General features: G+C 34.2%; 44 protein-coding genes, 1 tRNA gene, 1 pseudogene and 1 other annotated feature. Of the genes and pseudogenes, 31 read left to right on the top strand and 15 right to left on the bottom strand.

The annotated features are described in order from the left end of the window. Positions 1–210: 210 nt before the first annotated feature. Together ACOQFO_RS07075 and ACOQFO_RS07070 are read right to left on the bottom strand one after the other, a co-directional pair. The gene (locus tag ACOQFO_RS07075) at positions 211–417 is read right to left on the bottom strand and encodes a helix-turn-helix domain-containing protein (RefSeq protein WP_421688990.1); all 207 of its coding nucleotides are present in this window, start codon (positions 415–417) and stop codon (positions 211–213) included. Positions 418–427: 10 nt separating this feature from the next. After that, the gene (locus ACOQFO_RS07070; protein WP_421688989.1) at positions 428–904 is read right to left on the bottom strand and encodes a DUF2975 domain-containing protein; all 477 of its coding nucleotides are present in this window, start codon (positions 902–904) and stop codon (positions 428–430) included. A gap of 631 nt (positions 905–1,535) precedes the next feature. Between ACOQFO_RS07070 and ACOQFO_RS07065 the strand changes: the two genes are divergently transcribed. Together ACOQFO_RS07065 and ACOQFO_RS07060 are read left to right on the top strand one after the other, a co-directional pair. Then, on the top strand, positions 1,536–1,790 hold the full coding sequence (locus ACOQFO_RS07065; protein WP_421688988.1) for a hypothetical protein: 255 nt from the start codon (positions 1,536–1,538) through the stop codon (positions 1,788–1,790). A gap of 371 nt (positions 1,791–2,161) precedes the next feature. Further along, entirely contained in the window at positions 2,162–2,842 is a 681-nt protein-coding gene (locus tag ACOQFO_RS07060) for a serine/threonine protein kinase (protein WP_421688987.1), read from the top strand. A 32-nt stretch (positions 2,843–2,874) separates the two neighbouring features. On the opposite strand, the gene ACOQFO_RS07055 is transcribed toward ACOQFO_RS07060, so the two are convergent. The 3 genes from ACOQFO_RS07055 to ACOQFO_RS07045 are packed head-to-tail and all read right to left on the bottom strand — an operon-like array spanning position 2,875 to position 6,021. Then, positions 2,875–4,509: a YndJ family protein gene (locus tag ACOQFO_RS07055; protein ID WP_421688986.1), complete on the bottom strand. Its 1,635-nt coding sequence runs from the start codon at positions 4,507–4,509 to the stop codon at positions 2,875–2,877. After that, positions 4,496–5,110 carry a DUF4166 domain-containing protein gene (locus tag ACOQFO_RS07050; RefSeq protein WP_421688985.1) on the bottom strand — a complete coding sequence of 205 codons (615 nt, stop codon included), beginning with the start codon at positions 5,108–5,110 and terminating at the stop codon, positions 4,496–4,498. The genes ACOQFO_RS07055 and ACOQFO_RS07050 overlap by 14 nt, the downstream gene beginning before the upstream one ends. Before the next feature lie 8 nt (positions 5,111–5,118). After that, positions 5,119–6,021 carry a DoxX-like family protein gene (locus tag ACOQFO_RS07045; protein ID WP_421688993.1) on the bottom strand — a complete coding sequence of 301 codons (903 nt, stop codon included), beginning with the start codon at positions 6,019–6,021 and terminating at the stop codon, positions 5,119–5,121. Positions 6,022–6,175: 154 nt separating this feature from the next. Here ACOQFO_RS07045 and ACOQFO_RS07040 point away from each other — a divergent pair. From ACOQFO_RS07040 to ACOQFO_RS06945, 20 genes and pseudogenes are all read left to right on the top strand, one after another. Then, positions 6,176–6,248: transfer RNA gene (locus ACOQFO_RS07040), tRNA-Val, on the top strand. A gap of 246 nt (positions 6,249–6,494) precedes the next feature. Further along, positions 6,495–7,466: an N-acetylglucosamine kinase gene (locus ACOQFO_RS07035; protein WP_421688984.1), complete on the top strand. Its 972-nt coding sequence runs from the start codon at positions 6,495–6,497 to the stop codon at positions 7,464–7,466. After that, on the top strand, positions 7,463–8,410 hold the full coding sequence (locus ACOQFO_RS07030) for a GNAT family N-acetyltransferase (protein ID WP_421688983.1): 948 nt from the start codon (positions 7,463–7,465) through the stop codon (positions 8,408–8,410). Before ACOQFO_RS07035 ends, ACOQFO_RS07030 begins: the two co-directional genes overlap by 4 nt. Beyond that, positions 8,407–9,462, top strand: a complete 1,056-nt coding sequence (locus tag ACOQFO_RS07025; RefSeq protein ID WP_421688982.1) for a serine hydrolase domain-containing protein — start codon at positions 8,407–8,409, stop codon at positions 9,460–9,462. The genes ACOQFO_RS07030 and ACOQFO_RS07025 overlap by 4 nt, the downstream gene beginning before the upstream one ends. An 11-nt stretch (positions 9,463–9,473) precedes the next feature. Beyond that, the gene (locus ACOQFO_RS07020; protein WP_421688981.1) at positions 9,474–10,193 is read left to right on the top strand and encodes a PIG-L deacetylase family protein; all 720 of its coding nucleotides are present in this window, start codon (positions 9,474–9,476) and stop codon (positions 10,191–10,193) included. Then, positions 10,190–11,758 (top strand): beta-N-acetylhexosaminidase, encoded by a 1,569-nt coding sequence (gene nagZ, locus ACOQFO_RS07015; RefSeq protein ID WP_421688980.1) that lies wholly within the window; start codon positions 10,190–10,192, stop codon positions 11,756–11,758. The genes ACOQFO_RS07020 and nagZ overlap by 4 nt, the downstream gene beginning before the upstream one ends. A 116-nt stretch (positions 11,759–11,874) precedes the next feature. Then, positions 11,875–13,026 (top strand): anhydro-N-acetylmuramic acid kinase, encoded by a 1,152-nt coding sequence (locus tag ACOQFO_RS07010; protein WP_421688992.1) that lies wholly within the window; start codon positions 11,875–11,877, stop codon positions 13,024–13,026. Positions 13,027–13,046: 20 nt separating this feature from the next. Beyond that, a complete protein-coding gene (locus ACOQFO_RS07005) occupies positions 13,047–14,384 on the top strand; it encodes an extracellular solute-binding protein (RefSeq protein ID WP_421688979.1) in 1,338 nt (445 codons plus the stop codon). Between the two features lie 58 nt (positions 14,385–14,442). Continuing rightward, positions 14,443–15,411 carry a carbohydrate ABC transporter permease gene (locus ACOQFO_RS07000; protein ID WP_421688978.1) on the top strand — a complete coding sequence of 323 codons (969 nt, stop codon included), beginning with the start codon at positions 14,443–14,445 and terminating at the stop codon, positions 15,409–15,411. 14 nt (positions 15,412–15,425) lie between these two features. Then, entirely contained in the window at positions 15,426–16,397 is a 972-nt protein-coding gene (locus tag ACOQFO_RS06995) for a carbohydrate ABC transporter permease (protein WP_421688977.1), read from the top strand. Further along, positions 16,397–17,560 (top strand): exo-beta-N-acetylmuramidase NamZ family protein, encoded by a 1,164-nt coding sequence (locus ACOQFO_RS06990; RefSeq protein ID WP_421688976.1) that lies wholly within the window; start codon positions 16,397–16,399, stop codon positions 17,558–17,560. Before ACOQFO_RS06995 ends, ACOQFO_RS06990 begins: the two co-directional genes overlap by 1 nt. Positions 17,561–17,572: 12 nt before the next feature. Next, positions 17,573–18,487, top strand: a complete 915-nt coding sequence (gene murQ, locus ACOQFO_RS06985; RefSeq protein WP_421688975.1) for an N-acetylmuramic acid 6-phosphate etherase — start codon at positions 17,573–17,575, stop codon at positions 18,485–18,487. Positions 18,488–18,491: 4 nt separating this feature from the next. After that, positions 18,492–19,442, top strand: a complete 951-nt coding sequence (locus ACOQFO_RS06980; RefSeq protein WP_421688974.1) for a GNAT family N-acetyltransferase — start codon at positions 18,492–18,494, stop codon at positions 19,440–19,442. A gap of 24 nt (positions 19,443–19,466) precedes the next feature. Continuing rightward, a complete protein-coding gene (locus tag ACOQFO_RS06975; RefSeq protein ID WP_421688973.1) occupies positions 19,467–20,345 on the top strand; it encodes a MurR/RpiR family transcriptional regulator in 879 nt (292 codons plus the stop codon). Positions 20,346–20,367: 22 nt separating this feature from the next. Beyond that, positions 20,368–21,531 (top strand): N-acetylglucosamine-6-phosphate deacetylase, encoded by a 1,164-nt coding sequence (gene nagA, locus ACOQFO_RS06970; protein WP_421688972.1) that lies wholly within the window; start codon positions 20,368–20,370, stop codon positions 21,529–21,531. Positions 21,532–21,557: 26 nt separating this feature from the next. Continuing rightward, entirely contained in the window at positions 21,558–22,655 is a 1,098-nt protein-coding gene (locus ACOQFO_RS06965; protein ID WP_421688971.1) for an ABC transporter ATP-binding protein, read from the top strand. Positions 22,656–22,754: 99 nt separating this feature from the next. Continuing rightward, positions 22,755–24,169 (top strand): annotated as a pseudogene (locus tag ACOQFO_RS06960) (FAD-linked oxidase C-terminal domain-containing protein). Beyond that, positions 24,162–25,475, top strand: a complete 1,314-nt coding sequence (locus ACOQFO_RS06955; RefSeq protein WP_421688970.1) for a (Fe-S)-binding protein — start codon at positions 24,162–24,164, stop codon at positions 25,473–25,475. The pseudogene ACOQFO_RS06960 and the gene ACOQFO_RS06955 overlap by 8 nt, the downstream one beginning before the upstream one ends. Before the next feature lie 158 nt (positions 25,476–25,633). Then, positions 25,634–26,203, top strand: coding sequence for a hypothetical protein (locus ACOQFO_RS06950; protein WP_421688969.1), 570 nt, complete (start codon positions 25,634–25,636; stop codon positions 26,201–26,203). Positions 26,204–26,258: 55 nt separating this feature from the next. Continuing rightward, the gene (locus ACOQFO_RS06945) at positions 26,259–26,618 is read left to right on the top strand and encodes a DUF2200 domain-containing protein (RefSeq protein WP_421688968.1); all 360 of its coding nucleotides are present in this window, start codon (positions 26,259–26,261) and stop codon (positions 26,616–26,618) included. Positions 26,619–26,670: 52 nt separating this feature from the next. Here ACOQFO_RS06945 and ACOQFO_RS06940 read toward each other — a convergent pair whose 3' ends face one another. The 5 genes from ACOQFO_RS06940 to ACOQFO_RS06920 all read right to left on the bottom strand — a co-directional run bounded on the left by ACOQFO_RS06940 (position 26,671) and on the right by ACOQFO_RS06920 (position 30,564). Then, entirely contained in the window at positions 26,671–27,438 is a 768-nt protein-coding gene (locus ACOQFO_RS06940) for a hypothetical protein (protein ID WP_421688967.1), read from the bottom strand. A 159-nt stretch (positions 27,439–27,597) separates the two neighbouring features. After that, positions 27,598–28,425: an EcsC family protein gene (locus tag ACOQFO_RS06935; RefSeq protein WP_421688966.1), complete on the bottom strand. Its 828-nt coding sequence runs from the start codon at positions 28,423–28,425 to the stop codon at positions 27,598–27,600. A 394-nt stretch (positions 28,426–28,819) separates the two neighbouring features. Continuing rightward, positions 28,820–29,956 carry a zinc-dependent alcohol dehydrogenase gene (locus ACOQFO_RS06930; protein WP_421688965.1) on the bottom strand — a complete coding sequence of 379 codons (1,137 nt, stop codon included), beginning with the start codon at positions 29,954–29,956 and terminating at the stop codon, positions 28,820–28,822. 22 nt (positions 29,957–29,978) lie between these two features. Further along, positions 29,979–30,341 (bottom strand): spore coat protein, encoded by a 363-nt coding sequence (locus ACOQFO_RS06925; protein WP_421688964.1) that lies wholly within the window; start codon positions 30,339–30,341, stop codon positions 29,979–29,981. A 13-nt stretch (positions 30,342–30,354) separates the two neighbouring features. Continuing rightward, positions 30,355–30,564 (bottom strand): spore coat protein, encoded by a 210-nt coding sequence (locus ACOQFO_RS06920; protein WP_421688963.1) that lies wholly within the window; start codon positions 30,562–30,564, stop codon positions 30,355–30,357. A 150-nt stretch (positions 30,565–30,714) separates the two neighbouring features. Here ACOQFO_RS06920 and ACOQFO_RS06915 point away from each other — a divergent pair, with 150 nt between their 5' ends. The 3 genes from ACOQFO_RS06915 to ACOQFO_RS06905 all read left to right on the top strand — a co-directional run bounded on the left by ACOQFO_RS06915 (position 30,715) and on the right by ACOQFO_RS06905 (position 34,167). Next, complete coding sequence (locus tag ACOQFO_RS06915; protein ID WP_421688962.1) at positions 30,715–30,906, top strand: hypothetical protein; 192 nt, start codon at positions 30,715–30,717, stop codon at positions 30,904–30,906. A gap of 197 nt (positions 30,907–31,103) precedes the next feature. Then, positions 31,104–31,763, top strand: coding sequence for a reverse transcriptase-like protein (locus ACOQFO_RS06910; protein WP_421688961.1), 660 nt, complete (start codon positions 31,104–31,106; stop codon positions 31,761–31,763). Positions 31,764–31,974: 211 nt separating this feature from the next. After that, on the top strand, positions 31,975–34,167 hold the full coding sequence (locus tag ACOQFO_RS06905) for an S-layer homology domain-containing protein (protein WP_421688991.1): 2,193 nt from the start codon (positions 31,975–31,977) through the stop codon (positions 34,165–34,167). Positions 34,168–34,249: 82 nt separating this feature from the next. Here the strand turns inward: ACOQFO_RS06905 and ACOQFO_RS06900 are convergent, their stop codons facing one another. Further along, the gene (locus ACOQFO_RS06900) at positions 34,250–34,864 is read right to left on the bottom strand and encodes a hypothetical protein (RefSeq protein WP_421688960.1); all 615 of its coding nucleotides are present in this window, start codon (positions 34,862–34,864) and stop codon (positions 34,250–34,252) included. Positions 34,865–35,156: 292 nt separating this feature from the next. Here ACOQFO_RS06900 and ACOQFO_RS06895 point away from each other — a divergent pair, with 292 nt between their 5' ends. The 3 genes from ACOQFO_RS06895 to ACOQFO_RS06885 all read left to right on the top strand — a co-directional run bounded on the left by ACOQFO_RS06895 (position 35,157) and on the right by ACOQFO_RS06885 (position 36,762). Next, positions 35,157–35,378 carry a hypothetical protein gene (locus ACOQFO_RS06895; RefSeq protein WP_421688959.1) on the top strand — a complete coding sequence of 74 codons (222 nt, stop codon included), beginning with the start codon at positions 35,157–35,159 and terminating at the stop codon, positions 35,376–35,378. After that, positions 35,362–35,802: a DUF6262 family protein gene (locus tag ACOQFO_RS06890; RefSeq protein WP_421688958.1), complete on the top strand. Its 441-nt coding sequence runs from the start codon at positions 35,362–35,364 to the stop codon at positions 35,800–35,802. The genes ACOQFO_RS06895 and ACOQFO_RS06890 overlap by 17 nt, the downstream gene beginning before the upstream one ends. A gap of 234 nt (positions 35,803–36,036) precedes the next feature. Beyond that, a complete protein-coding gene (locus ACOQFO_RS06885; protein WP_421688957.1) occupies positions 36,037–36,762 on the top strand; it encodes a DUF5694 domain-containing protein in 726 nt (241 codons plus the stop codon). A 139-nt stretch (positions 36,763–36,901) separates the two neighbouring features. Here the strand turns inward: ACOQFO_RS06885 and ACOQFO_RS06880 are convergent, their stop codons facing one another. The 3 genes from ACOQFO_RS06880 to ACOQFO_RS06870 all read right to left on the bottom strand — a co-directional run bounded on the left by ACOQFO_RS06880 (position 36,902) and on the right by ACOQFO_RS06870 (position 39,877). Next, the gene (locus ACOQFO_RS06880; RefSeq protein ID WP_421688956.1) at positions 36,902–37,729 is read right to left on the bottom strand and encodes an MBL fold metallo-hydrolase; all 828 of its coding nucleotides are present in this window, start codon (positions 37,727–37,729) and stop codon (positions 36,902–36,904) included. Between the two features lie 380 nt (positions 37,730–38,109). Then, positions 38,110–39,369, bottom strand: a complete 1,260-nt coding sequence (locus tag ACOQFO_RS06875) for a hypothetical protein (RefSeq protein ID WP_421688955.1) — start codon at positions 39,367–39,369, stop codon at positions 38,110–38,112. Continuing rightward, on the bottom strand, positions 39,362–39,877 hold the full coding sequence (locus ACOQFO_RS06870; RefSeq protein WP_421688954.1) for a sigma-70 family RNA polymerase sigma factor: 516 nt from the start codon (positions 39,875–39,877) through the stop codon (positions 39,362–39,364). The genes ACOQFO_RS06875 and ACOQFO_RS06870 overlap by 8 nt, the downstream gene beginning before the upstream one ends. A 267-nt stretch (positions 39,878–40,144) precedes the next feature. Here ACOQFO_RS06870 and ACOQFO_RS06865 point away from each other — a divergent pair, with 267 nt between their 5' ends. The 3 genes from ACOQFO_RS06865 to ACOQFO_RS06855 all read left to right on the top strand — a co-directional run bounded on the left by ACOQFO_RS06865 (position 40,145) and on the right by ACOQFO_RS06855 (position 41,539). Continuing rightward, on the top strand, positions 40,145–40,963 hold the full coding sequence (locus ACOQFO_RS06865; protein WP_421688953.1) for an MBL fold metallo-hydrolase: 819 nt from the start codon (positions 40,145–40,147) through the stop codon (positions 40,961–40,963). A gap of 136 nt (positions 40,964–41,099) precedes the next feature. Next, positions 41,100–41,282 (top strand): hypothetical protein, encoded by a 183-nt coding sequence (locus tag ACOQFO_RS06860; RefSeq protein WP_421688952.1) that lies wholly within the window; start codon positions 41,100–41,102, stop codon positions 41,280–41,282. After that, on the top strand, positions 41,279–41,539 hold the full coding sequence (locus ACOQFO_RS06855) for a hypothetical protein (RefSeq protein WP_421688951.1): 261 nt from the start codon (positions 41,279–41,281) through the stop codon (positions 41,537–41,539). The genes ACOQFO_RS06860 and ACOQFO_RS06855 overlap by 4 nt, the downstream gene beginning before the upstream one ends. A gap of 58 nt (positions 41,540–41,597) precedes the next feature. On the opposite strand, the gene ACOQFO_RS06850 is transcribed toward ACOQFO_RS06855, so the two are convergent. Next, positions 41,598–41,945 (bottom strand): DUF3889 domain-containing protein, encoded by a 348-nt coding sequence (locus ACOQFO_RS06850; RefSeq protein WP_421688950.1) that lies wholly within the window; start codon positions 41,943–41,945, stop codon positions 41,598–41,600. Between the two features lie 174 nt (positions 41,946–42,119). Then, positions 42,120–42,341: a binding site (T-box leader), on the top strand. Positions 42,342–42,570: the final 229 nt, after the last annotated feature.

The raw sequence follows: 42,570 nt of genomic DNA, 5'->3' as shown, positions 1-42,570 counted from the left end.
CATTAAGTGGGGGATAAAAGACCTAAATAAGCTATATGAGCATAGGTACTTAAGTTATTGAACCGCCGTGTACGGAACCGTATGCACGGTGGTGTGAGAGGTCGACTAGCCAATTAATGGCTAGTCTCCTACTCGATTATTTATTTATTTATTTTAAGGAGAATAGTTTTAGTTTGTCATTCTTCGAAAGAAGTATTTTTATTAAAGTTCTTAATCCTCTTTGTATTCTAAAATATCTCCAGGCTGGCAGTCTAAAGCTTTACAAATTGCTTCTAATGTTGAAAATCGAATTGCTTTTGCTTTTCCGTTTTTAAGGATTGAAAGATTCGCCATTGTAATGCCAACCTTTTCGGAAAGTTCTGTCACACTCATTTTTCGTTTTGCTAACATAACATCTATATTTATAATAATTCCCATTATTTTCACCTCAGACCGTTAAATCATTTTCTGATTTGATGTTAATTGCTTCTTGTAAAAGTCTTTGGAGAACAGCTGCAAACACAGAAATTACCAATGAAGCGAAAATGGGGACCATTCCCATAATGATCAAACCTGGAGCATCTTCAATCTGAGCTAAGAAATAAACAAAAGGAATGACAATTACGTATATACCACTAAAAGTTAATGCGCAAAATTTAATTACTTTCAATGCATTCACAGACATTTGTGAAAAAGCATTGTTGTAGTCAATAAGGGTTAAAAGTCTAAATGATTGATACAATGCAACCAAATACGGGATAACTGATAAGTAAAGAGCAATAACGATTGGGTATAGTATATGTGCATATTGCGCATTTGCTGGGTTATTTATTAAATACACTATACCAACTCCACCTAATACTACTACAGGAATCCCCATGATAAATAATGCTATTTTCAAAAATAGTGTTGAACCTATTTTCATAATAAAAAGCACCTCACTAAAATTATGTTCAACTGATGATACCATGAACTATATCGACTATCAATAAACATATATTTAATTTCAATAATTAATTATTGATAATTGTTCAGATTGATGAGTTGGAGTTCTTTGTGAAGGGGGACATATTTGTAGAGGGATTAGCGAGTTGTGGGTGGTTATGAGCGACTTCAAGTCGTGCTCAAATAATTGAGCGACTTTCCTGTGGAATTGAGCAACTCTTAAACTGATATGAGCGACTTTTGCATGGAATTGAGCAACTTCAGGTCGTGCTCAAATAATTGAGCAACTTTTTCGTGGAATTGAGCGACTTTCCTGTGAAAATGAGCAACTTTTAAACTGAAATGAGCGACTTTTCCATGGAATTGAGCAACTTCAGGTCGTGCTCAAATAATTGAGCAACTTTTTCGTGGAATTGAGCGACTTTCCCAAAGAATTGAGCAACTTCATTCCTCGCTCAAATAATCGCGCAACCCCAATCACACCAGAATTTTTCAAAACGCGTAATAACAACTCCTGTCGAAAAATAGAATAAATTATCTAATTTTCGGTTTTCGCCAATGTATTTTTTTCGTTTTTTTCTAAAGAAATCAAAAAATAAAGGAGTGTCGCCTTGGCAATCTTAAATCCTCGCTATTCTTTTCTGGAGGCTGATTTTAGAAATCCTAACCTGAAAATTGAACATCCTGAAGATGAAGAGGTAGTAGTTCCATTAAATGAATCAACCACAATAAAAGAAGAGGTAATAAATACTCCACCTAATCCACCTTCGTTTTATGTAAGATCCTATCCATTATTCTTATATGGAAATACAGTTTCTGCGGATATTTATAGTGCAGCCTTATTTTTACTAATAAAAAATATATAAAAAATTAAAATTCCTCAAAAATAAAAAACCCGGAAATAAATTTCCGGGCTGACTCACATGCAATCTTCCGCCATGACACTCTACCTCCGCTTTTGCTTATCGCTTGAGCTTAATGGTATTGATGGTATTTCCGAATTAACGATCATTCACGCTCATCGGGTTAACCCTCCCAGTCACTAGGATTTGAAGTGAAATCTTTAATAGTATAGGGCGTTTTACTTTTTTCATACACAAAAAATGAAAAAAATAAAAAATGTACTTTTACAACATAATGATTAAATGTGTGATACATTTCATGCAGTAACATAAACTAAAAGCATCATATAAATTATATTCATTAAAACGTTTTGAGCAATGAAGGGGGAGAATAATTGGGAAATGATTGGGACATCGCACTTCATTCTCTTTCTAAGTTAACGATCCATTCAAATTTAGATAATGAACCTGTCAAAATAGAAGGTGGAGAATCAAACGAAGATTTAAAATGTATTGGAAAAGGTACAGATGCTGCTGTTTTTCAACATGTTCACGTACCATATTATGCATTTAAAATTTATGCAGAGGAGAAAATGGATAAAGTTAATATAGAGGAGAATGTTTATCGTCAATTAGGTGAGTCACCATATTTTCCAATTTGTTTTGCAACCTTTGAGAATATTTTGATTTTAAGCTATGAAGAGGGGATTACCCTTTTTGATTGCTTACTTCAAGGCATCCATATTCCACAACAGGTTATCGACGATGTGGAAGAGGCGAGACACTATGTTCGTAGCAAAGGATTAAACCCACGAGATATTCATTTAAAAAATATTTTACTTCAAAACGGTAGGGCAAAAATTTTAGATGTCTCGGAATACGTACATCAAGGGAACGATTACCGATGGGAATATTTAAAAAGGGGATATGAACAATACTATCCTTACATCGATGGAAATCCAGTTCCATTATGGTTAGCTGAATCCGTACGGAAGTTTTACAATCAACATTTTAGAGGCCTTCCTCCAGATCATGACTATTTAAAATTAATTCGTAAGTTTATTTTTAGAAAATAAATGATAAAAGACGATCCCAAAAGGAATCGTCTTTATTTGTTTGAAAACGCATTCTTAGCAAGTAAGTCATGATGTTCAATCGTATAGGTTATCTTCAAAAACGGAATTGAAAAAATCCACATATGATGTTCTGCATAAAGTCTTCCTGCCTCAATTTCCTTTACATGGAATGTTTCCTCTATTGGTAGGGCAAGAAGATGTTGATTCCAAGCTAAATAAATTCCAGCATCGGAATTCACCTGTAGTTTTTTACTTGATAACTGTAGCTCGCTACCAATCTGATTTAACTCAAGAATTCCAATCATTGATGAGCATGGCAATGGTAAAGCAATGTTCATATATGTACGATCTTCTTTTTGATGCCATGAATAAAGAGCAATAAAAGTAGCTCTTTTATTAATTTTCCTAACCCATGCTCTTGGGGTGTTCCTACCATCTAAATCATCATTTATTTTAATAATGCTATCTGTCATTTCAATCCGCTTACTTGATAATGGTAGATTGATTTGTTGAACAAATGAACTAATTAAACGATAAATTGTAGCGAATGGCTTAAACCACCCTCTCCAATGAACTCTGGCATAAAGCTTGTAATCTAGCGTGTTCTCATAAAAATTACGAATACCAGAAGACAGGGTAGATAGATCGATGTATGGCTCATATATGCTCATATCATCTACTAAACCTCTATAAGAATCTGTATTTCGCTCATCCTGGATATGAGGAAGTATTTTTTCACCAATTACCATTTTTCCACGAATTCGACTTACAGGAAATGTAGATTTTATCAATTTTGCTGAAGGCACGGAAATTGACCAGCCGATTAACCCGAATAATGCAAATAACACACAATTTAGGAATCCGTGAAATTGAAGCATAAAATCGATGCTAATAGCAAAGTTTTTCGTTAAACGACCAAATGCATATAAAAATGAAAAAAGAATCGTCACACCTAAAGAACCAAATGAAACTAGAATCAACCCTTTTTGTACATTATTCGCCAAGGGGGTACGACTAGTTATATAAATCACCATATAAATTCCAACCATGTAAAACACGACTGAAATCCACTCAACCCAAACAGAAAACGTGATCCCAAGTGCTAATAGAATTAGTGAAATTAATAAAATACTTGCAGCCACTGGATAACTTTTTGGTTTATAGATTCTACCCAGTAATCCTATAAAAATAGGTAGTAAAAATGCGGCATAATGAAAATGAATTGCCGTTAGCCATGTAATAATGGGTGAAAATCCAGTATCGATTCCTGTTATATGTGCAAAGAACCACATACCACCTATTGATAAGAATATAAGTGCGATATCAATGGCAAATTCTTCGAAATGAATAAATCCCCTTGTTAAAAATCGACGTATCCCATAAACAGCAACAATTATAGTAAATATTAAATAAATTGCTGCAAGTAAGCCATCCCAGTTCGATTCATTGGATATATGTAATAAAACGACTGAAAGATAAGCAGGAACGGAAAAGTATAAATAATAGCGACTGAACCAATCTTGCTTACTCATAATTAATTGTAAGGTAAGGGGAACATAGACGATCTGTACAACTGTTAGCATTAATAAATAAGGAGGGTCTTGTCCAAAAATTACAGTCACAACAAATAGAAAAATTGAAACGAATGTCCATTTATTCCATAACATTTGCTATGAACTCTCCTTCATATGAGAAAATAAGCCCAGTTAATGGATTTCGAACATCCACTGATATTTCATAAACACTTTTTTCCTCGTTATATTTTTCAATGACTGTAGCAATGCAATGAAATATTTTAGGCAAAGGAATTTCTATTTTCCCTAGAACTAGCCGTTGCTTTTTCGATTCGATTTTCAAAATTCCATTAGTAGAAACATAGAAAGCTAAATCTGAGTAGAGAACGCTTGGCTCACCTAGATAATCTTTTATGATATTTTGTTTTGCATCATAGCTCATAAGGGCATTAAAGTATCGCTTCTTCTTCCCAAAATAAAATATTCTTTCCCAATGAATTTGTTCCTCACCATTTTTTCCTATCTTAGGTGTATTGGAAATAGTAAAGGAAATATCCGACCCTTGTTCAGGAAAAAGCAGTTTGAACTTTGTACCGAGCATAAGAATTGGATATAAAAATTTGGGACCAACTTTTATCGTCTTCATAACACCGGTTGCTTGAAATGGTTTTTCATTAATAAATTCATAACGTTTTTGCAGCATCGGGTGTAATCTATGAAACTCTTGATTTAAAACCATTTTATATATCGTCATTCATCTATTCATCTCTTTCTCTTGCAATTAGAAGCTGTTGGGATATCTTTACTGATTACAAAACCAATGATTGAAATCACTAAAAGGGAAATATTAAATGTTAATGGATTAAAAGGGTGAATTAGTAAACTTGAATCAGCCATTATTGCCACTATTGTAAGTAATGGAAAAACAATAATCTGCAAGCCAAATAAAAGTCTCTTCTTTTTGATAAATAGAAAAATAAATCCAAGTAAGATTTCAATTATTCCAGCGACCATAACGATCCAATATGCCAGTTCATTTGAAATCGGAATGAGATTATTGACCATTGATATTTCATCAGGATGTGAGTAGACAAGCTTTGGGATTAATCCATGATAAATCCAAATGAAGCTAAATAGGAATGAGGTGATCCAGTATACAAAAAATCTCAAATATTGAGAAACTGGAGCTTCATCTTTTTCCAACCATCTTTTTAACACATCAAAACTAAGCGCAGTGCCCCAACCAATGAGAGGGCGGAAAAGAAGTCTATCTAACACTTGTCCAAATTTACCGAAATTCACATCATAGTCGTATTGAGTAAGAAAGGTAATGGATTGCTCTTTAGGTATGTATTTCCAATAACCTCTACCTTCCTTTATAGGAGATATTCTTTGTTCAGTACCGAAATGAAGGGAGGATGATCGTGTTCCATTAATCGCTTCATGGCTTCCAGTGGATATGCCCCAACCCTCGATTTTTTGTCCAAATCCAAGACTCCGTGTGTATGTAAAATGTTGAGGTTCTTTATCCATTTTAGGTAAATATGTAATAGAAGAAAAACGGAGGTCCCATTGAGCATGGAGGTCTGGCGTTTGCGTTGCTTTCCATAAATCATCCATTTTGGTATCAATATCAATTTCAACATAAACTGGTTTTCGTTTCATCAAACAAATACCACCTTTCTCTAAAGAATCAGAGGATTTTTGCACGATATAAGTGTAAAATTAAGTATAACATGAATAATTTGTAATTTTTTGAAGAATGAATTAATATTTTCTTTTTTCGTAATTTATGCTAATATTTGGTTAACCCAATTTCGGTCTTGTAGCTCAGCTGGGAGAGCATCACGTCGACAACGTGAGGGTCGCAGGTTCGAGCCCTGTCGAGACCATATAGTTAGAACACCTCATTTTTTCTGAAATATACAGAAAGAGTGAGGTGTTTTTCGATTTTCGGAAATCCTAAATGTCCATAAATGATCATGAGATATTAGTATACACATTGACTTTGTTGTTAACGGTTTTACTTTTTACCCTCTAAGCACTTTTAAAATAGTATAACGAAAATTAAAAGAATTGTTGAAAAAACATTTCAGAAAATTATAATAAAGGAAATGGAAGTAAAAGGGGTTAAATGTATGTACATTTTAGGGATTGATGGTGGGGGGACGAAGACAACAGCAATAATTGCTGACGAGAATGGGAAAGTTTACAGTCAAACAATTACAGGAAGTAGTAACCCAAATACACTATCACAAGATCAATTCGAACAAGTGATGTGCGATTTATTGTGCCAATTACGAGAACATAACGAAGATATTTTTAATAGCATAGAAGTTTGTTTTGCAGGAATGGCTGGTGTCGGTGAAAGTGGTAGAGATGAAGAAATGAAATCGCTACTTCTTCAACATTTACCTTCTAATCCACTTGTCATCGTTCAAAATGATGCAGTTAATGCGCTTTATTCGGGTACTTTAGGTGCAACTGGGATCGTACAAATTGCTGGTACGGGAGCTATTACCATTGGATTAAATGAAAACAACAAAATGGTCCGTGTAGGAGGATGGGGGTATTTATTCGATGATGATGGTAGTGGCTTTTACTTAGGCAATGAAGCACTTCGAGCAGTTTTTCAACATCATGATGGAAGAGGAATGGACACAACATTAACTGAAGCAATCCTTTACCATTTTGAAGTGATGGCCGTACCAGATTTAATCGAAAAAATTTATGGTAAAGATCATCCTCGCTCCGTCATTGCACCACTAAGTAGATATGTAGTAAAGCTTGCAGAACTTGGGGATCAAGTTGCAAATACAATTATAGAAAATGCATGTAAAAAAATGATGCATTCTATTAAAACATGTCATAGTCAATTATTTGAACAAGACCATAATACCTCTGTTATATTATCTGGTGGCGTTTTTACAAACGAGGAAATTTTTGTTCAACATTTTAAAAAGTTTTCCAATGAAACCCATCCAAATTTGAAATTTAGTAAAACATTAATTCCTCCAGTTGGCGGCGCAATTGCTGCTGGGATAAAAGCAGTTCAAAAAAACATAGATCCTAACTTTGTTGAAACATTAAATAAAGGGGTCAAATTATGAAACTTGTGAATATCGAAGAGGTTGAAGTTAACCGAATTGTACAGCTTTGGAATAAGTGCTTAGGTAATTCATTCCCAATGACGGAAGAGTTATGGATTCAAAATACGGTAAATGATATGAATGTACAAAGAACAGGGTCCGTTGCAGCACTAGAAGGCGAAGAATTAGTAGGATTTGTCGTTACGAAGCAATATAAAGAAATAACTCCAGCGTATATGTCAAAAGAAATTGGATGGACTCAATGTTTGCTTGTGAACCCTGAGTCTCGAGGTAGAAGAATAGGATCAACCCTTTTACAACATGCAGAGGCGAGTTTTCAAAATGTGATGGAAATTCGTTTAGGTCGCGATCCATGGCATTACTTTCCGGGCGTTCCTTTAGAACAAAAAGACACAATCAAATGGTTTGAACATAAAGGCTATGTAAGGGAATCAATAGAGATTGATTTAGTGAAAAAAGTTATAGATGAAAGTCCTTTAATTCTATCAAACTCTAAAGAGCATTTTAGAGTATTAACAATAGAAGATTTACCTCAATTATTAAATTTCTTAAAAGATGTGTTCCCTGGAAGGTGGCATTATGAAGCTTATCGATATTCCCAGTTAAATGCAACAGGGAGAGAGTTTATGGGATTTTTTATTGATGGCGAATTGAAAGGTTTTTGTCGAATGAATGATCCCGGGTCACCAGTCATTGCACAAAATGTGTATTGGTCTCAACTGTTTCCAGCTCCTTTAGGTGGAATTGGACCATTAGGAATTGACCGTAAAGTAAGGGGAAGCCATTTTGGGTTAGATATAGTAAAAGCAGCTGTAAATGAACTTATGGCACGAGGAATGCATTATATCGTAATTGATTGGACTCAACTTGAATCATTTTACGGAAAGCTAGGCTTTACGAAGTGGAAGCAATATCAAACGATGTCAAAAGAGGTGAAATCGTGAAAGAACTTATTCAATCTTTTTTACAGAATGAAATCGTAAATGAAGTAACTCCTGGAGCAGTCATTCGAGTTAAACATAAAGGAAAGTGGATATTAGAAGAGGCAATTGGCATGAATAGTACAGAAGACGACAAGGTGCCAATGACACCGCAACATCTATTTGATGTGGCTTCTTTGACAAAAGTGCTTGCAACAACTCCATCTATTTTACAATTACTCGGTTTAGGAGAAATTCACCTAAACGATCGGATTTCAACTTTTATTCCTGAGTTTGCTCAGAATGGGAAAGAGTCTATCACTATTAAACAATTACTAACACATTCTTCAGGTCTTATTGCACATCGACCATATTTCGAGAAAAAGCTTCAATTTGATGAAGTGTTAGCGGATATTTGTGCGAATGAAGAATTGACATATCAACCGGATACTAAAGTTGTTTATAGCGACTTAGGCTTTATATTGCTAGGGAAAATTGTAGAAATCGTTTCTAATTTACCTATTGAACAATATTCAAAGAAATATATTTTTGAACCTATTGAAATGAACGATACAACCTATCTACCAAATGTTGAACGACAAAGATATGCACCTACTGAATATTTAGAGCATTTAAATGGACATAAGTATGGGATTGTTCACGATGACAATACCGAATTTATGGGTGGTATTAGTGGCCATGCTGGATTGTTTTCTACAATAGGAGATATTGCAAAATTCTGCGACATGCTAGAAAACGATGGTTATTACAACAATCAACAAATTATTCATCCACTTTGGTTAAACAAATCAAGAGAGAATTTCACACCGTTTTCAACAGAAGCACGTGGATTAGGATGGCAACTAAGAGGAGAAGGTTCAAGTCCTGCAGGGGATTTAATGAACGCAAAAACTTATGGTCATACAGGGTATACTGGGACGAGTTTTTATATCGATACAGAATCTGAAGTTACTGTCATTCTATTAACAAATCGAGTGTATTATGGACGTCACGATAAAATGAATCGTTTAAGACCACGATTACATAATCTCATCATGACTAATTTATCAAATTAGGAGGAATTAAGATGCATTTAATGGTTGTTGGAGCACATTGTGGGGATGGTGAAATACAAGCTGGTGCAATTGCACATAAATACGCTCAAGCTGGATATAAAGTGACATTTTTACATTTAACAGCAGGAGAAAAAGGTGCACCTGCCCATTTAACAGTTGATCAATATCGTGAACAAAAAATAAAAGAAGCAGAAAAAGCTGCAGCAATATTAGGTGGAGTGAGCATTACACTAAATCACCGCGATGCTGAATTAACATTTAATGAGGACATTGTTAAAGAAGTTGCAACAATCTTTAGAAAAGAGAAACCTGATTTTGTCATTACGCATTGGGTGAATAGTATGCATCCAGATCATGCTCTTTGCCAACAAATCGTCCAAGATGCATGGCTGAAAGCATCACTTCCAGGTTTTGGTTTAGATGGACTTCCACCACATGGACTTCGTCGGGTATTCCATAGTGAAAACTGGGAAGACATGGACGGGTATGAACCTGATATTTATGTGGATGTAACAGATTCATTTGATGCTTATTTAGAAGCTCTATCTTGTTATTGGTTTATTATGAATTCTTCAAGCTTCCGATATTACGACTACTATAAAGCTTTAGGTACCGTAAGAGGATGTTTAGCTAGAACGAAATATGCTCAAACTCTACAAAATTCAAAAGGACTTCATGTAAGAAAAGAAGGTCATATTCCAGGATTCCCAATTACAGGAGGTGCAAAATGAGTTTAAAGAAAAAAGTTGGACGTTTATTAATTGCTGGGTTTAAAGGCATTACAATGTCAGACGAAATTAAATATTTAATCCATGAATATCACATTGGTGGAATCATTCTGTTTGGCAGAAATATCGGAACTCCGGAAGAAATTTTACATTTAACCCGAAGCTTACAACATGAAGCGAAAATAGCTGGATATTCAACACCATTATTAATTTGTATTGATCAGGAAAATGGGGTTGTTCGTCGTTTAGGCGAAGGAACAACAATTATTCCAGGGGCTATGCTTTTAGGTGCTACCAACAATCCACAACATGCTTTTACTGCTGGAGTAATTACTGGTAAAGAATTAAAAGCATTAGGGGTTAACTGGAATTTAGCACCTGTCGTTGATGTAAATAATAACCCGAAAAATCCAGTTATTGGTGTTCGTTCATTTGGTGAAGACCAACACAAAGTAGCGGAGTTTGCTAAACAATCGATGTTTGGTATGCAAAAAGCTAAAGTGATGACAACGTTAAAGCATTTTCCTGGACATGGGGATACAAGTGTCGATTCACATTTAGATCTACCAATCATAAATCACGATTTACAAAGATTACACGAAGTGGAGTTAGTACCTTTTAAAGAGTGTATTGCTGCAGGAGCAGATGCGATTATGACTGCTCATGTTTATTTCCCAGCTCTTGAAAAGGAAGAAAATATACCAGCGACACTATCTCGCTCAGTGATTACGAATTTGCTTCGAGAAGAGTTGAAATTTGATGGAGTCATTACGACGGATTGTATGGAAATGGATGCCATTGCAAAAGGAATCGGTACAGTAAATGGAGCAGTAAAAGCGATTCAAGCAGGGGTTGATTTAGTGATGGTATCGCATATTCATTCCTTACAAGAACAGTCTATTTTAAAGCTTGTTGAAGCAGTTGAAAACGGTGATATTTCTGAGGAACAAATTGATGAGTCTATTAATCGAATTGAAAAGATGATTAATAACTATACAAGTTGGGTTGAAATTGAAGAGACGAATACTGTTCCTGAGTTTGTAGGTTCAGAAGAACATAAAGATGCAGTGAAAGAAATCTATTTAGATGGTGTAACGGTTGTGCAAGATCATGGAAAAGCGATACAGAAAGATGAAAAGGTTTTACTAATCTATCCGACAAATCAATATGCCATGATGGTAGAAGATAAACGCTATTCAACAATAGAAATGGCTGAACAATTAATGAATGTTCACTCTTCAGTGGATGTAATGGAGATTATTCCAACTTCTTATAATGAAGTCATTTCAACAATTTCAACTGTCGTACAATCTTATGACCGTATTGTTGTATTAACGTTAAATGCCGTACAACAAACTGTGCAAGAACAATTTGTACAAGAGATACTAAAAACAGGAAAGTTAGTTGATGTAGTAGCGATTCGATCGCCATATGACGTAAGTCTTTTCACTTCGGCAAACCGATTAATTTGCACATATGAATTTACTAAATCGGCTTTTGAAGTAGTTTCCCAATATTTAGTAGGAAATATTCAATTAAATGGAAAATTACCAGTTACAATTTCATAATTGAAAATATATTTCGTATTTTTAAAATTTTGTTGATATTTTATTTCAAACCTAATAAACTATGGGTAAGCGTTTCCAAGTTATTCGCTTGCTAAGGGAGGGGTAAATTGAAACCGATGCGTGTATGCGGTTTAATGTCTGGTACTTCGCTAGACGGGTTAGATATCGCGATAGTAGATTTTTCGATGACAAATGAGGATCTACAATATGAGTTAAAGCATTTTGTAACAGTACCATATGATAACGAACTAAAAAATCAATTACATGAATTAATGGAGCCGAATGTAACAATACAAAAAGTTTCTTCAATGAATATGTATTTAGGTGAACTTTATGCAGATTACGTTAAAGAAGCATTAGTAGATTCGGAGATTCAATATGATTCAATTGATTTAATTAGTTCACATGGACAAACGATTTGGCACGAACCTTTTGTAAACAACCAAGAGAAATATACCCGCCCAAACACATTGCAAATCGGTGATATTTCGGTACTTGCTGAAAAAACGAACATCCCAGTCATCGGAGATTTTAGAACCCGTGATATGGCAGCTGGTGGTCAAGGGGCACCATTAGTTCCTTTTGCTGACCATTACTTATTTCAACATGAAGAGCATGGTCGTATTTTAGTCAACATTGGAGGAATTGCGAATTTAACTGTAGTTCCCCATAAATCAAGTACAAAGGATGTCATTGCCTTTGATACAGGACCAGGAAATATGATCATTGATTACTTTGTATATAAGTACACAAATGGACAGCAAAACTTTGATAGAAACGGGGATTTCGCAAAAGCAGGAGAAGTCCACACTGAGTTTTTGGAATATTTATTGAATAATGAATATTTCAAATTATCAGCACCAAAAAGCACAGGTAGAGAATTGTTTGGACAAGCATACTCGCAACATATATGGAATGTAGGCGAACAATATCACCTTACTCCATTGGACAAAATTTCAACTGTTACGATGCTGACAGCTAAAACCTTAGCAAATGAAATTATTAGATTAATTGAACCGTACGAAGTGAAAGAAGTTTTTATTAGTGGTGGTGGAGTTCATAATTCGACTCTACTAAACTACTTGATAGACTTACTTCCTAACACGATTCGTATTGATCAAACGGATGTACTTGGCATTCATAATGATGCAAAAGAAGCTTTTGTTTTTGCACTACTAGGATTTTTAGGTTTCAACAAAATTCCTAATAATCTACCATCATCAACAGGAGCAAACAGACAAACGGTTATGGGGAAAATTGCTTGGTAAAACAAATAGGGGGTAAAAAAATGAAAAAGGTATGGAAGAAACCTTCACTTCTTCTTGCTTCATTAGGCTTAACAGCTTCTATGTTAGCTGCATGTAGCGGTGAAAGTAGTGAAGAAGTAGGAAATGCTGATGAGTTTCAAGGAACTATCACAATTTGGGATGGTCCAAGATGGCCAGATAAAGATGATAACAAATATCATTGGTTAGAAAGTAAAATTGCTGAATACGAAGCAGCACATGAAGGTATTAAGGTTGAATTAGTTCAAGTACCTTGGGCTGAAATGCCAGATAAACTTGGAGTATCTATCGCAGGTCAAGCTTGGCCAGATATCGCACCAGTTGATATCAGTGGTAGTTCAGTAAGTATTGATCATATCGAACAAGGTGTAGTTGAACCATTAGATGCTTACTTAACAAAAGACGAAAAAGCGGATTTCTATGAAAATGCACTAGATGCATATACGTATGATGGAAAACTTTACGGAATTCCAAACTCTATTACATTACACACAATGCTTCTAAACTTAGATCTATTTGAAGAAAGAGGCGTTACACCACCTGAAAATGGTAAATGGACTTATGCAGAATTCTTAAAAGCTGCAAAAGAATTAACATTTGACCGTGATGGAGATGGAAAAATTGATGTGTACGGTTTCTCCACTTACGTTTTACCAGGATACTATGAAGCATGGCCATTTTTCTACAAAAACGGTGGATCTCCACTTAATGCAGATTTAACAGAGTTTACGTTTGATGATCCAAAAGTTGTACAAGCAATTCAAGATTTAGCAGATTTAAAACTTAAAGAAGATGCAGCACCTGTAACTTTAGGTGGAGCTGATGTTGGTGGTACATTCCAAGCTTGGGCTAACGAAGAACAACGTACTGTTGCAATGGAACCATGGGCAACTTGGGCTATTAGTTCTGCGCAAGGCAAATACCCTACGAACTTTATGGTAGCAGAATACCCAACTGGTGATTCAGGAGAATCAGTAACAATTGGTGGAGTTGGCGGTTGGATCATGTTTAACCAAAAAGGCGATGCAAACAAAAAAGCAGCAGTAGCTGATTTCATGAAATTTATTTCTTCAACTGAAGAGCAATTTACAATGGCTCAAAATTACGGTATTTTCCCTGCTCGTATTAGTGCATCTGAAATGGATCCATTCAAAGATAATCCAGAGATGACAAGAGCGATGGAAATGTCTAGCCAAGTTGTAATGCTTCCTCGTCACCCAGAATGGAAAAAAATCGATGAAGCAATCCAAACACAACTTCAGTTAGTGTTTAATGGTGAAAAAACAGCTGAGCAAGCAATGGCTGACGCGAAAAAAACTGTAGACGAATTATTGAAATAATATTTGAGAAGCAGGTTTTGCATAAGCAAGCCTGCTTCACTTGTAGGAGGTGTATGAAATGACTCAAGTGAAATTAGATCCTGTACAACAAGAAAATATAATAGAGAGTAGTTTACAAGATACTAAGAATGCGAAAAAGTCGCATAAAAAACCAAACACTGTTTGGCGTGATATGAAGAAAAACTACAGTGCTTATTTGTTCTTATTACCAAAATTAATACTGTTTGTATTATTTGTGGCATTTCCAGTAGTTTGGGCGATCGTACTATCATTTCAAGAGTATAGATTCAACGGAAGTATCTTTATAGGATTAGATAATTACATAGACGTATTTAATAGTGAAGCATTTCGAATTGCATTAAAAAATACACTACTCTTTACCGTTGTAACTGTACCTTTTTCTGTTATTAGTGCTCTTGTGATATCTGTTATGATCTTCGGATTAGGTAAAATATCTCAAAGCTTTTTCCGTTCAGCTTTCTATTTACCATCTGTTACGTCTATGGTCATCATTGCAATGGTTTGGCGTTGGATGTATAACTATGACTTCGGTTTATTTAACTACTTTTTAAGTTGGTTCGGAGTTGAACCGATTAACTGGTTAGGTCAATCCGCAACTGCTTTATGGGCCTTGATTATCATGTCATGTTTAATTCCATTTGGTACCGGTATCATTATGTATTTAGCTTCTATGGGATCTATCTCTCAATCACTTTATGAAGCTGCTCGTATTGATGGTGCAAGTAGTCTTAAACAGTTCTTTCATATAACGATACCTTTACTTAAACCTACAACTTTATACCTTGTTTTATTAAGCACGATAGGTTCATTCCAAGTGTTCACTCAAATTATCATGATGACAGGTGGGGGACCAGGTAGTTCGACTGAGACGTTAGTACATTTAATCTATAAAACTGGTTTCCGAGATTTTGAATATGGTTTAGCTTCTGCTCAAGCAGTAGTACTATTTATCATCATTTTGATTTTCTCAATTATCCAGTTCAGAGTACTACGTCATGATGAGTAAGGGGAGGGTCGAAAGTGAAAAAGAAACCATTTAAAAGTTTAAACAAAATTATTACCTACATTTTACTAACAATCTTTGCGATTGTTTCATTATTACCACTTTACTGGGTATTTTCGACATCTCTCCAGTTAAGTAGTTATCAGTCACAAGACATGGAACGACCGGTATCATATGTTAACGCGAATCCACCTAAATTGTATCCGATGGGTATACCTTTGTATTTTGAACATTGGGCTGAAGCTCGAGAGGCTGCAAGTGAAGGTGATTTAGAAACAGAAAAATATCACAGAGACATGATGAATTATATTATTGAAGATACTTTTTCTAGTTTCGTTAACTTATTTACAAAACAAGATGTCGGAAAATGGTTCTTTAATAGTATATACATTGCGGTCATTGTAACTTTTGGGATTTTGATCTTTGACTCCATGGCAGGATACGTACTCGCCAAAAAGAGATTTCCGGGTCGGAATATCATATTTTGGGTCATTATTTCCACAATGATGATTCCAGGACAAGTTACTCTTGTTCCACTATTTATGATGGTAGGAAAATTAGATTTAATGAATACCCATTGGGCTTTGATTTTACCTGATTTAGCAATGGTTTTCGGTGTGTTTTTAATGAGACAGTACATGTACTCTATTCCTGATGAATTATTAGAAGCAGCAAGAATGGATGGTGCAAGTGAATGGAAAACGTATTGGACAGTCGTATTACCACTTGCTAAACCGGGACTTGCGGCGTTAGGTATTTTTACATTTATGAGTGTTTGGAATTCATTCCTATGGCCAATTATCGTCTTAAATAATGAGGCACTTTACACCTTACCTGTCGGATTAAAGACGTTACAAGATGCAAACTTAGCAAGCTTTAAATTGCTTATGAGTGGAGCAGCAATTACTGCAATTCCAATGATTATCGTATTTATCTTATTCCAACGTCACTTCGTCAAAGGTTTAACGATTGGTGGAGTAAAAGAATAATGAAACCAAATGTAAAACTCGGTGTAGACGTATTTTTAGAGGAACACGTTCACTTAGTGAAAGGGAAACGTGTTGGTTTATTGACAAATCAAACAGGTGCAAATGCAGAGTTAGTTTCCACGATACGATTATTCCATCGACATCCTGATATTCAATTAACCGCATTATTTGCACCTGAACATGGTTTAAAAACATATGCAAAAGAAGGCGAAAAGTTTTCAAATACAGTACACGAGGAAACAAATTTACCTGTATTTAGCTTATACGGAGCTACTAAGAAACCGACTGATGAAATGATGGATGAAGTGGATGTTGTAGTGTTCGATATTCAAGATATTGGAGTTCGGTATTACACATACATTTATTCTCTCGCGTATATGATGGAAGCTTGTAAGCGTACAAATAAAAAAATAATCGTGTTAGATCGACCAAATCCGATTGGTGGGATTAAAGTAGAAGGAAATTTAGTTGCCTATGATTTCACGTCGTTTGTCGGACTATATCCGATACCAAATCGTTATGGTATGACTGTTGGAGAATTAGCAAGTTATTTCAACAACGAATTTTCCATTCAATGTGATCTAACCGTTGTATCTATGGAAGGTTGGAACCGTAATATGTACCTTTCAGATACTTGCCTCCCATGGATTTCACCTTCACCAAATACGACCGGAATTGACATGATGTTGCTTTACCCAGGAACTTGTTTAATAGAAGGAACGAATCTTTCAGAAGGAAGAGGAACTACACAACCATTTGAAATTATAGGTGCTCCTTTTATTAATGGCGAAAAATTACAAGACGAGTTGAATGCACTAAAGTTACCTAATATTCATTTTAGGGCTACCTATTTCAAACCTACCTACCAAAAATATAAGGATGAACTATGCGAAGGGGTACAATTGCATATTTTAGATCGGTTAAATTTTAAACCGCTAAGTACTTTTTCAAAGGCATTTAACAAAATCGTAAGTATATATGGAGACCGTATAGAGTTCTTAACATATGATAGTATAAAGCACCCGATGTTTGACTTACTCGCGGGGAGTGCACTTCTAAGAAAATCCGTTTTAGAAGGTAATATTGATAACTTTTTAGAAGCGTGTCAAAAAGATACGAAAGAATTTATGACAAGAAGAGCAAAGTATTTACTCTATAGATAGGAAGGCAGAGCGATGGACAAAATATCACTTCTGACAACTGAAAAAAGTAATCCAAAGACACATCAAATTGATGAAATGTCGATAACGGAAATATTAAATGTGATGAATAAGGAAGATCAAACAATAGCGATATCGGTCCAACGTGTATTACCACAAGTTGAAGAAGTTATTAAAAAGGTCGTAACGGCATTTCAAAATGAAGGTAGATTAATTTATGTTGGAGCTGGAACAAGTGGAAGAATCGGGATTCTAGATGCGGTTGAATGTCCTCCTACTTTTAGTACTTCACCAGATTTAGTACAAGCAATATTAGCAGGTGGAGAAGGCGCTATGTTTCGTGCGGTTGAGGGTGCAGAAGATGATGATGAACTTGGGGCTACTGACTTAAAAAATTTATCCCTTACTTCTTGTGATGTAGTAATTGGAATCGCTGCCAGTGGAAGAACACCTTATGTAATTGGTGCATTAAAATATGCAAATCAGTGTGGAGCAACTACTGTGAGCCTTACTAGTAACGAAAATTCAATTATAAGTCAATATGCTTCGATTAATATTGAGGTTGTCACAGGACCTGAAATCTTATCTGGATCTACTCGTTTGCGTGCTGCAACGGCACATAAAATGATACTTAACATGATTTCAACCACTTCAATGATTAAGATGGGGAAAGTCTATCAAAATTTCATGGTAGATTTAAACGCAAGTAATTATAAATTAAAAGAACGTGCGAAAAAAATTGTCTGTACAGTAACAAATGTTGATTACTCAACAGCAGAGGCTGTGTTAGACGAAACAGAATATAATGTAAAACTTGCAATTGTCATGATATTAACGAATGAAAATAAAGCAGATGCTTTAAGACTCATTTCAAAATCCAATGGGTTTGTCCGTCAAGCTATCAATCTAGCAAAACATGAGAGGGGTTAAAAACATGTTACGAACATTTCAAAATGGCGATGAATTAGGTATTGTGAAATTATGGAATGAGGTATTGATTCATGATCCGATCAATGCGAACCGATTCCGAAACCAAATATTATTAGATGCTAATTTTGATCCAAAAGGACTTATTGTTGCTGTGGAAGAAGGGGCAATCGTAGGTGCTGTATTAGCTATTACGAGAAAACTTCCAATGGAAGGCACAAATTTAGAGAGTGATACTGGTTGGATTACTTTCTTCATGGTTCACCCACAATATGAACGTGCAAATATTGGTCATCAGCTTTTTGAACAGGCGTGTGACTATATTAAAAATCAAGGAGCAGAAAAAGTGTACTTCTCCTCTTACGCACCAAATTATTTTGTTCCAGGTATTGATGAAGATCGTTATCCAAAAGGGTATGCTTTCTTATTAAAAGAAGGATTTAGAAAGCTGTATTCACCTGTTGCGATGCACAGAGCTTTAATCGATTATGTATATCCTGAACAAATTAATGAGCTTAAAAAGCAAAGAGAATTAGAAGGATATTCATTCGGTAAAGTACAGGATGGAGATCTATATGAACTTATCCAATTTGCAAATGTGCATTTCAATCCAGATTGGGGAAGAGCGATTCGTGAAGGTATTTTAATGGGTATAGATCCTGCTAGAGTTCTAGTTGCGAAAAATCAAGACACAATCGTTGGATTTGCTTTATATGGTGGATATGAAGGAATTCGTGAAAGATTTGGTCCTTTCGGTGTTGATGAACGTGAACAAGGAAAGGGATTAGGTAAAATATTATTACACGATACATTACATGAAATGAGAAAACAATCTATACAAGGTGCCTGGTTCTTATGGACAAGTGAAAAAAGCGCAGCTGGACATTTGTATTTAAAGAATGGATTCCAAACTTATCGAAAATTTCATGTTATGGTAAAGGAATTAACAAATAATTGAATTGAGTAGTGAAGGGTTGATTTTATGGCGATATCAAATGGTGGTTTAATTTTACTGAAAGAAATGAGGGAGCAACTCCCTCCATCAGAACAAAAAATTGCAGATTATATTCTTTCACATCCAGAAAAAGTTGCGACGATGACTGTTTCTGAATTAGGTGAATTGAGTCATACGAGTGGTGCAGCAGTAACACGACTTTGTAAATCCTTGAATTTAAAAGGCTTTCAAGAGTTGAAACTACGAATTATTGGAGACTTAGGCCGTAAAATTGAATTGACGAACCGTGATATCAAGCCAAATGAGCCAGTATCAATTACGATTCAAAAAGTAACAGATTTAGCTGTACAAACGTTACGTGAAACAGCAGAGTTAATCGATAGTAAACAATTAGAACTGGCTGTAGATGCAATTGTTAATGCGAAAAACATTCACTTCTTTGGTGTAGGTGCATCAGGAATATCTGCAATTGATGCCCAGCAAAAGTTTTTAAGAATAAACAAGCCATCTACTGCCAGTACTGATTTACATATGGGCGCAACCATTGTCGCAAATGCAACAAAGGATGATGTTGTTTTTGGAATATCATTTTCTGGTAGTACTTTTGAAGTTGAAAAAATTATTGAATTAGCCAATCAAAAAGGGGCAAAAACAATAAGCTTAACGAAATATGGTCAAACTCCAATTTCTCAACTTTCACAGATCCAGTTATACACATCACCAAACAGAGAAGCGAACTTTAGAAGTGGAGCAACATCGTCAAGACTTGCTCAGTTACACGTAATGGATATTTTATTTATGTCCGTTGCTTCAAAACAATTTGATACGACAATTCAATATTTAGATGAAACAAGAGAAGCGATTGAATCCTTCCAAAATCAACAAAATCAGAAGAGAAAAAATTAACCCATTAAAGAAGGTGAACATTTTGACGGATAAAGTATTAAGAAATCTTCAAATCTGTTTAGAAGATGGTTCTGTTATTCGTGGAGAAGTGTTCATTCAAAATGGAAAAATATCACGAATATCAGAAAACCCGATTGAAAATTTTAATGGAGAAGAATTTGATGGGAAAGGATACTTGGCTATGCCAGGGTTTATTGACCAGCATATTCATGGTTCTTCTGGTGCAGATTTTATGGATGGTGAATTACACGGAACAGAGAAGATTGTTCACTATCTACCAACCGAGGGGACGACTTCTTTTTTAGCAACAACAATGACACACTCACCAGACCATATTCATAATGCAGTAAACACGAATAAACAATTCATTGGAAATCGTAATTTTAAAGGGGCAGAAATGCTCGGATTTCATTTAGAAGGGCCATTTATTCATCCTGAACAAAGAGGGGCACAACCATTACAGTATATCCGCAAACCTTCAATAGAAATGTTAAAAGAATGGTTTGGTGCTCAGCTAGATGATTTGAAAATTGTAACCCTTGCTCCAGAGCTAGATACAAATTTTGAAATGATAAGCTTTTTGCACAATCAACAAGTTGTATCCTCTGCTGGTCATACGAAAGCGAGTTTTGAAATCATCCAATCAGCACATCGACATGGTCTAACAAATTTAACTCATTTTACAAATGCAATGACTGGTATCCACCATCGGGAAATAGGTGTTGTAGGAGCAGGTTTTATGAACAATAACCTATTTTGTGAAGTGATTGCAGATGGGGTTCATTTATCAACAGAGATGTTAAAAATGGTCGGCAAATTTATTGGTTCCGATCGAATCATCTTAATTACCGATTCGATGCGAGCAAAAGGATTGCCAGATGGAACCTATACATTAGCTGATCAAGATGTTACTGTCGTAGGACAAAAAGCTACGTTACAAAACGGCACTCTAGCTGGTAGCGTATTACGAATGATTGATGGCGTGAAGTTGATGAAGGAACTTTGTCATTTTACTATCCATGATATTCAAAAAATTAGTTCTATGAATGCTGCAAAACAACTCCGTGTATTTGATAGAAAAGGTAGTATCAGTGTAGGGAAAGATGCTGATTTAATATTACTGAATGAAGACTTGGAACTACAACATACATTTTGTCTTGGTGAATTATGTTTTTCAAAAGTTTAAGAGAATAATAGATTGGAGGAATAACGATGGCTGAATTAAAATTAGTAAACCTTACAAAAGAATATGATAAGGGAGCAGTAGCTGTTAAAGACTTTAACTTACATATTTTAGATAAAGAATTCATCGTTTTTGTTGGTCCATCTGGATGCGGTAAAACAACTACGTTACGAATGATTGCAGGGTTAGAGGACATTACAGATGGTGTTTTGGAAATTGACGGTACAAAAATGAATGAAGTTGCACCTAAAAATCGCGATATTGCAATGGTATTCCAAAACTATGCATTGTATCCTCATAAAACTGTATATGAAAACATGGCATTCAGTTTACAAATGAGAAAAGTGCCTAAAAAAGAAATTCAAGAAAGAGTAAATGAAGCTGCAAAAATATTAGGATTAGAAGAGTACTTAAAGCGTAAACCAAAAGCATTATCTGGTGGTCAGCGTCAACGTGTTGCACTTGGTCGAGCTATTGTTCGAGATGCAAAAATTTTCTTAATGGATGAACCTTTATCAAATTTAGATGCAAAATTACGTGTGCAAATGCGTGCAGAAATCCAAAAACTACATCGTAGATTAGGAACTACAACAATTTATGTAACACACGATCAAACAGAAGCGATGACAATGGCTACACGTTTAGTTGTCATGAAAGATGGTCTAATTCAACAAGTAGGTACTCCTAAAGATGTTTATGATTATCCAAATAACGTATTTGTAGGTGGATTTATTGGTTCTCCTGCTATGAACTTCTTTAGAGGAAAGCTTGGGGAATCAGAGTTTGTAATTGGTGACTTTAGAATCGAACTTCCTGAAAGTAAACGAACGCTTTTACAGGAAAAAGGATATATCGGAAAAGAAATCATACTTGGTATTCGACCAGAGCATATTTATACGAATTCCGAAGATATTGCAAACCATAAAGGATCAACCGTTTCAGTTCAAATCGAAGTGGCTGAGCTTATGGGAGCAGAAACATACTTATACTCGAATTTAAATGGAACTGATTTTATAGCAAGAATTGATGTGGATTCAAATGTTAAACCATTAGATATTATTCAATTAGCATTTGACATGGAACGAGCACATTTCTTTGATGCTGTTACGGAAAATCGGATTTATTAATGAAAGAACCTGGCGAGCATACAAGCCAGGTTTTCTTCTCTTATATTTTTTTAGTAGGTTTGAAGGCCAATTAGGTACTTTGAATTAAAAAGGAGAGAGATAATGGATACTCACCTCATAAATAAAATTGAAGCAATTGTAGGGAAAGAACATGTTCATTCGTCAAGAGCATCTTTACTTGCCTATTCGTATGATGCGACACCGAATTTTCAAGCTATTCCTGATGTAGTTGTTGCACCGAGTAATACAAATGAAGTTCAACAACTTGTTTTATTATGTGCTGAAGAAGGTGTACCAATTGTTCCACGAGGTTCCGGTACAAATTTAGCAGCAGGAACAACTCCCACTTCTGGTGGTATGGTCATACTCTTCCATCGAATGAACAAAATTTTAGAATTAGATGAAGAAAATTTAACATTACGCGTTCAGCCAGGAGTCATCACTCAAAGTATTCACCAATTCGTTGAACAAAAAGGATTGTTTTATCCACCAGATCCAGGCTCTATGAAAATATCTACAATAGGTGGGAATGTGAGTGAAAATTCTGGTGGGCTCCGTGGGTTAAAATATGGGGTTACAAAAGACTATGTGATGGGATTAGAAGTCGTTTTACCTAACGGTGAGATATTAAAAACAGGTGGTAAACTTGCAAAAGATGTTGCTGGCTATGACTTAACTAGTTTACTAGTCGGTTCTGAAGGAACACTCGGAATTATTACAGAAATTCTACTTAAAGTGATCCCATTACCTGAATCAAAACAAACAATGTTGGCGGTTTTTCCTTCATTGGAACAAGCGGGAAGTGCTGTTTCAGCTATTATTGCATCTAAAATTACACCAGTAACATTAGAGTTCATGGATAATGGGACTATTCGTGCAATTGAAGAATATGCAAATATTGGTTTACCTACTGATGCTGAAGCGATTTTACTACTTGAACAAGACGGAAATTTAGGTCAAGTGATAGTGGATACGAAGAGGATGTCAGAAATCTGTGAAGAACATGGTGCGACAAGTATTCAATTAGCAGAAAATGAAGCGGAAGCCGAGAAATTACTGTTAGCGCGAAGGGTAGCATTGTCTTCATTAGCTAGAATCCGTCCAACAACCATATTAGAAGATGCGACAGTACCACGCTCGGAAATCGCTAAAATGGTACGAGAAATTCAACGTATATCAAAGAAGTATAATCTAACGATTTGTACATTTGGTCATGCGGGGGATGGTAACCTTCATCCAACTTGCCTTACAGATTTACGAGATTAGAAGAAATGATACGGGTTGAAGAAGCCTTTGATGAAATTTTTGAAGTAGCGATTAGATTAGGTGGAACGATTACAGGTGAACATGGAGTTGGAGAGATGAAAGCTCCTTATTTAGAATGGAAAATTGGTGCATCAGGTATTCAAACGATGAGAAATATTAAACTAGCATTCGATTCTCAAAATATTATGAATCCTGGAAAAATGTTTGCAAAAGAGACGAGAAAAAGAATGGTGATGTCAAATGGTTAGTGTCGAAGCTAATCGCATGAGAGAAGCATTTATCGAGCGTGTTGATGAGGAAAAGCTTCTTGATTGTATGCGTTGTGGTTTTTGCCTTCCTTCATGTCCAACTTATATACAAACAGGTAATAATGAAGTACATTCTCCCCGTGGTAGAATAGCAATTATGAAAGCAGTGCGAGACGGTTTTGTAGATTGGGATTCATCACTAGAAGAATCTATCAATCTTTGCTTAGGCTGTAGAGCTTGTGAGCCTGCTTGTCCAGCAGGAGTTGAATATGGGCATTTATTAGAACAATCAAGAGATGCCATTCAGTCTGTGAAAAATCCTTCATTAAAGGAAAAAGTTAGTCGAAAATTAGCCTTTGATCATTTATTTAAAGATCAATCTAAGATGGTTGGAGCTACGAAATTAGTTCGTGCATATCAGGCTAGTGGCTTACAGAAAGTAGCAAGAAAAATTGGTTTCATGAATTTGTTCCCACCGATGATGAAAGAAATGGAAAAAGCCTTACCTAAAATTCCTAAATCTGTTAAGCGAGAAATTCCAGTAATACCTCCAAAATCGGTTGTAAAAGTAGCCTTTTTCACTGGGTGTTTAATGGATACCGTGTTTCGTCAAACAAACGATCGAACAATACAATTGTTACAACTACTAGGATGCGAAATTGTTATTCCAGAAGAACAAGTATGTTGTGGAGCGCTACATGGACATAGTGGTGAATTAGAAAAAGCAAAAGTAAATGCAAGACGTAATATTAATGCATTTGAGCAAATTGAAGCGGACTACATTGTGAATAATGCAGGAGGTTGTGGCGCATTTTTATATGAATATGGCCACTTACTTGCAGATGATGTTGAATACTCAGAGCGTGCAAAGACATTTGATAGTAAAATTATTGATATATCAAGCCTCATCCTAGAATTAGGAATCGTTCAAAAGTTAGCAGAAATTCAGAAGGACCACGTTGAACTGGTAACCTATCAAGATTCCTGTCATTTACGGAATGTGAACAGAGTGGTATCAGAGCCACGAGAGTTATTGAAAGCAATTCCTCACGTGGATTATGTAGAGCTTCCAACAGCAGGCCTTTGCTGCGGCTCAGCTGGAATTTATAACTTACTAAATCAAAAAATGGCATTGAAGATTTTAGATAGTAAGATGGATGATGTAAAAGGAACTAACGCCTCTGTGATTATCACTACAAATCCTGGTTGCTTACTTCAAATGAGAGCAGGGATTCATCGAGCTGGATTAAGTGAAAAGGTGAGATCTGAACACATTGTCGACTATTTAATTGAAGTATTATCATAAGACATCTGAGCTTTTTGTTTGCTTAATATAAATACTACTATATTATTTTAAATCCTCTGTTCTTCAGAATTGAGGATTTTTTTCTATTTCGCATACCTTTAAGGGGTATACAGTATACTTTATATAGAATAGCAACTTACAAACAAAAGGAGAGTTGTATGGGGTACTACCAACTATATATTTTAGGATCATTAATTGTATTAACAATAATCGTGCTCATTCAATCAAGAATATTTAAAAAGAACATCTCTTCTATGGAAGGGATGATGATTTCCATGTATTTTTGTATGAATCTAAGTTTTACGGTAGGGGTTCTTTTAGGATTTACTTATCAAGGTAATTTAATTTTTTCCACAGTATTAACGATGTTAATTGGAATATTAGTAGGTTTAATTTTTGGAAGTAATTTTGGTATCTTATCAGTGTTGGACGGTGTTATGGCGGGAATCATGGGTGGTATGATGGGAGCGATGTTAGGTGAAATGATTAAAGGTGATGGGTCCATAATCCTCATTAGAATATTTTTATTTTTATCTATTTCTACGATTTTCTTAATCATAATCATAACGCGTAGTAAAATTACAAAACCATCTAAAAAGCTATGGTTACTGAAACCTATTGTATTAGCCACATTAATTATTATTTATTTTATATGTGGAGTAACGTTTGCTGAAAATCAAATAAATCATTATTACGAACTATCGCCAAATGAACATGAAAAGCATTAAAGAACATAGCTACCTTATTTTGTATATAATAGAACTATTGGAAGGAGGTAGTTTTATGAACGATAAAAGCATACAAAGAGTATATAAAATGAGTGTTGCTGGTGTTTACCCACATTATATTACAAAAGCGGAGAAGAAGGGTCGTACAAAAGAAGAAGTAGATGAAATTATTCGATGGCTTACAGGTTATAGTCAGGAAGAATTAGAATCTCATTTAGAAAATAAGACCAACTTTGAAACTTTCTTCAATGAAGCTCCTAGCATGAATCCTAACCGTGCATTGATTAAAGGTGTGATTTGTGGTTACAGAGTGGAAGAAATCGAAGATCCAATTATTCGAGAAGCACGCTATTTGGACAAACTAATTGATGAGTTAGCAAAAGGGAAATCAATGGAGAAAATTTTACGTGCATAAACGATAAAAATGCGTGAGTAGGGTAAACCTACTGCACGCTATACAAGAAAAATTATTTGTTTTTCTTTTGAATTGTTGCGCCGTTATCGTGTTTTGGTTTAAATTCATTTGCAATTTCTTCGAGCGGTTTTGCTTTTGAAGCATTTTTTTGAACACTATTTGCAAAATCTGCTGCTGTTTTAGTCGAATTTATATTTTTTGACGAATTGGCTAGAAATTCATTGGCGAATTCGGTAATGGCATTTGTATTTGTACTAGGTGCTTTCGCTTGAACCTTAGACGCACTGTTAGGAGTTTGTTTTGAATTCTTATTCGACCCTGAGTTCGGAGTTATGAATTCATTCGCAAACTCTGTCACTGTATTTGCTGCATTCGTGACAGTTGAACTTACTGCATTACTTGAAGATTTTGCTTGTGATTTTTTGTTTGCTTGAGTATTTGCAGCTAAAAACTCGTTGGCAAATTCAGTTACTGCATTTGTATTCTTACCTGTGCTAGAACTTGTGGCATTTGGTTTGTATGATGAATTATGGAAGAATTCTTTTGCGATTTCTTCTATAGAAACTTTGGGCATACTATTGGCATTAGCAGCTTTATTAGTTAGACCGCTTAATTTATTTTTCACAGTCTTAGGTATTAAATTTGGAACAAATTCTTTAGCAAATTCCACAATTGATTTTACCTGTTTCCCATTTGCACTTTGTGGATAAAATTCTTTTGCAATTTCCTCTGGACTCTTTGGTTTTGAGGTATTTGTTGAACAGTTAGCACCACATGAATTATTCTTATGGTTATTTTTTTTGTGATCCATAATTGACATCTTCATATCTCCTCCTTTTCTTTTTTTTAATATGTGTGTTCAAGAACATCTTTATGTTAGAGAACACTCGCCTCCATATCCAAAACAAGACAAGTATCACAAGAAATTGGAGGTATAATATAAAAAGGTTTGTCTTGTTCAGACAAACCTAAGTAAATGCTATTCATTAAGTTGTTTTGTTGATATTTCGATCTCATGCAACTTTTCATAAATTCGACGTTTTCGGTATAACATAATTCCAGCTTCTGAAACATCTTTAATCATACCTTTATTGGCGAAGGCTCCAAACACCATACCAGCAATTGGAATCATTTGAAATAGTTTCTTCCAACCAAATTGATCGCGATAAGTAAAGAAGACTTCTTGCCAACCTTTAAGCTGAGAAATCATATCTTCTGAAGAGCTTTTCTTTTCATTCATCGTTGCAAGTTCTTTCAAAATGGCTTCTTTCCCTACAATATCGGCAGAAGCAAACTGCATGCATTTAACAATAAATACCCGCTCTGTTTTTTCATTTGGATTGTAACCATGAATAATCGCGATTTCTTGTAGCGTTTTTAGAGCAGTACCAAGTACAACAGGGATATCTACAACTAAAGTAAAAATGCCACCGAACCCAGTTGTTGCACCTTGAACAGTTGCAAATTTTACACGTTCTACTTGAAGCTCGTTACTTACTTTAATCATATCTTTTAAAGGCATATTTGCCACATCTTCTATCGTTTCAATTTCTATATTCACAGTTGTTTTTCTGATTTTTTTAATAATTGCTTTTTCACTTATTAAATATTTACCACCTGTTTGAATATAACTTCCTAATTCATTGACCAAAATACCTATTTTTTCTTGGATAAATTTTGGTGTTACTTTATCTAATAACTTGAATGGTAAACGACCAAGCTTTTCCCAAAAGAATAAACCTTTTTGATCTTCTTCCCATACTTGAATATCAGCTAAATGCTGTAGTAATTCATCTTTTGATTCCATTATTTATTCTCCTACTTATTTGATCTATTTGTTAATACGTTGTAGTTTTGCATTTTGTTTCATTACATTAGTGTAATCAAAATAGATTATTTTATTTTTACTATCCAACTAATTACAGTACAGGTATTTTTTGATAAAGTATTGGTAAGGGGTGAGGGGAATGTTATTGCAAGGGGAATGGATTGACGATGAATTTGTAACAGAGAATCTTGCACTCATGACGTACGAGCCGCTTTTAGAATATAACAAGGATTAGTAAAATGAATTGAGATAGTATGTTCCATTACTATGAAGCATACTATCGAAAACAGAAATATTGATAATAAAAAAGGACATAACTTTTCAATTAGAAAAATTATGTCCCAAAATACTTATGTTCATTTTATATTAGCTGTTATGGTTTTAAGATAACCTTAATACAATTATCTGTTTTTGTATCAAACACTTCATAACCATGTTTTGCTTTCTCTAGTGGAAGGACATGTGTCACAATATCGCTAGGATCTACTTTACCTTCTTTTATTAAATTATAAATATGAGGCATATAGTGTGGAACTGGAGCTTGTCCTGTTTTTAGTGTTACATTTCTCTGGAAAATGTCACCAAGTGGAAATGCGTTATACCTTGCTCCATAGACACCAGTGACTTGGATTGTGCCACCTTTTCTAACAGCTTGACTTGCAATCACAAGGCCACCTAGAGCACCACCTTGTAATTTCAACCCACTAGCCAAAAATTCCATAGGTGTCATTTTTCCACTCATACCAACACAGTCAATTACCACGTCTGCTCCACCTTTGGTAATTTCTTTAATATATTCACCACAATTTTCATGGTCTTCAAAATTAACGATTTCAACTTTGTTTGTACGTTTTGCATGTTTTAATCGATAACCTACATAATCGACTGCAATCACACGTTCTGCACCTTTTAACCATGCAAATTTTTGGGTAAGTAAGCCAACCGGTCCACAGCCAACAACGACGACAGTATCTCCTTGTTTAATACCTGCATTATCAACACTCCAGTATGCAGTTGACGCAGCATCTGCAAGTAGTACTAGACTTTCATCTGGAATTTCACTATCTTCTGGTACTTTAAAGGGAAGAAAATTGCCGAAAGGAACACGCATATACTCCGCTTGTCCACCAGGATATCCTCCGGTAGTGTGAGAGTATCCGAAGTATCCACCCATTTCATGTTGATCATTTGAGTTGTCGCATTGACTTTCTAAATCATGTTTACAAAACCAACATTCACCACAAGCAATGGTAAAAGGAATGACGACACGGTCTCCTTTTTTAACCTTTGTCACACTTTTTCCTACTTCTTCGACAATCCCCATTGGTTCATGGCCAATTATATAATCTTCATTCAAATTAGGAATCATCCCGTGAAACAAATGAAGATCGGAACCACAGATTGCGGATGCGGTAACTTTAATAATAATATCATCTGGTTTTAATATGGTTGGTGCTTTTACTTTTTTCACTTGAACGTCTTTTATTCCTTGAAATGTCACTGCCTTCATTATTCTAAACTCCCTTACTGTTTTATCTTTTAGGTGGGGTAGGGAATAATCCTTTTCGATTCATATTTTTAGGGAATAAATCCAATTGAGCGATGCTAACTGCATTTTCTGCGGATTTAATATCTAAATCTTTTTGGGCTTCTAAGTCATATGGTTTTATCCAATCTTTTTTCATCATCAATTCACAAATTTCATCGTATAAATCGATCATTACATCTAGTTGTGTTTTCATTAATTTCCGAAGAACAGGGGATGCTGTTTCAGTTAGCGCAATAGAAAGGTTACGAATACCGGTTTTTGTTGTTAGTAAAAACTCTAATGCAACACCTGAATCCGTTAATTCAGGCATATTAACCGAGTTAATAGGATCTAAATAATCATCCACTTTAGTTCTCCTCCTAATATTCTAATTTTGAATTTCTATAAAGCTTAATCATCGCAGTTAAAGCGGGAGTTGTAAGTTTCACATTCTTTTCTAATAACGCTCTTAAATCATCATCAAAAACGATTCCTTGACTCATTTTCGATTTTAATAAACTTGTCGTCATAAAGTTGATTAATTCATGGAATTCCATTGTTTCATGAAGTGCTAGTTTCTTTTCGTACATTGGTCAACCTCCTTTAATACCTGTAAAAAGGCTACCCTTTACTCAATTGTTGTATTCAGGCATTTTCAAACTGAAAAATTTTTTATTTTTTAGAATTTGAATAAAAAATAACTAGAGAGTCAAAATAAGTGGCGTGGAGGTGAAAACATCATGGCAAACAACAACAACCGCAATAATAACCGTAACGATCGCAATGAGTTTGAAGAATTAGCACAAGAGTTAGATTTAAACAACCGCAATCGTAACAATAATAACAAAGACAACGAAGAGTATGCTCAAGAAGCAGACTTCAACCGTAACAACAACAATAACAACAATAACAACAATAACAACAACCGTTAATTTTTTAAGAATTAATTTGTTGTTAGGCAGTTTGAAAAAATGATGTATTTCATTCGCGGAGTTATTGTTAAACTCTGAACTGAAGCCCCGAAAGATCACTTATAATAAGTGGTTTTTCGGGGTCTTTCACGTATACTACAATTATAGAATTGTGCGATTTTGAGAAAATTATGTACATATCAATGGGGAGGCTAATGATGGAATTATTTATTGAATGGACATATAAATCAAAAAATGGTATTGAAGCAACTTTTCGTTCGGAATTTATGCCCGCTGCACATGCATTAACGATTGGTGAGGATATTAAAAAAACTGGAAGGACTAAAAATATTTCTTATACTGATAAACATGACAGTACTTGGATGCCAAAAGAAATTAAGAAGTACTTAAAAGAAATAGAAACCGAACCTCATAATGTGAAAGTGTATTTTGATGGGGGTTATGATATTCAGTCAAGTGATGCAGGGCTAGGGATTGCGATTTATTATGAACAAAACGGAAAGTGGTATCGTTTACGAAGAAATGCACCTGCGCATGGACTTGCTTCAAATAACGAAGCTGAATATGCGGCACTTCATTTAGCTGTTGTAGAATTGGAATTATTAGGTGTTCATCACCAAACGATTCAAGTGATTGGAGATTCCCAAGTTGTTATTAATCAAATGAGTGGAGAATGGCCAGCTTATGAAAAAGAGTTAGCAAGCTGGGCAGATCGAATCGATGAAAAATTTAAAGCGTTAGGAATTGAACCTGAGTTTGAATTAGTCCCACGAAAACTAAATCAAGAAGCCGATCGTCTTGCAACTCAAGCGCTACAAGGGATTGATATTACTGGACAAATTGAACTTCAAGAATAAAACATTAAACACTTGATCCTGTTTAAGTTCCATAATGTGAACTCGAACAGGATTTTTTGTATGAAAGTTTCCTAAAACCCTTCCTAACCAATAGTAAATATTTACAATTATTTTATTAATTTTTGAAAAAAGCTATGCATATATTTACTAATAGTGGGAATATTGTGTTGTTTTTCCTAACTCATTTTTAGGAGGGTTATTTTTGAAAAAGATGAGGAAATTTGCAATCCTCGTTACAACAACTGCGTTGACACTTGGCATAACAACATCCATTGGACATGCTCAATCGCCAATTGATGGACAAAGTGAAAGGGTTGCAATCGAAGTTCAAACTGAGAAGAAAGTTGAAAAAAGTGATTTTATTAAAAAATTAAAGACTTTATTTCCAAAACAGTTCGATTTTTTACCTGATAGTGAGTTCAAGCTAAGTAATGCCCACCATTATCCTGAAGACAATCGAATTCGTTACGATTTAAGTTTCCAAAAAACGGTAAAAGGAAAAGATGTATTTGGAAATGTTACATTTGTAGGTGACAATCTAGATATTGAATCCTACTATTATAATCCAATTACAACATCAGAGGTTTTATTCCCAGCTAAAGTTTCAAAAGATGAAGCACAAAAGATTGCAACTAATTTTCTAAATAAATTAACAAATGGTAAGAAATATCAATTAGATACAAATGAGTATATTTATTATTCAAATCAACTTTTAACTGAACCAATTCGTTACGATTTCTCATTTGTTCAAAAGCAAAATGATATTCCAATTGCAGATCAGCGAGTTTATGTGACGGTATTAGGGGATGGAACGATTACTTCTTTCTATCAATTTACACAAAACTCAAATAAAGCTACATTTGATGATGCGAAACTTGCTAAAAGTAATCAAGCTGTTTTAGATACGGTTAAAAAGAATTTAAATGTGCAATTGAAATACCAAATTCAGTACGACTACAATACAGGTGAACCATCAGTCGCTCTTGTTTATCTTCCTTCTATACAGTTCGGAATTAATGCTATTACTGGTGAATGGCAAAATGCAAATGGTTTTACAAAAGACACTCCAAAAGTAGGAAAAGTAGAAGCTCTCTCGTCAAAACCATTTGCACCAAAATATAATAGTGTCACAGTGGAACAAGCGAAGAAAATTGCGGAAGAATTACTGAAAATTGATTCAGATGATGTAAAGTTAAATATTACATCTGTCCACGAATATGATAACCAATTTGGACAACCATTTTTAAGTATTCAATTTTCTTATGATTGGGAATTTGGTGGATATGGCTCTTCCATTGATATGAACCAGTTAACAGGAGAAATCATTTCTTACAGTGACATAAAGGGTGAGGTTCTTCGAGAACTAGGCAAATCGAAAGAGAAAAAAGTACTTAAAGAAAGTGAGTTACAAGCGAAAGCGATTGAACATTTAAAACAATTGGTACCTTCTTATTTACACAATTACGCAAAACCAATTTCAGAACCATATTTTGAAAAGGCTAGGGGGATTTATCATTTCACATTCCCACGTGTAGTAAATGGAGTCGTTGTAGAAGGTAGTCAAATTAACATTTCTGTTTATACAGATGGAACGTTAAGTAGTTTATATGTTAATCATCAAGAATTTGAAGAATGGCCATCTGTTAAGAATGTAATTTCTAATGAGGAAGCTAGGAGACTATTTAATGAGGCGATTAGTATAAATCTTCAATATGTAAAAATTGATAGCTTTAAAGAGAATCATTATAACTTAGTATATACACTTAACTACAATCAAAATCAGTTCAGCTATTTAGATGCGACTACGGGGAAATGGGTAAGTTTATATGGACAAACAGAACTTCCTAAGGTAACCCACCATACTGCAGAGGAAGAGTTAAACTACTTAATTCAAAATAGAATACTTGAGATTAAAGACTACAAAACGTTTAATGCAGATGATTCAATTTCGAATGGCGATGCGTTAAGAATTCTTGTGAAATCCTTATCTTATCTCTATGAATATGAATTGTTAGATACGGAAATTTCAACACAAACTTTCAAAAATATCGATAAAAAACATCAATTATATAGTGTTGTAGAGCAAGCAGTACGAATTGGCATTCTTAACCCAGATGAAGAATTCAAACCAGATACAAAACTTACACGCGAGCAATTAGCAGTATGGTACGTTCGTGCATTAGGACTTGAACTTGCTGGGAAAAATTATGATATTTACAAATTAAACTTAAATGATGGCTATCTAATCGAAACTAAAAATGTGGGTTATATTGCGTTAGCAAATGCACTAAAATTACTTCCAGTAGAAAACAATCAATTTAATCCAAAACATGAAGTTACTTATGCAAACATTGCTTCATCAATATTCCCATTAGCGCATATCATTCACGAAAATCGCCGCTAAAAGTAAAAAAGCTTGATTCTTTTTATCGAATCGGAATCAAGCTTTTTTATTTACTGTGATTAATGTTTATGTGAGATTAAAGTTATTCTGATATATTAAGGAATTTTTCAAATCTTTTTGGCAACTTAAGACCAAGTTGTTCTAATTTAGTACGTGCATCTTCAACTAACTCAGCAACTTTTTCTTTCGTTTCAGGGTCTAAATTTTCTAATTCATCATGTTTTGGTAAAGTAATACCTAACTCTCCAAGTTTTGTATGGGCTTCTTCTTTAGTAATTTTACCTTCACGTAATTGTTTAAAAATTTCTTTCGCTTTTGTTTTCGTTTCTTCATCTAACCCTTTTAAAAGTTGCTGTTTCTTATCAGGTAAGTCCACACCTAATTCAGATAATTGTTTCTTTGCTGCTTCTCGCGAAATAGATCCTTCTTTCGCTTGTTTCATAATTTCTTTTGCTTTTTCTTTAATTTCTTCATCTAAGTTTTCAAATATGTCGGAATGTCCATTTTCAATACCTAATTTATTAAGCTGTTCTTTTAAATTCTCAATAATATTTTTCGCTTTTCCTTTGTTCTCATCACTAATATTTGAATAATCATCAATTGTTCCAAGGACGCGATATTCAGCAGAAGCCGACTGAGATATCAATAAGAACATTCCTATACTTAAAAGAAAAGTTGTGAAATAAACGTTTCTCAAATCATTCACTCCCTTGCCTAATGTCTATTTGTCTGAGTCTTTCATAAAAAATCCTCATCGACATTATATTTCCCAATCATTTAGTAATCAAAAGTGGATAATTTTGGAAATGGATTTTTGCGAATAAAAAAATGAATTCAAAACAAATGAACCTGCAGGTGGTATTTATTTCAAAGGAAAAATTATAAATGCGGATAATCCACTAATAGTAAAGAGATTATTAGAAAAACCAAGATCACATAAAATTGGTCGATTAGGAATTTGTAGTGATATTACAGGTTGTAAAAACGATATGTATGAGTGTTTTTCATGTTCTTTCTTTGTTCCTAATGCAGATGAATTAGATTATTTTAAAGAACAAGTTGAGCAATGGGAAAAGAAGATTCGATTAGTTGGAAACAATCCTCTGTTAAAAGAAAATGCTGAATATAATTTAAGATTATCTCAGAAAATTGTAGAAAAAATCGAAGATAATATAAAGAAAGGTGTAATAAACAATGAAGAAACTTCCTGAATCTTTGATTAAGTTACAAGAACAACGGAGGGAAGAAACACTTAGAACTATTCAAAATGCCATAGATACATTGAAGGAAGAGGGTACAATTGTTACGAAAAAGCTATTAATTGAATTGTCTGGTTATAGTGCATCTACATTTAGTAAGCCTCATGTAAAAGAATTATTAGAAAGAAATGAAGTTTGTCAGTTTAGAAAAAGAGTTACTGTTCAACAAAAACAGACTTTAGATGAAAAATTAAAGCGTAAAAACGAAAAACTACAAAAAAAATGTAATCTGTTAGAAAGTAGGTTATTAGAAAAAGATATTCGTCTATCAAAATTAGAGGAAGATTTAGAAGAAGAAAAGGAGAAAAATAAACGACTATTAGGGAAGTTACATGAAATTATGAGAAAGGCGGAAATGAAAGGCATTCAATTTTGAGTGGAATGGTTTCTTGTTCAACATACTGGGCAGGATAGTTGAACAAGGCGGTCTTCAATTTGGATCGTCTTTTTTCTATTTTTCGATAATGTTTTTTTAAATATTGTGTTAATATTGAATTATAGAGTAATTGAAGTAAAGGAGCAGGATAGCAAAAGAGAATTTATAATATTTTGTTAAGAATCCAGATTTGATTAATGTAATTTAGACACTATTATTAAGGTGGGGAAATGTATGAAACCTAAAGTATTAATTTTAGGAACTTTCCATTTTGCAGGTTCATCGGATTTTGTTCAAGTGGGAACTGTTAATTTACTTTCTGAGAATAAAAAAAGAGAAATAAACGATGTAATAAGCAAATTAGCAAAATTCAATCCAACCAAGGTTGCAGTAGAATTTGTAAAGGAAAGTGAAGATACTCTTAATGAACAATATGAAAACTTCCTCAAGGGAACATATGAATTAACAGTGAATGAGATTGACCAAATAGGTTTCCAATTAGCTAAAAAAATGAATCATCAGAAAATTTATTCGGTTGATTGGATGGGCGATATAGGAAGTAGGGGTATAGGTGAAGTTCTTGATTGGGCTAAAAAGAATCAACCTGAACTTTACGAATTAATTACCAAAGTCTTCATACCACAGATTGAAATAGATTTAAACTCTCTAACTTTACAAGAGATTTTGAAAAACTTAAATCAAAAAGAAAGAATTCTAACGGACCATAGGATGTATATGAATGTTGCTCGAATTGGAGAAAATACAAATTATGTAGGAATTGATTGGGTTAGATGGTGGTATCAAAGAAATTTAATTATCTATCATAATATTGCAAACCTTATTGAAAAGGAAGATGATCGCATTATGTTGCTTATTGGAGCAGGTCATCTACATTTAATAAAACAGTTTTTGAATGAGAGTGGACTTGTTGAAATTGAAGAAATAGGAAAATACCTATGAATTTGTGAAGAATTATACATAAACTAAAAGGGCGTTAATTCAAGAAGGATTAATGCCTTTTTTATTGAACTTAATGTATTAATGGGGCAGTCGGTATTCTCTATCCACAAAACTAGAATAGGGAATACCGATTTTATATTTAATAATTCATTGGGAGATTATTTTCCTTCAATATGGAATTTACAATGTGAAGTGAATCCCAATCTCCGCGGGAAAGTTTAATGATTGGATATTGTTTAGGAAACAACTTTTGGCAAATTTCTTTTGCACCAAATCCTTCTTGATTTAATGAAATGACTTCCTGCCTAACCGAATTTAAGTATTCTACCTTTTGTTTTAGAGCATTTCGACCATCTTTTACAAAACCCGCGTGTTGACATATAACTTCATCAAAATCAAAAGTCAAAACTTTTTCTAAAGAATTGATAATCGTACTGATACTTTCATCGGCTAAAATTAATTTAGTGTGAATTTGAACAAACAGATCCCCCGTAAACAATTGACCAGTATTACGATTTAAAAAGGATTGGTGATCAAAAGCGTGACCTGGTGTATCAATAACATCCCAAGTAGCATTTCGAGAATGAAAAATAGTTGGAGTAGGTTTCGCTTGAAATGGCTTCCTACTACCCCAAAAGACTTTACGATAGAAAGGATAATTCGCTTTTTTTGCACAAACATCTATTGATTTTTCATTAATATAAATGGGTACCTTCTTTGTTTTTCCGATATATGCCGCGCAACCCGTATGATCCTCATGATGGTGGGTAATTAATACTTGATCAAAATTAGTAGCATCGATAAAAGCTTCAAAATATTTATGTAGTGACTGTGCACCTGTATCAATGAGAACACCATCAATTAAATAACAATACACATTCATGGAGAAACCATGAAAAGCAACCTCACCATTCATAAAGGAAACGCCATGTTGTTCTCCAATAATAGCCTTTTTCTTAAATATCACGAGATTCACTCCTTCGTACATCAACATCATATAACAGTAATGAATGAATATTCAATCATTTTGTAATGAAGTTAAGAGGAAGTTAGGTTATTAGGTTTTATCCGGAGTAGGGGGAAGGATAATAGACAATCTAGTTAGTTTATTAGACAAACAGCAAAGGATAATAGATAAATAGTGGAAGATAATAGACAGCTCACTAATCACAAGCAAGATAATAGACAATCAAGCCAGGATATTAGACAGATTCCATCGGTTAATAGACAAATCAAGGAATATAATAGACAGCCACAAAATTATACTGGTTCTCAATACATCATCGCCCAAACAATACAAAAAAGCATGTGAATCATCATATCTTCACATGCTCCGGAAAATAAAACTTATTTCAGACCTGAGTCTATCCCGAGATAGCCAGCAAATTCTTCTGTAAAATCTGCATTCAATTTTCTATATACTCCTCGAGTTGAATATAGTACAAAACCATCTGAATAAGACCAAATTTGATACATTATGTCATTTACTACGAGCTCATAGTCTGGGGATTTCGAAAAAGTAAAGTTGGCATGTTCCCATTCAAGCATAGATAAAAAGCTTTTCACTTTTGAAATATTATCTTTATAAACTGTTAAAGTAATAGTGTTTTTGTTTACTACCGTTTCAGGTTCATACTTTTCAAGTATCTTTAAATCCCATAAATCAGAAACGATCGGAGTTGTATTCGTTGAAGTTTGCGTTTGATAGTATGTTTCTACAAGATCACCCTCACTGATTTCAGGTGTATCGTTTAATGGATACCAGGTGCCTTCAGTAGAATATCGGTACATTAATTCTTTTTTAGATAACGTTTCAATATCCTCGATGGTAGCTTTTGTTGAAACTAAAAACATATTATCTTCAAAAGCTACGACACGACCTACGTGTTTTACACCGCTAAATATTGGACCATCATGTAATGAAAGCGAGTGTTTCTTTTTGAATGCGATAATGTCATTGGCATAATTCTCTCGAAAATAAGGAATTGCATGTTTTTGTGCTAAAGAGCTCGCAATATTCCATTCGATTTTCGGATAAAGTTCAACATAATGAAGTTTTAACTTTTCAAGAGCTACGTCAAAAGGTGCCAATTTATATTGATATTCTTCAATTTCTTCCCAAGTAAGGTCACTTTTCGCTATTAATTCTTCGAAATAGCTATTAAAATCAACTTTCATTTGATTCATTGTCTGTTCAAAGCTTTTATTGATCTCTTGCTCAGTGATTTCATATCCTAATGATTGGGCGTATGTGTAAAAGGCTAAATAATTTTCGTAATCATCATATGCGTATTCCTTCAAATACTCTTCTTCTTCAATAAATCCCACTGCACGTTGTAACTTAATAGAAGTTTCAAACACTGTATCATCAAACAAGCCAATAATAATTTCATTTGAATCTACGGAATTACCTAGTTGTTCATTCATCAACCAATTTGTCGTTAAAAATAAGACAAAAATCATTGTAGCGACACTAACACCTGCCAAAAGGTTCTTCTTGAAATCTTTTTTCTTCTCATGTCGTTCCAAAAGTCGTTTTCGAACCCGATCCTTACTCTCGCTCATATCACCAGCAACTTCTATAAGGCTTCGTTTCATTTCATTCATTTACTAGCACCTCCCATTTTTCTTCCTGTAAAAGTGGTTTTAACTTTTCTCGTGCCCGGCGAAGTCTTGTTTTAACCGTGTTCTCTGGAATCTCTAATGTTAATGCTATTTCAGCTACATTCATTTCCTGAAAATAGTACAATATAATAACTTCACGATAATCAAGTGGTAGCTCTAATATTGCTTTTCCAATGAGGTTCCGTTCATCACTAATGAGCATAGGATCTTTCTTCTTCTTCGCTATTACAAATGACCATTTTTCTTTCAATTGTATTTTTTTATAAGTCCAACTTTTTAAGTAATCCTTTGATTTATTAATTGTCATTCTAGATAGAAATGCACGTAATGTTCCACGTTCTTCATAATTAATATCCATAAATTTGATGAACACCTCTTGTACAATATCCTCTGCAGAATAACGGTCTTTTGTATAAAAATAGGCGAGCTGCAACAAGTGTTCTGCATGTTCATCGAATATGAACTCTATATCTCTATTGATCTTGGTCACCCCCTAATTACACTATTAACGATTGCCAAATGGTTCGCGTTTCAAAAACTTCAAAAATATTTAAATGAAATGAATAAAAGGCATAAATGTTTATTATATATTTTTCGTACTATATCTACTAGCAAATCAAAAATCAATCAAAACCAATTAAAACTTATGAAACTGAAACTTCGTGTTTGTAAATATAATGATAATGAAGGAAAACTGTCATGAAGCATCGAATATCATTTAATAATCATGGATGACAAAAGAGAAGAGGAATATAGAATGATTCAATTTCAAAATGAACATTTCACTGTTTTTGAAAGTCAGTTATATAAAACAACTTCAGTTGTGGTGAAGACAAAGGATTGTATCATTGTTGTAGACCCTAACTTACTTCCAAAAGAAGTAGAGGAAATTCGTAACAAGGTCAATAAGATAAAAGGCAATCTTCCTATATATGTCATTTATACCCATTCAGATTGGGACCATCTCATTGGTAGCGGAGCATTTTTAGATGCGACGGTTATTGCAAGTCATTTGTTCTCCAAATTGGATCAACACCATATTTTGGAACAGATGAAACAATTTGATGATAAATATTACTTGGATCGGAATTATCCAATTTCATTCCCACAAGTTGATATCCCAATTAGTAGAGAGCGCCATACAGCGAAAATTGGGGGTACGACATTAACTTTTTATCAGGCACCGGGTCATACAGCAGACGGAATATTTGCTGTAATTGAGCCACTAGGAATTTTGATAGCGGGGGATTATTTATCGGATGTGGAATTTCCATTTATTTATGATAGTAGTTTCCACTATGATTTAACCTTGCAGAAGGTAGATACGATCTTAACTAATCATCGTATACAGTACCTTATACCTGGCCATGGACATATGGCTTCAAATACTGAGGAAATTAGAAAAAGAAAAGAAGAGTCAAAAAGCTACATTCAAGAATTAAGAAACTCCATTAAATTCAATTCAGATAGTCATCATTTAATCAGTCATTATCCGTATTGGAGAGAGTTGAGCTTTTCCCATGAAGATAATATTGCACTTATAAAAAGAGAATTAAATAACCAGCAAAAAAAGTAAATTGAATTAACCCATTCACTCGGTTGATCAATCCAATTCAAATGAATTAACATCACCTGAAGCTTCTGATGGAGAGCAATCGGAAAAAGAAGGAGAAACGGAACCAACAGAAGGTTCTGGTCCATCAGAATTTTACATGCAATTAGAAACAAAAATTTCGGAACGTTTACAATATAACTATTTACCTCCAATCGATTATCGAAATGATCTATATGATTTTGGGATACCGAATACAGTTGCGCGTCAATATTTAGATATTGTGCCCATGATTGGTTCAGGGGAAATGTTAATAGTTACTATGAGTGGTATGATCCAGTGAATCTTCAAGAAGCATTGGTAAAAGCTTATGGATTTACAATTGATTTTGAGAGGTATCGAAATGCGAATGAACAAGAATATCCGGAAATTTACTTTGATGGAGATTTCGTTTATTTAATGTCAGCTGATTATCCAGGATTTAATGGTGAAGAAGAGCCGATTATTCTTTCTATTGAACAATTTGAAGATTATGATTCAACACCTTTAACGAAAGATGAACGGAAATCATATTTGGAAAATTTATCATCAAACAAATGATATGATTAAAAAAGGACATTTCTCTTTATACTTACGTATAAAGGAAATGTCCTTTTTGTTATGGGGTTGTTTCTGTGAAGGTGATATTAACTAACTCTTCTGTATTGTTACTAAATTCTAAATCAACGAATAACCCGAACTCTCGACATTTTTCCTTTAAAATTAACTTAAACTTTTCAACGGATGTACTTTGTCCAACAACACGCTCCATATGCAAATAATCTGTTATTTGAGCGTTTGGATATTTTTCCTTTGTTTTTTGCATGGCCATAACGCCCCATTTTGCATAAGCTGGAATATCTTTTTCCTGTTGAACAATAGGCGAACTAACACTATGCAAAGGTGACATTGCGGCAATTGTAAAAAAAGCAACCACAATTGTTAAAAAAACAACTAGTTTTTTCATCAATTAAGCCTCAATTCTTTTTACTTACATTATGGTTCTTTCATGAAGTGAGTATGTATACTTCATGAAAATAAACACTAGTTAACCAAATAAACTTCATTATTATATAATTCACGAATTTTTTTAGGTAAGAATTGTATTTGTTTCGTAAATTTGATACATTATATTAGAAATATGGATTCTATGATGTGATCAAGTAAATAAGAATTGTGAAACAGAAAATATAGCAACTGCTGAGAGCTATATCACCGCTTCTTATTGAAACCTACCACGGAGAAGTAAGATAAACTTACCGAGTGCGTTCTCGTTACAAACGTTTAGAGGGTTAGAATGTTTTTTCATTTTAACTAAACTAAGGTGGTACCACGTCTACAATGCGCAAAAGACGTCCTTTTATTAGGATGTTTTTTGCGCTTTTTTAAGCTTACTAGATGTAAGCTACAAAGGTGTTGCTACTTAATGTAGCATTCTTAGCCTTTGTTCATTAATAGAGTCTCGGAATAAATAACAATTTTTCTGGGTGAAATGAACCAAAATTACTGGAAATTGGATTGGAATGGCCTGCACACTCATTATTTTCATTGTATTTTCAAAAATGTCCATGACAAAGAAACCTATTGCCATT

It is taken from the genome of Ureibacillus sp. MALMAid1270, from assembly GCF_049202975.1.
Classification (GTDB): domain Bacteria; phylum Bacillota; class Bacilli; order Bacillales_A; family Planococcaceae; genus Ureibacillus.
The sequence above is the reverse complement of the archived record's forward strand: the minus strand, read 5'-3'. Positions and strand labels throughout refer to the sequence as shown.

Bases quoted from the DNA above. Each gene is read 5' to 3' on its own strand.
- ACOQFO_RS06955 (WP_421688970.1), top strand. From the start codon at position 24,162: ATGGTTAGTGTCGAAGCTAATCGCATGAGAGAAGCATTTATCGAGCGT.
- ACOQFO_RS06980 (WP_421688974.1), top strand. From the start codon at position 18,492: ATGTTACGAACATTTCAAAATGGCGATGAATTAGGTATTGTGAAATTA.
- ACOQFO_RS06865 (WP_421688953.1), top strand. From the start codon at position 40,145: ATGATTCAATTTCAAAATGAACATTTCACTGTTTTTGAAAGTCAGTTA.
- ACOQFO_RS07000 (WP_421688978.1), top strand. From the start codon at position 14,443: ATGACTCAAGTGAAATTAGATCCTGTACAACAAGAAAATATAATAGAG.
- ACOQFO_RS06950 (WP_421688969.1), top strand. From the start codon at position 25,634: ATGGGGTACTACCAACTATATATTTTAGGATCATTAATTGTATTAACA.
- ACOQFO_RS06965 (WP_421688971.1), top strand. From the start codon at position 21,558: ATGGCTGAATTAAAATTAGTAAACCTTACAAAAGAATATGATAAGGGA.
- ACOQFO_RS06975 (WP_421688973.1), top strand. From the start codon at position 19,467: ATGGCGATATCAAATGGTGGTTTAATTTTACTGAAAGAAATGAGGGAG.
- ACOQFO_RS06875 (WP_421688955.1), bottom strand. From the start codon at position 39,369: ATGAATGAAATGAAACGAAGCCTTATAGAAGTTGCTGGTGATATGAGC.
- ACOQFO_RS06905 (WP_421688991.1), top strand. From the start codon at position 31,975: ATGAGGAAATTTGCAATCCTCGTTACAACAACTGCGTTGACACTTGGC.
- ACOQFO_RS06910 (WP_421688961.1), top strand. From the start codon at position 31,104: ATGGAATTATTTATTGAATGGACATATAAATCAAAAAATGGTATTGAA.
- ACOQFO_RS07020 (WP_421688981.1), top strand. From the start codon at position 9,474: ATGCATTTAATGGTTGTTGGAGCACATTGTGGGGATGGTGAAATACAA.
- ACOQFO_RS06895 (WP_421688959.1), top strand. From the start codon at position 35,157: ATGTATGAGTGTTTTTCATGTTCTTTCTTTGTTCCTAATGCAGATGAA.
- ACOQFO_RS07050 (WP_421688985.1), bottom strand. From the start codon at position 5,110: ATGACGATATATAAAATGGTTTTAAATCAAGAGTTTCATAGATTACAC.
- ACOQFO_RS07030 (WP_421688983.1), top strand. From the start codon at position 7,463: ATGAAACTTGTGAATATCGAAGAGGTTGAAGTTAACCGAATTGTACAG.
- ACOQFO_RS06885 (WP_421688957.1), top strand. From the start codon at position 36,037: ATGAAACCTAAAGTATTAATTTTAGGAACTTTCCATTTTGCAGGTTCA.
- nagZ (WP_421688980.1), top strand. From the start codon at position 10,190: ATGAGTTTAAAGAAAAAAGTTGGACGTTTATTAATTGCTGGGTTTAAA.
- ACOQFO_RS06920 (WP_421688963.1), bottom strand. From the start codon at position 30,564: ATGTACGAAAAGAAACTAGCACTTCATGAAACAATGGAATTCCATGAA.
- ACOQFO_RS07045 (WP_421688993.1), bottom strand. From the start codon at position 6,021: ATGAAACGAAAACCAGTTTATGTTGAAATTGATATTGATACCAAAATG.
- ACOQFO_RS07010 (WP_421688992.1), top strand. From the start codon at position 11,875: ATGCGTGTATGCGGTTTAATGTCTGGTACTTCGCTAGACGGGTTAGAT.
- ACOQFO_RS07075 (WP_421688990.1), bottom strand. From the start codon at position 417: ATGGGAATTATTATAAATATAGATGTTATGTTAGCAAAACGAAAAATG.
- ACOQFO_RS06940 (WP_421688967.1), bottom strand. From the start codon at position 27,438: ATGTCAATTATGGATCACAAAAAAAATAACCATAAGAATAATTCATGT.
- murQ (WP_421688975.1), top strand. From the start codon at position 17,573: ATGGACAAAATATCACTTCTGACAACTGAAAAAAGTAATCCAAAGACA.
- ACOQFO_RS06935 (WP_421688966.1), bottom strand. From the start codon at position 28,425: ATGGAATCAAAAGATGAATTACTACAGCATTTAGCTGATATTCAAGTA.
- ACOQFO_RS06930 (WP_421688965.1), bottom strand. From the start codon at position 29,956: ATGAAGGCAGTGACATTTCAAGGAATAAAAGACGTTCAAGTGAAAAAA.
- ACOQFO_RS07055 (WP_421688986.1), bottom strand. From the start codon at position 4,509: ATGTTATGGAATAAATGGACATTCGTTTCAATTTTTCTATTTGTTGTG.
- ACOQFO_RS06890 (WP_421688958.1), top strand. From the start codon at position 35,362: ATGAAGAAACTTCCTGAATCTTTGATTAAGTTACAAGAACAACGGAGG.
- ACOQFO_RS06860 (WP_421688952.1), top strand. From the start codon at position 41,100: ATGCAATTAGAAACAAAAATTTCGGAACGTTTACAATATAACTATTTA.
- ACOQFO_RS06990 (WP_421688976.1), top strand. From the start codon at position 16,397: ATGAAACCAAATGTAAAACTCGGTGTAGACGTATTTTTAGAGGAACAC.
- ACOQFO_RS06850 (WP_421688950.1), bottom strand. From the start codon at position 41,945: ATGAAAAAACTAGTTGTTTTTTTAACAATTGTGGTTGCTTTTTTTACA.
- ACOQFO_RS06915 (WP_421688962.1), top strand. From the start codon at position 30,715: ATGGCAAACAACAACAACCGCAATAATAACCGTAACGATCGCAATGAG.
- ACOQFO_RS07005 (WP_421688979.1), top strand. From the start codon at position 13,047: ATGAAAAAGGTATGGAAGAAACCTTCACTTCTTCTTGCTTCATTAGGC.
- ACOQFO_RS07070 (WP_421688989.1), bottom strand. From the start codon at position 904: ATGAAAATAGGTTCAACACTATTTTTGAAAATAGCATTATTTATCATG.
- ACOQFO_RS07035 (WP_421688984.1), top strand. From the start codon at position 6,495: ATGTACATTTTAGGGATTGATGGTGGGGGGACGAAGACAACAGCAATA.
- ACOQFO_RS06945 (WP_421688968.1), top strand. From the start codon at position 26,259: ATGAACGATAAAAGCATACAAAGAGTATATAAAATGAGTGTTGCTGGT.